Annotated in this window: 55 protein-coding genes and 1 pseudogene (1 of these 56 running past the window's edge); 29 read left to right on the forward strand and 27 right to left on the reverse strand. The window is 63.7% G+C overall.

Annotated elements, in window-relative coordinates:
* Positions 1–53: 53 nt before the first annotated feature.
* Both PWG15_RS10450 and PWG15_RS10455 read left to right on the forward strand, forming a co-directional pair.
* Positions 54–734 carry a glutathione S-transferase family protein gene (locus PWG15_RS10450; protein ID WP_275019696.1) on the forward strand — a complete coding sequence of 227 codons (681 nt, stop codon included), beginning with the start codon at positions 54–56 and terminating at the stop codon, positions 732–734.
* Positions 735–970: 236 nt separating this feature from the next.
* Positions 971–1507 (forward strand): dihydrofolate reductase family protein, encoded by a 537-nt coding sequence (locus PWG15_RS10455; RefSeq protein WP_275019697.1) that lies wholly within the window; start codon positions 971–973, stop codon positions 1505–1507.
* 97 nt (positions 1508–1604) lie between these two features.
* Here the strand turns inward: PWG15_RS10455 and PWG15_RS10460 are convergent, their stop codons facing one another.
* The gene (locus PWG15_RS10460) at positions 1605–2582 is read right to left on the reverse strand and encodes a SphA family protein (protein WP_275019698.1); all 978 of its coding nucleotides are present in this window, start codon (positions 2580–2582) and stop codon (positions 1605–1607) included.
* A gap of 245 nt (positions 2583–2827) precedes the next feature.
* Between PWG15_RS10460 and PWG15_RS10465 the strand changes: the two genes are divergently transcribed.
* The 5 genes from PWG15_RS10465 to PWG15_RS10485 all read left to right on the forward strand — a co-directional run bounded on the left by PWG15_RS10465 (position 2828) and on the right by PWG15_RS10485 (position 8402).
* On the forward strand, positions 2828–3877 hold the full coding sequence (locus PWG15_RS10465; RefSeq protein WP_275024398.1) for an aldo/keto reductase: 1050 nt from the start codon (positions 2828–2830) through the stop codon (positions 3875–3877).
* A 441-nt stretch (positions 3878–4318) separates the two neighbouring features.
* Positions 4319–6076 carry an adenylate/guanylate cyclase domain-containing protein gene (locus PWG15_RS10470; protein ID WP_275019699.1) on the forward strand — a complete coding sequence of 586 codons (1758 nt, stop codon included), beginning with the start codon at positions 4319–4321 and terminating at the stop codon, positions 6074–6076.
* 302 nt (positions 6077–6378) lie between these two features.
* Complete coding sequence (locus PWG15_RS10475; RefSeq protein WP_275019700.1) at positions 6379–6783, forward strand: antitoxin Xre-like helix-turn-helix domain-containing protein; 405 nt, start codon at positions 6379–6381, stop codon at positions 6781–6783.
* Complete coding sequence (locus PWG15_RS10480) at positions 6780–7469, forward strand: RES family NAD+ phosphorylase (protein WP_275019701.1); 690 nt, start codon at positions 6780–6782, stop codon at positions 7467–7469. The genes PWG15_RS10475 and PWG15_RS10480 overlap by 4 nt, the downstream gene beginning before the upstream one ends.
* Before the next feature lie 486 nt (positions 7470–7955).
* Positions 7956–8402 carry a GNAT family N-acetyltransferase gene (locus PWG15_RS10485; RefSeq protein WP_275019702.1) on the forward strand — a complete coding sequence of 149 codons (447 nt, stop codon included), beginning with the start codon at positions 7956–7958 and terminating at the stop codon, positions 8400–8402.
* Positions 8403–8479: 77 nt separating this feature from the next.
* Here PWG15_RS10485 and PWG15_RS10490 read toward each other — a convergent pair whose 3' ends face one another.
* Positions 8480–9676, reverse strand: a complete 1197-nt coding sequence (locus PWG15_RS10490) for a TCR/Tet family MFS transporter (protein ID WP_275019703.1) — start codon at positions 9674–9676, stop codon at positions 8480–8482.
* Between the two features lie 552 nt (positions 9677–10228).
* On the opposite strand from PWG15_RS10490, the gene PWG15_RS10495 reads away from it, so the two are divergent.
* The 3 genes from PWG15_RS10495 to PWG15_RS10505 all read left to right on the forward strand — a co-directional run bounded on the left by PWG15_RS10495 (position 10229) and on the right by PWG15_RS10505 (position 12395).
* Complete coding sequence (locus PWG15_RS10495; protein ID WP_275019704.1) at positions 10229–10747, forward strand: GNAT family N-acetyltransferase; 519 nt, start codon at positions 10229–10231, stop codon at positions 10745–10747.
* 200 nt (positions 10748–10947) lie between these two features.
* Positions 10948–11349 (forward strand): GFA family protein, encoded by a 402-nt coding sequence (locus tag PWG15_RS10500; RefSeq protein WP_275019705.1) that lies wholly within the window; start codon positions 10948–10950, stop codon positions 11347–11349.
* 179 nt (positions 11350–11528) lie between these two features.
* Positions 11529–12395, forward strand: coding sequence for a protein NO VEIN domain-containing protein (locus PWG15_RS10505; RefSeq protein WP_275019706.1), 867 nt, complete (start codon positions 11529–11531; stop codon positions 12393–12395).
* 51 nt (positions 12396–12446) lie between these two features.
* Here the strand turns inward: PWG15_RS10505 and PWG15_RS10510 are convergent, their stop codons facing one another.
* The 10 genes and pseudogenes from PWG15_RS10510 to napE all read right to left on the reverse strand — a co-directional run bounded on the left by PWG15_RS10510 (position 12447) and on the right by napE (position 22204).
* Positions 12447–13214 (reverse strand): adenylate/guanylate cyclase domain-containing protein, encoded by a 768-nt coding sequence (locus PWG15_RS10510; RefSeq protein ID WP_275019707.1) that lies wholly within the window; start codon positions 13212–13214, stop codon positions 12447–12449.
* A gap of 271 nt (positions 13215–13485) precedes the next feature.
* Positions 13486–14925, reverse strand: a complete 1440-nt coding sequence (locus PWG15_RS10515; RefSeq protein WP_275019708.1) for a DUF1254 domain-containing protein — start codon at positions 14923–14925, stop codon at positions 13486–13488.
* Positions 14926–15372: 447 nt separating this feature from the next.
* Positions 15373–16221 (reverse strand): hypothetical protein, encoded by an 849-nt coding sequence (locus PWG15_RS10520; protein WP_275019709.1) that lies wholly within the window; start codon positions 16219–16221, stop codon positions 15373–15375.
* Between the two features lie 239 nt (positions 16222–16460).
* Positions 16461–16883 carry a YciI family protein gene (locus tag PWG15_RS10525; protein ID WP_275019710.1) on the reverse strand — a complete coding sequence of 141 codons (423 nt, stop codon included), beginning with the start codon at positions 16881–16883 and terminating at the stop codon, positions 16461–16463.
* Positions 16884–17450: 567 nt separating this feature from the next.
* Positions 17451–18149: a NapC/NirT family cytochrome c gene (locus tag PWG15_RS10530; RefSeq protein ID WP_425536696.1), complete on the reverse strand. Its 699-nt coding sequence runs from the start codon at positions 18147–18149 to the stop codon at positions 17451–17453.
* A 4-nt stretch (positions 18150–18153) separates the two neighbouring features.
* Positions 18154–18609, reverse strand: coding sequence for a nitrate reductase cytochrome c-type subunit (locus PWG15_RS10535; protein ID WP_275019711.1), 456 nt, complete (start codon positions 18607–18609; stop codon positions 18154–18156).
* A 116-nt stretch (positions 18610–18725) separates the two neighbouring features.
* On the reverse strand, positions 18726–21233 hold the full coding sequence (gene napA, locus PWG15_RS10540) for a periplasmic nitrate reductase subunit alpha (RefSeq protein ID WP_275019712.1): 2508 nt from the start codon (positions 21231–21233) through the stop codon (positions 18726–18728).
* Positions 21208–21514 (reverse strand): annotated as a pseudogene (locus PWG15_RS10545) (chaperone NapD). Before PWG15_RS10545 ends, napA begins: the two are co-directional and overlap by 26 nt.
* On the reverse strand, positions 21507–22007 hold the full coding sequence (gene napF, locus PWG15_RS10550) for a ferredoxin-type protein NapF (RefSeq protein WP_275019713.1): 501 nt from the start codon (positions 22005–22007) through the stop codon (positions 21507–21509). Before napF ends, PWG15_RS10545 begins: the two are co-directional and overlap by 8 nt.
* An 8-nt stretch (positions 22008–22015) precedes the next feature.
* Positions 22016–22204, reverse strand: coding sequence for a periplasmic nitrate reductase, NapE protein (napE, locus tag PWG15_RS10555; RefSeq protein WP_275019714.1), 189 nt, complete (start codon positions 22202–22204; stop codon positions 22016–22018).
* Between the two features lie 388 nt (positions 22205–22592).
* Here napE and PWG15_RS10560 point away from each other — a divergent pair, with 388 nt between their 5' ends.
* Together PWG15_RS10560 and PWG15_RS10565 are read left to right on the forward strand one after the other, a co-directional pair.
* Positions 22593–22967, forward strand: coding sequence for a DUF4180 domain-containing protein (locus tag PWG15_RS10560; RefSeq protein WP_275019715.1), 375 nt, complete (start codon positions 22593–22595; stop codon positions 22965–22967).
* Between the two features lie 75 nt (positions 22968–23042).
* Entirely contained in the window at positions 23043–23624 is a 582-nt protein-coding gene (locus PWG15_RS10565; protein WP_275019716.1) for a GNAT family N-acetyltransferase, read from the forward strand.
* Between the two features lie 62 nt (positions 23625–23686).
* Here PWG15_RS10565 and PWG15_RS10570 read toward each other — a convergent pair whose 3' ends face one another.
* Positions 23687–25129, reverse strand: a complete 1443-nt coding sequence (locus PWG15_RS10570) for an MFS transporter (RefSeq protein WP_275019717.1) — start codon at positions 25127–25129, stop codon at positions 23687–23689.
* A gap of 286 nt (positions 25130–25415) precedes the next feature.
* On the opposite strand from PWG15_RS10570, the gene PWG15_RS10575 reads away from it, so the two are divergent.
* Entirely contained in the window at positions 25416–26306 is an 891-nt protein-coding gene (locus PWG15_RS10575; RefSeq protein ID WP_275019718.1) for a LysR family transcriptional regulator, read from the forward strand.
* 61 nt (positions 26307–26367) lie between these two features.
* On the opposite strand, the gene PWG15_RS10580 is transcribed toward PWG15_RS10575, so the two are convergent.
* The 4 genes from PWG15_RS10580 to PWG15_RS10595 all read right to left on the reverse strand — a co-directional run bounded on the left by PWG15_RS10580 (position 26368) and on the right by PWG15_RS10595 (position 29384).
* Positions 26368–26733, reverse strand: coding sequence for a response regulator transcription factor (locus PWG15_RS10580; RefSeq protein ID WP_275019719.1), 366 nt, complete (start codon positions 26731–26733; stop codon positions 26368–26370).
* 72 nt (positions 26734–26805) lie between these two features.
* On the reverse strand, positions 26806–27429 hold the full coding sequence (locus PWG15_RS10585) for a response regulator transcription factor (protein WP_275019720.1): 624 nt from the start codon (positions 27427–27429) through the stop codon (positions 26806–26808).
* Positions 27430–27465: 36 nt separating this feature from the next.
* Positions 27466–28458 carry a sensor histidine kinase gene (locus PWG15_RS10590; RefSeq protein WP_275019721.1) on the reverse strand — a complete coding sequence of 331 codons (993 nt, stop codon included), beginning with the start codon at positions 28456–28458 and terminating at the stop codon, positions 27466–27468.
* On the reverse strand, positions 28398–29384 hold the full coding sequence (locus PWG15_RS10595) for an ABC transporter substrate-binding protein (RefSeq protein ID WP_275019722.1): 987 nt from the start codon (positions 29382–29384) through the stop codon (positions 28398–28400). Before PWG15_RS10595 ends, PWG15_RS10590 begins: the two co-directional genes overlap by 61 nt.
* A gap of 219 nt (positions 29385–29603) precedes the next feature.
* Here PWG15_RS10595 and PWG15_RS10600 point away from each other — a divergent pair, with 219 nt between their 5' ends.
* On the forward strand, positions 29604–31235 hold the full coding sequence (locus PWG15_RS10600) for an arylsulfatase (protein WP_275024400.1): 1632 nt from the start codon (positions 29604–29606) through the stop codon (positions 31233–31235).
* 149 nt (positions 31236–31384) lie between these two features.
* Here the strand turns inward: PWG15_RS10600 and PWG15_RS10605 are convergent, their stop codons facing one another.
* The gene (locus PWG15_RS10605; RefSeq protein ID WP_275019724.1) at positions 31385–33694 is read right to left on the reverse strand and encodes a rhodanese-like domain-containing protein; all 2310 of its coding nucleotides are present in this window, start codon (positions 33692–33694) and stop codon (positions 31385–31387) included.
* Positions 33695–33913: 219 nt separating this feature from the next.
* Complete coding sequence (locus tag PWG15_RS10610; protein WP_275019726.1) at positions 33914–35650, reverse strand: adenylate/guanylate cyclase domain-containing protein; 1737 nt, start codon at positions 35648–35650, stop codon at positions 33914–33916.
* Between the two features lie 309 nt (positions 35651–35959).
* On the opposite strand from PWG15_RS10610, the gene PWG15_RS10615 reads away from it, so the two are divergent.
* Together PWG15_RS10615 and PWG15_RS10620 are read left to right on the forward strand one after the other, a co-directional pair.
* Positions 35960–36487: an HIT family protein gene (locus PWG15_RS10615; protein WP_275019728.1), complete on the forward strand. Its 528-nt coding sequence runs from the start codon at positions 35960–35962 to the stop codon at positions 36485–36487.
* Between the two features lie 59 nt (positions 36488–36546).
* A complete protein-coding gene (locus PWG15_RS10620) occupies positions 36547–37470 on the forward strand; it encodes a bifunctional helix-turn-helix transcriptional regulator/GNAT family N-acetyltransferase (protein ID WP_275019729.1) in 924 nt (307 codons plus the stop codon).
* A gap of 43 nt (positions 37471–37513) precedes the next feature.
* Here PWG15_RS10620 and PWG15_RS10625 read toward each other — a convergent pair whose 3' ends face one another.
* The 5 genes from PWG15_RS10625 to PWG15_RS10645 all read right to left on the reverse strand — a co-directional run bounded on the left by PWG15_RS10625 (position 37514) and on the right by PWG15_RS10645 (position 42503).
* Entirely contained in the window at positions 37514–39196 is a 1683-nt protein-coding gene (locus PWG15_RS10625; RefSeq protein ID WP_275019731.1) for a Na/Pi cotransporter family protein, read from the reverse strand.
* A gap of 199 nt (positions 39197–39395) precedes the next feature.
* On the reverse strand, positions 39396–40004 hold the full coding sequence (locus PWG15_RS10630) for a histidine phosphatase family protein (protein ID WP_275019733.1): 609 nt from the start codon (positions 40002–40004) through the stop codon (positions 39396–39398).
* 44 nt (positions 40005–40048) lie between these two features.
* A complete protein-coding gene (locus PWG15_RS10635) occupies positions 40049–40339 on the reverse strand; it encodes a hypothetical protein (protein ID WP_275019735.1) in 291 nt (96 codons plus the stop codon).
* Positions 40340–40349: 10 nt separating this feature from the next.
* Positions 40350–41045, reverse strand: coding sequence for an SOS response-associated peptidase (locus tag PWG15_RS10640; RefSeq protein WP_275019736.1), 696 nt, complete (start codon positions 41043–41045; stop codon positions 40350–40352).
* 33 nt (positions 41046–41078) lie between these two features.
* Entirely contained in the window at positions 41079–42503 is a 1425-nt protein-coding gene (locus tag PWG15_RS10645) for a DUF1254 domain-containing protein (protein WP_275019738.1), read from the reverse strand.
* A gap of 220 nt (positions 42504–42723) precedes the next feature.
* On the opposite strand from PWG15_RS10645, the gene PWG15_RS10650 reads away from it, so the two are divergent.
* The 11 genes from PWG15_RS10650 to PWG15_RS10700 all read left to right on the forward strand — a co-directional run bounded on the left by PWG15_RS10650 (position 42724) and on the right by PWG15_RS10700 (position 51384).
* A complete protein-coding gene (locus tag PWG15_RS10650) occupies positions 42724–43299 on the forward strand; it encodes a TetR/AcrR family transcriptional regulator (RefSeq protein ID WP_275019739.1) in 576 nt (191 codons plus the stop codon).
* Complete coding sequence (locus PWG15_RS10655; RefSeq protein ID WP_275019740.1) at positions 43296–44267, forward strand: DMT family transporter; 972 nt, start codon at positions 43296–43298, stop codon at positions 44265–44267. Before PWG15_RS10650 ends, PWG15_RS10655 begins: the two co-directional genes overlap by 4 nt.
* Positions 44268–44282: 15 nt before the next feature.
* A complete protein-coding gene (locus tag PWG15_RS10660) occupies positions 44283–45206 on the forward strand; it encodes a DMT family transporter (protein ID WP_275019741.1) in 924 nt (307 codons plus the stop codon).
* 79 nt (positions 45207–45285) lie between these two features.
* Complete coding sequence (locus PWG15_RS10665) at positions 45286–46017, forward strand: hypothetical protein (protein ID WP_275019742.1); 732 nt, start codon at positions 45286–45288, stop codon at positions 46015–46017.
* A gap of 174 nt (positions 46018–46191) precedes the next feature.
* Positions 46192–46626, forward strand: a complete 435-nt coding sequence (locus PWG15_RS10670) for an RrF2 family transcriptional regulator (protein WP_275019743.1) — start codon at positions 46192–46194, stop codon at positions 46624–46626.
* A 168-nt stretch (positions 46627–46794) separates the two neighbouring features.
* Positions 46795–47676 carry an NAD(P)/FAD-dependent oxidoreductase gene (locus PWG15_RS10675; protein WP_275019744.1) on the forward strand — a complete coding sequence of 294 codons (882 nt, stop codon included), beginning with the start codon at positions 46795–46797 and terminating at the stop codon, positions 47674–47676.
* 150 nt (positions 47677–47826) lie between these two features.
* On the forward strand, positions 47827–48645 hold the full coding sequence (locus tag PWG15_RS10680) for an arginase family protein (RefSeq protein WP_275019745.1): 819 nt from the start codon (positions 47827–47829) through the stop codon (positions 48643–48645).
* Between the two features lie 145 nt (positions 48646–48790).
* Complete coding sequence (locus tag PWG15_RS10685; protein ID WP_275019746.1) at positions 48791–49585, forward strand: DUF1194 domain-containing protein; 795 nt, start codon at positions 48791–48793, stop codon at positions 49583–49585.
* Between the two features lie 86 nt (positions 49586–49671).
* The gene (locus tag PWG15_RS10690) at positions 49672–50196 is read left to right on the forward strand and encodes a MarR family winged helix-turn-helix transcriptional regulator (RefSeq protein WP_275019747.1); all 525 of its coding nucleotides are present in this window, start codon (positions 49672–49674) and stop codon (positions 50194–50196) included.
* Positions 50193–50987 carry a DNA alkylation repair protein gene (locus PWG15_RS10695; RefSeq protein WP_275019748.1) on the forward strand — a complete coding sequence of 265 codons (795 nt, stop codon included), beginning with the start codon at positions 50193–50195 and terminating at the stop codon, positions 50985–50987. Before PWG15_RS10690 ends, PWG15_RS10695 begins: the two co-directional genes overlap by 4 nt.
* 55 nt (positions 50988–51042) lie before the next feature.
* Positions 51043–51384: a DUF6616 family protein gene (locus PWG15_RS10700; RefSeq protein WP_275019749.1), complete on the forward strand. Its 342-nt coding sequence runs from the start codon at positions 51043–51045 to the stop codon at positions 51382–51384.
* A gap of 133 nt (positions 51385–51517) precedes the next feature.
* On the opposite strand, the gene PWG15_RS10705 is transcribed toward PWG15_RS10700, so the two are convergent.
* The 3 genes from PWG15_RS10705 to PWG15_RS10715 all read right to left on the reverse strand — a co-directional run bounded on the left by PWG15_RS10705 (position 51518) and on the right by PWG15_RS10715 (position 54716).
* Entirely contained in the window at positions 51518–51949 is a 432-nt protein-coding gene (locus tag PWG15_RS10705) for a GNAT family N-acetyltransferase (RefSeq protein WP_275019750.1), read from the reverse strand.
* A gap of 159 nt (positions 51950–52108) precedes the next feature.
* Positions 52109–52906 (reverse strand): bestrophin-like domain, encoded by a 798-nt coding sequence (locus tag PWG15_RS10710; RefSeq protein ID WP_275019751.1) that lies wholly within the window; start codon positions 52904–52906, stop codon positions 52109–52111.
* Positions 52907–53045: 139 nt separating this feature from the next.
* A complete protein-coding gene (locus PWG15_RS10715; protein ID WP_275019753.1) occupies positions 53046–54716 on the reverse strand; it encodes an arylsulfatase in 1671 nt (556 codons plus the stop codon).
* Between the two features lie 268 nt (positions 54717–54984).
* Here PWG15_RS10715 and PWG15_RS10720 point away from each other — a divergent pair, with 268 nt between their 5' ends.
* Together PWG15_RS10720 and PWG15_RS10725 are read left to right on the forward strand one after the other, a co-directional pair.
* Entirely contained in the window at positions 54985–55494 is a 510-nt protein-coding gene (locus tag PWG15_RS10720) for an NUDIX hydrolase (RefSeq protein ID WP_275019754.1), read from the forward strand.
* A 193-nt stretch (positions 55495–55687) separates the two neighbouring features.
* A protein-coding gene (locus PWG15_RS10725) for a group III truncated hemoglobin (protein WP_275019755.1) crosses the window boundary here: on the forward strand, positions 55688–56052 show its 5' portion. The gene runs 103 nt beyond the window's last position; the window shows 365 of its 468 coding nt (coding positions 1–365); it begins with the start codon at positions 55688–55690; the stop codon falls past the right edge of the window.

Genomic DNA, 56052 nt, shown 5'->3' on the forward strand with positions numbered 1-56052 from the left:
CGCTAGTTCCATTGCATCAGTCCACGCACCCGTCCGAGCCGGAGATCATCCGCATGTCCCTCACACTTTACCAGCATCCGCTCGCCTCCTTCTGCCATAAGGTGCTGATCGCGCTCTACGAGAGCGAGACCCCCTTCAAGAGCAGCCTGGTCGATCTTCTGGACCCGGAGGAAGCGGCTCGCTTCGCAGCCCTCTGGCCGGTCGGCAAGATGCCGGTTCTGACCGACAGCGCGCGCGACGTCGTCATCCCCGAGACCTCGATCATCATCGAGTATCTCGACCGCCATTATCCCGGCCGCCAGCGGCTGATCCCCGACGATCAGGACACGGCGCTGAAGGCCCGGCTGTGGGATCGCTTTTTCGATCTCTACATCCACGTACCGATGCAAAAGATCGTCACCGACACGCTGCGTGCGTCCGGCGAAAACGACCATCGCGGCGTGACCGACGCCCGCGCCGCCCTTACCGTTGCCTATGGCATGGCCGACAAGCATTTCGCAGAAAACACATACGCGGCCGGCGACGCCTTCAGCCTTGCCGATTGTGCCGCCACGCCTGCGCTCTTCTATGGCGGCATCGTCGAGCCCTTCGATGAGAAGCACCCGCATCTTGCCGCCTATTTCGAGCGCCTGCTCAAGCGTCCTTCGGTGCGCCGCGTGCTCGCCGAAGCGCGCCCCTATTTTCACATGTTCCCCTACAGGAACCTGATGCCGGCGCGGTTCTTCGATATGTAGTCCGCGACGGATTTCCTCAACGATAACAAAAAGAACAGATGCTTTCATGAATCGGAATGGCAGGCATCCCGGCACACCGGAAGGCCGCCATCACTTTTCGGCTCAGACCTACTGCATGTCTCTTTGAATCGACCTCGATTTAAGGACACAGACATGCAGAAAATCAAAGTGCTACAGCGAACTTTGCGCGTCTCACAAGACGCGCGGCACTGAAGGGCGGCAAGGAGAAGATCACGATGGCGAAACTCGTCTTTGCATTGAACCAGTCGCTGGACGGCTACGTCGACCACATGGCCATGGCGCCCGATCCCGTGCTTTTCCGTCATTTCATCGATGACGTGCGCAGCGTGGCCGGCAGTCTCTACGGTCGCCACATGTACGAGGTGATGCGCTACTGGGACGACGAACATCCAGAGTGGGACGAAGCGGAACGGGAGTACGCCGAGGCGTGGCGCGGCCAGCCCAAATGGGTCGTGTCGCGCTCGCTGACATCGGTCGGTCCGAACGCCACACTTGTCGCCGAAGACATCGAGGCGACGGTACGCGGCCTGAAAGCTCGGTTCGATGGGGAGATTGAAGTTGCCGGACCCGAACTGGCGGCAAGCCTGGGCAAGCTCGGCCTTGTCGACGAGTATCGCCTGTACTTCCATCCGGTCGTGCTCGGTGGCGGCAAGCCGTACTTCGCCGGCCCGCTGCCGCCGTTGCGCCTGGTGGCGAGCGATCGTATCGGCGAAAACGTGATCCGGCTGACCTACGTTCCCGCCTCGCCATAGGCAGCACGCCGCACCGTGCAGACGAGGGGCACACGGCTGGCCACTTCGGCAAGACTGTGGCGCGGCCGTCCCTGCGCGATGGCGTAGCCTGGCTGCCCTATTTCACTTGCGCCGGCGGCGTGCCGATCGGGAAGGCGATGGTGACGAAGCCCGCCGTACCCTCCGGCCGGTTCTTGGCGCCGAATTCCTGGAAGACCTTCAAGGTCAGCGAAACCGGCGTTTCGGCCGCCTTGAAATTGTAACCGACGGTGCCGCCTATCGCGGCAATGCGGCCCTTGAAGTCGCCGAGCGCTGCGCCCGGACCGCTGTCTCCCGTCACCTGCTGGTAGAAATAGCCCGCAAGACCGGCAGAAAATTCCTGGCCGAAGTGCCTGGTAACCGCCCATTCCGCGTGGAATTCCGTACCCGTGCGATAATCGGTCGCCGGGTTCTCCCCGTTGAAGGTGAAGCCCGCGGCACCCGACAGGTCGAAACCGGTTTCCGGATTGAACCAGGTGCCGGCAAGGGTGAAGTCGCCTGCCCAGCGGTTGAAGGAAATGTTGGCAAGCTCGCCCTTTCGGTAGTCGCCGATCGGCACGTTGACGGTGGCGTTCGCCGTCCAGTGGAAATCACCCTCATGCCAGCCGAGCGTGGCACCAAGTACAGGGTCGCCGATGGTGAAGACCTCATCGCTGGCCGAGGCCGAACGGCCGGCACGCGGGGCCGAAAGCGTCGCATCGACACTGGGCCCGCCGAAGGGCACAATCGCGGTAAAGCCGAGATTGCCGCCAAGCACCTCCTCGGGCATGACCCAGAGACCGGTGCCGAAGACGCCGACGAGCCTCGCGTCGACTTCGCCGACGATTTGGCCGCCGAGAGGAAGCTGCTTGTTGCCCTTGAGTTCACCCACGTAGAAGTAGTTGTCGTTCTGAAAATAGGTTCCGGGCGGCGCCAGCAGGCCGGCCAAGGGGCCGCGGGCACCGAGCAGATAGAAGCCGGCACCGTTTTCAGCCGCGTTCGCCGTCGAAGGCACGATCACGGTCGACAGGCCGGCGGCAAGTGCCGACGCGCAAAGCAGCCTTTTCGCGTAGCTCATGAAAGTGATTCCCCTCTCTCTCGGCCCGAACGATACCATCCTGCCGTGCGCAAGCCAGCCCTGACAAACCGCAGGCGCGCAAACACAAACTGCCCGATTCATCGGGTAGCCTAGCCGCCGAACCTTGCGCGACCCACGCTTGCCGCTAATTTAGTTCTCCGGGCGCCTCGTTGCGGACAGACCCGCGCCGCCACGCTTGATCCACGCGCGAGCGCTCCGCGCGTATGAGCAAAGGACCCGAGACCATGGAATACCGGCTGCTCGGCCGTTCCGGCCTGAAAATCTCCACGATTACCATGGGCACCATGACGATCGGCGGGCGCGGCAAGTTCGCCGAGGTCGGCAATGTCGGCCTCAAGGAGGCGAGCCGCTATGTCGATCTCTGCCTCGATGCCGGCGTCAACCTGATCGACACCGCCGATATCTATTCGACCGGCGCCTGCGAGGAGATCATCGGCGAGGTGCTCGGCGGCAAGCGCAAGAACGGCGTGCTGGTCGCCACCAAGGCACGCTTCTCCATGGGGCCGGGACCGAACGACGGCGGCCTTTCGCGCCACCACCTGATTGCCGCCTGCGAGGCGAGCCTGAAACGACTGAAGACCGACGTCATCGATCTCTACCAGGTGCATGAATGGGACGGCCAGACACCGCTCGAAGAGACGATGGAGGCGCTCGACAGCCTCGTTCGAAGCGGTAAGGTCCGCTATATCGGCTGCTCCAACTATTCCGGCTGGCACGTCATGAAGGCGCTCGGTATCAGCGCGCTCGAGGGCCGGCAGCGCTTCGTCAGCCAGCAGATCCACTACACACTGGAAGCCCGCGAGGCCGAGTATGAGCTGATGCCGATCTCGATCGACCAGGGGCTTGGCGTGCTCGTCTGGAGCCCGCTTGCCGGTGGCCTGCTCTCCGGCAAGCACCGACGGGGCGAGACGCCCGAGGGTACCCGCCAGCTCGCCGGCTGGAACGAGCCGCCGATCCGCGACGAGGAACGGCTGTGGAAGATCGTCGACATGCTGGTCGCCATATCCGGCGAGCGCGGCGTCTCCCCGGCTCAGGTTGCGCTCGCCTGGCTGATCGGCCGCAAGGGCGTCACCTCCGTCATCATCGGCGGCCGTACGGAAGCGCAGTTCTCGGACAACCTCGCCGCCGCCAGCCTGAAGCTTTCCGACGAGGAAAAGGAACTGCTCGACGCCGTCAGCCTGCCGCCGGTGATCTATCCCTACTGGCACCAGCTCTGGACCGCCAAGGACCGGCTCGGCGAAGCGGATCTGTCGCTGCTGGGGCCGCATGTGTAGAGGACGGTGCCCCATCCGGCTCGCCAACGCTTCTTCGGCATTATGGAGCAAGGGCGACAAGATGCCGATGAAGGCCGATGTGATCTCCTGAGGGTGCCTTGGGAGTGTTGCCTATGGTCGAAGTCGTAGACGAATTGAAAGCGAAACTGGGTGAGATCGACGCCTCGGATCGAGGAGCGACCCAGCGCGCAGTGGGGTCGAAGTCCCGAAAACCACCTTCCTTCGAATGACGCCGTTCGCCCATTGGACCGCAACCGACCTTTGCAGGGATGGCTTCGCGGATCCCGTTCCTGCTGAAGGCGGTACGCTCGCGAAGCGTCGCTATAAGACCGTCTCAATGGTATCATGAACCCGCACGGTCGCGGTGTCGGGCAGCCGGATGGTGCATGTCGCGTCAATTGCCTGGCTTCATCCGGCGGATCTCCTGAGGGGGAGACAGCCATGGCAACTGCAAGAGCAGAGCGGCGGCTGGCCGCGATCCTGGCCGCTGACGTCGTTTGCTATTCCCGACTCGTCGAACATGACGAGGCTGGGACGTTGTCGGCCCTCAAGGTTCTGCGCCGGGAGGTGATCGATCCGCTGCTGGCCGACCATCAGGGCCGTATTGTCAAGTTGATGGGCGACGGTGAGCTCGTGGAGTTCGGCTCGGTCGTCGATGCCGTCGCGTGCGCGGTCGCCATCCAGAAGGGGGTTGCCCAGAACCAGGCCGATATTCCGGCGGAGCGACGCATCATCTTCCGGATCGGCGTCAATCTCGGGGATGTGATCCATGAGGTCGATGGGGATCTCTACGGCGATGGCGTCAACATCGCCGCCCGCCTCCAGACCTTGGCGGATCCAGGTGGCATTTGCATTTCCGGCACGGCGTACGATCACCTCCCGGGCAAGCTTGACTGCGATTACGAGTATCTCGGCGAACGGGCGCTCAAGAACATGGAGCGGCCGGTGCGACTGTACCGCCCCCTTCTGGAAAAGGCGACCGCGGGAACGGCATCGCCGAGGCCCTCCCTTCCGGACCGACCATCCATTGCCGTGCTGCCGTTCAACGCCATGAGCGCCGACCCGGAGCAGGACTTTTTCAGCGATGGGCTCACCGAGGACATCACCACCGCCCTATCCAAGCTCAAGGGGTTCTTCGTGATCGCCCGCAACACGATGTTCACCTACAAGGGAAAGCCCGTGGATGTGCGCGCCATCGGGCGCGAACTCGGGATCCGCTATATTCTCGAAGGCAGTGTCCGCAAGTCCGGCAAGCGGGTGAGAGTGACTGCGCAGCTCATCGATGCGGCCTCCGAAGTCCATCTCTGGGCCGAGAGGTACGATGGCGACCTTGGCGACATCTTCGTCATTCAGGACGAAATCACCGCAAGCGTCGTCGGCCGCATCGGGCCGGAACTCCTGGCGGCCGAGCATGCCCGCGAAAGCCCCAAGCCGCATCATGGCCTTGATGCGTGGGAATGTGTCGTGCGGGCGGTGTTCCTGTGTTCGCAACTGTCTGAGGAGAGCAGCGGGAAGATGCTCCCCCTGCTCGATCGGGCAATCGGACTGGCTCCCGGTTATGCCCAGGCGCTCGCCATGAAAGGCTGGATTACCATGTGGCGCGCGTTCCAGGGCTGGGAGGACATGGGATACGCCCTGGCCCTTGCCAGGGATTTCGTCCAGCAAGCCATTGCCGCGGACGACAACGAACCGTGGGCGTACCTTGCGCAGGCGATGATAGCCTTTGCGGCGCGTGACAATGTCCTGGCGATGGCAGCGATCAGCCAGGCTGTCGCGATCAACCCCAACTCCGCGTTTGCACACGGCCAGTTGGGACTTGCGCATGCCAACGGGGGCCGCGCGGCGGACGCCATCCCCTGCATCGACTACGCCCTCAGACTGAGCCCGCGCGAGGCTTTTCTCGGCGACTTTCAGTTTTACTATGCCATGGCCTATTTCCAGGGCGCGGATTACGAACTTGGATTGAGCTACGCGCGGGAGGCGCATCGCCTGCGGTCCGGCCACGCGGTTCCGCTGGTCATCGGCACGGCCTGTGCCGGACTTCTGGACAACCAGGAGGCTGCCACGGACCTGCTCGGACGGCTCAAATCGCTGGTCCCTGACATCTCACGGGACGCCGTCGCAGCAACATCTTCTTTCGTCCGCGCCGAGGATCGGGCGCGTCTGATCGAGGGACTTGCCCGTGCCGGCCTGAACTGACGGGTTGGATGGGCTGCAAGAACCTATGGTGGCGTTTGCTGCCGAAGGCCGCGCTTCGTCCACGGTTGCCCCGCATCCGCCCGGTGAGGGATTGCCCCGCATCCGCCCGGTGAGGGATTGCCCTCATCCGGCCCACCGGCAGCACGCACGCAGGACAGTATCCGATGCAAAGCCGAGCCTCGGCGGCGATGTCTCTCCGGCAGCATCCCGCACAGCAAACGTCGCCATCGCCCCTTGACTTCTCGCCCAGCATTGCCATTTTATATCATATGATACACGAAATCTTGGCATAGGAGACAAGGATGGCCAGCGCTCAACCGGCATTCGCCCCTGATCGGCAAGCCGCCCGGCAGGAAGAGGCGGTTATCGTCAAGGCCGTGGTCAGGGCCTGCGACCTCTGGAACCTCACCAACAAGGAGGCGGCCCAGCTCTTCGACGTGCCGATCGCCACCTGGAACCGCATGAAGGCGGGTGACTTCAAGGGCAAGCTCGACCAGGACAAGCGCATGCGCGCGAGCCTGATCGTCGGCATCTTCAAGGGTCTCAGGCTGTTCTTCAACGGTCCGCTCACCTATCAATGGCCAAAGGCGGTCAACACCGGTGCACTGTTTGCCGGCCACTCGCCGGTGGACTTGATGATCGAGGGCGGCATTCCCATGATGCTGAAGGTGCGGCGTTATCTCGATGGCCTGCGCGGCGGCCTATGATATCCGAGATCGACTTCAACGAGCCGGCGACCGTCCGGCTGATCTCGACCGCCTATATCGCCGAGCCCGCCGTCAAGCCGCTCGCAGACGATGACGACGAGATCGAGATCCTCAACCGGCTGGAGGCGATGACGTCCGCGCGGCTCAGCCCCCTCGCCCTGCCCGTCGGCGTCGATCCCGCCGAGCTTTTGAACGAGACCTTCGGCTACGGCTGGTCGCTGATCAACGCCGCCTTCTGCCATGCCCGTCCGCCGGGCAACCGCTTCAACGGCGAGGAGCGCGGCGCCTGGTATTGCGCCTTCGGCCCGCGCGCGCTTCAGACCTGCCAGGCGGAAATCGTCTACCACCGCACCCGGGCGCTCAGCGAAGCCGGAAGCTTTCACGACATCGGCCGCTACCGCGAGCTGATCGCCGGCTTCACCTGCCGCTTTCACGATGTGCGCGGCGAAAAGGGCGCCGCCTATCTCGATGCCGATACGGCGGTTGCCTACCCCGCCGGCCAGGCGCTCGCTGCCACTATTCTGGCGCAAGACGGCAACGGCCTGATCTACCCTTCCGCCCGCGACCCCGAGGGCGAATGCCTCGCCGTCTTCCGCCCTGCCGTCATCCAGAACATCCGCCAGGGCCGCACCATCACCTTTCAATGGTCGGGTGCGCCCGAGCCGCGCATTCTGGAAGAAGATTGACCCGGCGAGACAGATCGAAAAGCAGCGCCAAGAACGGCCCGCAATGTTGCCGCAATGCGCCCGCTCGACAAGGGCTCGCCTTTCCGGATTCCCGCGCCAAACTGCCGAGGCCGGATTCGGCTTGAATGGAAACCACTTATAAATCAAATTGTTATTGACGCCTTTGCCCGGCTGGACATGCGCCGGCACTTGGAAGCGAAGCCTCACTCTCTCCTGCGCTGCGAGGAGAGGAAAACGGCCGCACCACGTTCCACTTGACGACCGCCCGTTTCGCGTAGGCTGCGACGCGACCGACGCGTTCTCCAGGCTTGGGATGTGACTATAGCGAGCGCTGCACCGTCCCTTCTCCCCGCCCGCGGGCAGAAGGTGCGGCAGGCGGGTGCGGAGAAAGCTCCTCACCGCGCGGATGAGGGCAAATCCCTCACCGCGCGGATAAGGGGCGCCCGACGGCAAACCGCCGAGCAAAGCGTCGACCATGAGGAACGAATGACGATTACACTTTTGCCAGTCGATGCCGTCGATGCCGATGTCATCCGAAAGCTCGACGTGCATGAAAACCAGATGGACTTCATCGCCAGCAACAAGGAGTCGCTGGAAGAACTCGCCGAGCGCCCCGAATGCGTCGGCTTTGCCGTGATGGCCGAAGGCGCGCCCGTCGGCTTTGCCATGTATGCGCTCGACCCGGATGACGGCAACCATTGGATCTACCGCCTGATGATCGACGCCCGCCACCAGGGCAAGGGCTATGGCGCCAAGGCGCTTACCGCCCTGCTCGAGCATATGGCCACGATCCCCGAATGCGGCGACATCTATCTCGGCGTCTACCCGGAAAACACGCGCGCCCACGCCCTTTATCACCGCTTCGGCTTCCGCAAGACCGGCATGATGCTCGGCGGGGAGAAGGTGATGCGGCTGGACCGCACGTCGAAATAACGCTCGGGACATCGTCGCGTTCGGGAGCGGATGGGAGCGTTGCGGTCCCATCCACATTCGGCTGATGCCGCGCCGCGCTACGACGCGGCCGCAGCCGCCACCGGTTTCGTCAGGCGCAGGCCGAGAACCAATAGCCCGCCCAGTGCATAAACGACGACGACCGAAAGCCAGATGGCGCCCGGCCATTGCTCGTGGACGACGAAATAGAGGCTAGAAAAGGCCAGCGGACTGATGATCGACGCCAGGCTCACGGCTGAGGCCAGCACGCCCTGGAACTGGCCCTGCTGGCTCTCGTCCACCTGCCGGGTCGCGAGCGATTGCAGCGCCGGCACGCCGATGCCGCCGAGCGCAAAGACCGGCATGACCGCAAAGATCATCCAGCCCTCGGTCGCAAACGCCATGACGGTCAAGGCAAGGCACACGCCGGCAACACCCACCAGAATGGCGCCACGCTCGCCGAAGAGCTTTACGGCCGGTCCCGGAAGGAACGCCTGGGCAAGCGTCTGGCAGACACCGAAAGCGCCAAGCGAAAGGCCGATCCAGAACCCGTTCCACTGGAACGTCTCGCTGCCCCAGAGCGCCCAGCAGGTGCCGTAGGCTTCGCCTGTGGCGCTGAAGATCAGGAACAGAAAGACGATCGGCAGCACGCTCTTCACCGAGAACACCCAGCGCAGCGGCCGAAGCGGATTGAGCGCGGCAAGATCGATCCTCTCGCGGCTCGGTATGCGCGATTCCGGCAGCACGAAATATGCCAGCGCCAGATTGCAGCCGTTCAGCACCGCCGCGGCAATGAAGGGCAGCCGCAACCAGTGATCGCCGAGAACGCCGCCGAGAACGGGGCCGATGATGAAGCCGATGCCGAACATGGCGTTGAACAGGCCGAAGCGCTGGGCACGCTTATCCTCGGGCGTGATGTCGGTGATATAGGCGGTTGCGACCGACATGTTGGCGCTGGTCAGCCCGGCGATCGCGCGGCCGGCAAGGAGCATCCAGAGATTGGGCGCAAAGGCGAGGAACAGGTAGTTGATGGCAGCACCGGCAAGCGAGATCAACAGCACCGGCCGGCGGCCCAGCCGGTCGCTGAGCGCACCCAGCACCGGCGCGAAGATGAACTGCATGACCGCGTAGAGAGCGGTCATCGTGCCGATATAGGGCGCCACGCTTTGGGCTTGGGTCACGTCCTTGAGCAGCGAAGGCAGGATGGGAAAGATGAGGCCGATGCCCACGGCATCGAGCACAATGGCGGTAAAAATGACGATTAGGGGCTTCTTCATGATGCGTTCCGATCGACGCAAGCACGCGCACGCCAACAGGCGCCGATGCCTTGCGATTGGGTGACCTGACGATGCAGGCGATGAGTTTTGGGAAACGCTGGCCGATCCGTGCTCAAACGGCAGGGATGGCGTGTGCTTGACCGCCTGGACGGGAATTCGTCCACCTGTTTACTCCGCCACTGAGCGGATCAAGGGAAGCGGTCGCTTTTCGCGATGGCGGGCACTTAACTCCGGATGGCGGGACGCGACAAGCCCCGGATTCTTGCAGCACGAGCGAGCAGAAGCCAAACGATCCGGCGTGTCATCCCCGCTATCTTGGCGTGCTGGAAACGATGCCACGTACTGAGCACACGTCGAAGCAGCGTAGCCGCGCTCACAACCGGCAAATGGTCAACAGGACCTTTTTCGATTACAGTTGGGGCAGAAACCACGACAGTCGTCAGAGCGGAAAACTCCTTGAGCCTGGCCCGACCGTGGTCCCCTTTCGGTGGCCACGCAACTCGGGACGGAGCACCCGCTTGCCGATGCGGAATTCGTGGGTGGAGCGCAGCGATGGAACAGAACTCCGAGATCGGCCCGGCCGAAGCTGACGACTTTCCTGCCATTCGATCCTTGTGCAACGGCTTCCTCGACTGGTGCCGATCGCGCTACGGCGAAAACGCGTGGTTCGTCGACCACTACTACACGCCGGAACAATGGGCCGCGCTCCTCGACAGCCTGCCGAAAATCCACTCGGCTCCAGATGGGGAGATTCTTGTTGCCCGTCTGAACGGAAAGGTGGTCGGCTGTGTGATGATGCAGCGGATCGGCGAACACACATGCGAGATGAAGCGCATGTTCATCAGCCCCGAGGGCCGAGGCCTGGGGCTGGGCCGCCGCCTCGCCGAAACTCTCGTGCGGGTGGCCGCCGAGCGGGGCTATACCGCCATGCGGCTGGATACTGGCCGCAACCACGACGAGGCGCTGAGCCTGTACCGTTCTCTTGGATTCCAGGAGATCGCGCCCTACTACAACGCACCTCCCGAACTGGGCAACCATCTCATCTTCATGGAAGCTCCTCTGGCGGGATAGTCCCGTCCGCCAGTTCGCCCCGCCACAATGCGCCGTCCGGTCCGCATGCGCCCTGGCGAAGACCGGATGAACCGGGGATATGGGGTGAGCCCACGGTCGAACGAGAGCGGCGACACGCTCCGCTTGGGTTTCGGCCGCCATTGCCGGCACCGCCCGATCGGCGCAATATCCCCACACATCAACAGCGGAATCGATGCACCATGCTCAAGGGCTCTTGCCATTGCGGCAAAGCGAAATGGACACTGGAAGGCGACCCCGGGTCGATTACGGCCTGCAACTGCTCGCTCTGTCACCGCTACGGTACACTCTGGGCCTATGACTACGAAGGCGAACGGATCACCGTCAGCGGCGCGCTCACCTCCTACACCCGCGCCGACGAGAAGAACCCGACACTCGAAATCCTGTTCTGCCCGACCTGCGCCGGCGTCGTCGCCTGGCGGAGCTTGCAGCCCGACGAGCACGGCCGCCGGCGCATGGCCGTCAATCTCAGGCTCGCGGAACTGGAACACGTCGCCGACCTGCCGATCGACCATTTCGACGGCTTGACCACCTTCGAGGATCTGCCATCGGACGGCCGCTGCGTGCGCGATCTGTGGGCGTAAGGAGGGTGTGGGGCCTTGCCTTGCGTCGCCAGCGGAGGCATCCACGCGAGGTCAAGGCCGCACCCGAGGGTTCTGGAACTGCTCCGGGCCATCCCGCGCCTCTTCCCTGGGTTGGGGCAAGCAAGCACTCAATTTCGGGGATTAAGGCATAGGAGCATGGCGCAGCGTAATTTCTTCGGATGACAGATACTGGTGCGCTGCGTAGCCTGGCGAGCATGGGCGTAGGGGATTGGACAGATACGGAAAATGACGCGATCGTCGCGGCCTATTTTTCAATGCTCAGCGACGAACTTTCTGGTCGCCCCCATAACAAGGCCGTGCAAAACCGGGTTCTGCAAGAAACGCTCGGAAGAAGTCGCGGTTCGATAGAGTTCAAACATTGCAACATTTCGGCGGCTGCAAAAGGCTTTGGCCTTCCCATTCTCAGCGGCTACCAGCCACGGTTCAATTTTCAGATGTCGCTGGCCGAGGCAATATCCCGATGGCTAGCGCGACATTCGCAATGGGACAGTGCCCTCGGCACTCATCCAGCGTCCGGGGTGGCTGAACCACCGGCGCTTTTCGTTGGTGTCGCGCCCACTCTCCACAATGCCCCGCCACCCGTTGAATTGACGCAGATGCAGGCGGTTGCACGGCGTTTCGATGTGGCCGGGCGAGACGAACGCAATCGCGCCCTTGGTCGCGCTGGGGAAGAGCGCGTGCTCCATCATGAACGCATGCAGCTCCAACAAAGCGGTCGCCAAGATTTAGCCCGCCAGGTTCGGTGGGTGGCTGAGGAGGATGGCGATGGTGCGGGCTATGACATCGCAAGCTTCACGCCAGACGGTCGCGTGCGTTTGATCGAGGTAAAGACCACCAACGGTTGGGAACGTACGCCTTTCCATATTTCGCGTAACGAACTTGAGGTGGCCGAGTCGCGACGTGAGGCGTGGTGTCTCCTCCGTCTTTATGATTTCTCGCGCCATCCACGGGCCTTCGAACTGCGCCCGCCCCTTGACACTCATGTCTCTCTCATCGCCACCAGCTATCAGGCGAACTTCCACTGAACAAACGGCTCGTCCCGTTGCTGAGGAGATGGGGTATCCATTCAAGGCCGGTCAGTGCGTCGCCAGCACCCGCGCCTCCACCGGCTGATCGATGCCCTTCAGCACCAGTAGCCGGGTTGCGGCGCCCGCGGCGAACGCCTGCGCTTGCGCCGCTGTCTCCTGCGAGACGAGGATCTCGCCGGCCTCGGCCTGAGATTCCAGCCTCGAGGCCAAGTTGACGGTGCCGCCGATCGCGGTGAAGTCGCTGCGGAAGCTCGAGAACTCGCCGATCTCGACATCGCCTGTGTGAATGCCGACCCCGACACCGAGCGGCTGGCCCTTGAGATCGTCGAGTTGCAGGCTGCCAAGCGCTTGAGCGCAGAGCCGCTGGATGTCGAGCGCCGCCAGGATCGCGGCCTGCGCGTGATCCTTCCTGATGATCGGGAAGTTGAAGATTGCCATCAACCCGTCGCCCATCTGCTTGTTGACGATGCCGTCATGCGCCCAGATCGCCTGCGCACAGCGATCCTGAAACAGGCTGACGATTTCACTCAACCTGACCCGCTCTATCCGCTCGGAAAGATGCGTGAAACCGCGGATATCGGCAAACAGGATCGTTGCGCTTGCCGCCACGTGACTCTGCTTCTTGACGTAACGGAAGGAGCGCTCGCAGATCGTGCAGATGTTCGGGTTCATCTTGCTGCGGGTAATGCCGAAGGCACGAAACGGCAGCGCCAGGGCCCCGCGAATGGGGATCGGCACATGCATCTGATCCCAGCATCCCCGGCAGATGCGGGCGTCGCCGCGTTGGCTCGGCTGGATGGTAGAAGCTTCTGTCATGGTCGGCATCTGCTCCGGCTGACATGGCCCGACGGGTGTGACCGAAGCTTCTGACATTTGATTAGCTTTAGCAACGGCTGGAACAGGTCACGGCGGCGAAAACCAGTGCCTGCGACCATCGATGCGCCCGACCGGCCGCCTCGATGGTCGCTTTAAACTGGCCTCGCGATTGCGGCTTCTGCCTTGATCCAATTGCTGACGGCGAAGCTTCGCCCATATCTGGCGTTGCCAGATTGGCTTCCAGCGTCGCTGATCGCCTGCCCCGCTTGCCCTACCCCGCCTTCTTTGCCGGCGGGATGACCCAGGAGCCGTCGAGAATGGATGGCGGGCTGTCGTCGGGCCAATAGAGCCGCATCATCAGGATGAACTTGCCCTTCGGCGCCGGCAGCCAGTTGGCCTCCTTGTCCTTCCCGGGTGATTCATTCTGGATATAGATCTCGGTCGACCCGTCGGCATTGGCCTTGGGGCTGACGCGGGCACTGATCGAATAGCGGTTGAGCGGATTGTCGACGAAGAAATAGTCTTGGTCATACATGGTGATCGACCAGAAACCGCGCACCGGCGGCAATTGCCCCTTCGGAAAGGTGATGACGTATTTGTTGGCGCCATTGTAGGCCCGGGAGAAAAGCCCGTCCTTGGATTTCAGCGACGTCGGATAGATCGCATCCTGCGGGCGATTGGCGCCAAGCCCGATTGCCGTGATCAGCGCGCGCTGCAGATAGCCGTTCCCGTAGATGCCGGTCTTGGTGGTAAAGCCCCAGCCGTTGACCTCCTGAATATCGCCATCGCTGAACTTGAAATGCAGCATGATGCGATGGAACGCCGTGACCGGAATGCGCGAGACGAAGGCGGCGTCCAGCTTGCTCTTGTCGAAATCCTTGCCGGGCACGATGCCGATCTCGGCAAACTTGGCGATCGCTTCTCCGTCCGCAGCCGTCGGCGGGTTGGTCTTCATCAACTCGCAGAGCAGCGTGAAGTACTCGACCGCATCCATCCGGTTGACCTGCTCGCGCACCGCTGCCTTCATGTCGATGTGCGGATCGACCTTACCCGGTGGCGGCGTCCAATCCTTGCCATAGGCGCTGAGCGGCACCAGCTTGCACTCGTCCTGCAGCGCGTGAACCGCCTTGTAGTCTTCGGGCGAGCCGTCGCAATAGATGCGGCCCAGGATCCAGACGATGCTCGTCGGCGACTTGTATTCGGTGACGCCATCAGGGACGGTTCCCTGCCAGCCGGGCCCGGTGATCGCGTAGGACTGTGCGCCATCGCCGGTCGTCCGCTTTCCTGGCACCTGGAACACCGTCGTCCAGCCGTCGAGCATCGGAAACAGGAAGTAGCGATCCTTCATGTCGGGGATCGACAGCACCCAGGGCTCCTTGCCCACATCGACGAAGGCGGTCGTATAGAGCGTATCGGCGTTTGGTGCGGTGACGTCCTTGAAGGATGCGTTCGGATATTCGCGCAGCTTGATGATGTGGCCCATCGGGCCCTTCGTGCCTTCGGGCTGTTCGACATTGGTGACGACCCGGCGGGTCATTTCCGTCGTCACTAGCGGATAACCGTAGATATAGGCTTCGACGGCCAACCAGAAATCGTCAGCCGCCTCGATCGGATCGATCAGCGGAGATTCCAGAGCATTCGCGGATATAAATGAAACCGTTGCGAGCAGGCCAGCGCCGCCCAAAGCGACGGCACGACGTGTCATATCCATGTTCGCCTCCCTTTGCCCTCATGGCAGAAGAAGGTTAGCACACGCTAATTAACACTACTAGACATTGTACCTTGGCTCGCAGCAGCACAGGACCTCCCCATGCCTGGCCGAGGGATCGTCGGGCCGCTGATCGCGAGGCGCGCCGTAGCCAGGCGACGCCCTGTCATTCGGGAGCGGAAAGCCTTCAAAATGCAGGCGTTCGTGCGTTCGCCAGACATGTATGAGGGCGCCCGACCGAGCAATGCTCTCGCCCGCAATGCGCTGGCGTAAGACACATTCATAGCATCGAAATATTTAAGGCGGAGCTGAGGCTCCGCCTTAAACGAACTTCGGTCCTTTGCAGTCCGGCGTCGCCTTTGCGATCTGTCGCGCAAGAACGCGTCATGTACGGCGGCTGCCGCGGATGGTAGGGCAGCACGAGATGCCTTACGACCGCCAAGCAGTCGATCAGAACGACAACCGGTTGTTGGACCAGACCGGACCGAGGCGCTCTTCTTGCCTGAGCGTCGTGGAACCGTAGGAGAAGCGCAGGCCACCGAAGATGGTGCTGGTGTCGCCCGAGACCGATGCGCTGAGACCCGAAAGCTCCTCGTTGGTGTATTTGTACCCGGCAAAGAGCGTGACGGGGAAGGTCTCCAGCCGGTAGTTCGCCGTGAGCTTCAGGGTGCGCAGATCGTAGTCAAGGTTGTCCTCGGTGAGGCGATCGAGTTTGCCATCGATGTCGAAGCGCAGGTTGTCGGTCGCGTAGATGCGGACGCCGAGCGCGCCCATATAGTGGTTGGCGTCGATGTCGTCGAAGTCCGACACGCTCGCCTGGCCGAAGCCGACCGCGCCGTGTACCGTCCAGGTATCGAGGAAATAGGCCGCTTCGATGCCGCCCATGTAATCGTTGAGGTCGACGCCGATGCCCGGGTCGAGCCGCGCCGCCTGCGCAAAGACGCCCGCCGCGTAAAGATCGTTGCGGTAGTAGCCGTGCAGCGCGCCGTCATAGCTGTTCGTATCGGCATCCTCGTAGGAGGCGCGCGTATAGCCGAGATCGACCTGCAGGTTCATACCGGCGCCGGCGTCGAAGTTCACCGCGCCGCGCAGGTCCCAGGCGTCCGTATCGATATCGCCTGGTGTATCGATGCCGGCTCCATAGGAGCCCTCGATGTAGCCGGCGATGCCGCCTGATGCCTGCTCCACCGGCACTTCATAGGCGTCCTGCGGCCCGACCAGCGGGCCGTCGATATCGGCAGCCACTGCGAGCTGAACGCTTGATAAAAGAAAAATGACGAAACCGCTCGCCCTGACCATTGCCCCACTCCGGTTGAAAGCCCCTGAAGATAGGTAAGCGAACATGGTTAATACAATCTGTACGGGAAGTGGATCAGGTTAACAACGCGTTGGCGTCCGTGCTGATCCTCGCCCTATGCGGCGGCGATCAAAGCCGAAATCCGCCCGTCGTGTCCCGTCGCAGGCTTCCCTCTCCCTGCCGTCAGGGAGAGGGTCAGGGTGAGAGGCAAGCCCACCCTTGAGGTCAGTGCGGAGCGCACTCACCCCTTGGCGATCTTCTCGCGCAGGCGCTCGTCCTGCGCGACAATCTCGGGCGTGATCACTTCGCCGAAATCTTCGAGTTCGAACACCGGGCGAATTTCGATTTCGCTCGGTCCCGGCATCGGGTTCGGGCAGCGCTTCACCCACGCGATCGCCTCGTCCATGTCCTTGACGGTCCAGATCCAGAAGCCGGCGACCAGTTCCTTGGTCTCGGCAAACGGGCCGTCGATGACCATACGGTTCGGTCCGTCGAAGGCAACGCGGGCACCGCGCGAGGAAGGATGCAGCCCCTCACCCGCCTGCATGATGCCGGCGTTGACCAGCTCCTCGTTGAACTTGCCCATGGCTTCGAGCAGCTCGGTCGAAGGCATCTTGCCCGCTTCGCTGTCCTCGGTCGCCTTTACAAAAACCACTACGCGCATTGTCCATTCTCCTCTGTCACGCCAGTCCCGGTCCTCGTGACCTCTGGGGGTGCCGGCGTGGTGAAACCCAAATAGTAAGAGCAGGTTGCGGGCGCCAGACCCACACGGATTTTTTTCCTATCCCGCTCCGGTGAAGGAAGCCGAATGGGCCTCCTTGCCTAAATGACGAACGGGAAACGGCGGCGCCGACAGGGTGTGTCAGATTTTTTCAGAAGAAAGACGATGTTGCAGAGCCGAACGCCAAAACCGCAGCTCGGCAAGGCCATCGCGGCCAATCCAAGTGTGCCCGGTCGACACGGCGATCGCAGCACTCTCCCCCTCGCCTCTGTGCTTGTCACGGAGATCCAGCCACCGTGCGCCTGCACGGCGGGAGGTGCAGGCCGGCACGCCGATGATCGATATTTGGAAACTCTCTCGCGCCGCCGACGCGGCTGGATTCCTGTGACAAGCACAGGAATGACGAGACCCAGCGTTACACCGCCCAATGAACGCAAGAAGGCCACACCGCGCCGGCATGGCCCTCTGTCATCATCCGTTCTTGCAGCCGAAAACCTCGGCCACAGCGCCCTATTGCGCCTGCATATGCAGCTCCGCCAGCGCCTGCCTCAGATCGTCGATCGGCGTCTGGTTGGCCATCTTCTTGCCTTCGAGTTCCGGCGGCATCTTCCAGCCGGGATCGATGCCTTCCATGTTGGGCAGCTCATGCGCGATGCCCTTGTGGCAGTCGATGCAGGTCGCCTTGCCGGAAAGCAGGTAGCGGGTGTGGATCTCGGCGGCCCGCTGCGTCTGCTTCTGCAGGTCCATGGCAACGGAGGAATGGCAGTTGCGGCATTCCAGGCTGTCGTTAGCCTTCATGCGAGCCCATTCGTGCTGGGCCAGTTCCAGGCGTTTTTCGAGGAACTTCGAGCGTGTGTTGATCGTGCCGAAGATCTTGCCCCAGACCTCCTTCGACGCCTGCATCTTGCGGGCGATCTTGTCGGTCCACTGGTGGGGCACGTGGCAGTCCGGACAGGTGGCGCGCACGCCGGAGCGGTTGGAGAAGTGGATGGTGCGCGTCAGCTCCTGGTAGACGTTGTCATGCATCTCGTGACAGGAGGTGCAGAACTTCTCGGTGTTGGTGAGTTCCAGCGCCGTGTTGAATGCGCCCCAGAACATGACGCCGCCGATGAAGCCGCCGAGCGTGAGGAAGCCAAGGCCGAGCGTGCCGGCCGGCGTCGCCATGATGCCCCAGGCCCAAAGGATGATTTTCCTGATCCAGGCGATCATGTCGTCACTCGCTTCCGGCCGGCTTGAAGCCCAGTTCGCTCATATCCTTGAAATTGCTCGGCACCAGCGGGCTGGTGTCCGCCTGCGGCACATGGCAGGCCGTGCAGAAATAGCGCCGCGGCGAAACGTCGGCGATCATCTGCCCGTCGCGCGTCATGTAATGGGTGACGCTGATCATCGGCGCGCCGGAATCCTGGGTGAATTCGCGCTTGTGGCAGGACAGGCAACGGTTGGCATTGACCGAAAGCTCATAACCCTCGATCGAATGCGGGATCACCGGCGGCTGGTCGGGATAGGCACGCATCTTGCGCTTGTCGTCGACCACCCATTTCGGCAAGGGCGCTGCCGCCTCCGTCGCCATCTGCTGCGTCGGGCCTTCGAGCTGCGGCACCAGCTTTTCAGCAACTTGGGCCACCGCGGCGGTGGTGACGAACACCATCAGCCCGGCGGCCATCGCCATCCAGACGGGGCGCGCTGCGCCGCTTCCAGCGGAAGTGCGAAGCGCCTTTGTGTTAGGAACGGTCCCGAAACAAAGAGACAGGACGTTTCCGCAAATCCGCTTCAGCCGTGAAAACCCTAGAGGGTAACGGGAACGATCTTGACCGCGCATTTTTTGAAATCCGTCTGTTTGGAGATGGGATCGGTGGCGTCGAGCGTAACCTTGTTGATGAGCTGGCTCGCGTCGAACCAGGGAACGAAGATGACGCCGGGCGGCATGCGGTTGCGGCCGCGGATATCGACGCGCGAGCGGATTTCGCCGCGCCGCGAGACGATGCGCACTTCCATGCCCTGGTTGATGCCGCGCTTGCGCGCGTCCTCGGCATTCATGAAGACGCGCGCACCCGGAAACGCCTTGTAGAGTTCCGGCACCCGCATGGTCATCGAGCCCGAATGCCAGTGTTCGAGCACGCGGCCGGTCACCAGCCAGGTGTCGTATTCCGCGTCGGGGGATTCGGCCGGCGGCTCGTAGGGCACGGCGAGAATGATCGCCTTGCCGTCCTTGTTGCCATAAAACTTCACGCCCTCGCCCGCCTTCACGTAGGGGTCGAAGCCCTCGCGGTAGCGCCACTTCGTCTCCTGGCCGTTGACGACAGGCCAGCGCAGCCCCCTGACCTCGTGATAGGTGTCATAGGGCGCCAGATCGTGGCCGTGGCCACGGCCGAAGGTGGCATATTCCTCGAACAGGCCCTTCTGGATGTAGAAGCCGAAGTCCTTGGCCTCGTTGTTGTCGTACTCGGCGCTGACGTCGGTGATCGGAAAGCGATCGACCTCTCCGTTCTTGAACAGGACTTCGAACAGCGTCTTGCCGCGATATTCGGGGCTGGCGTCGAGGATTTCCTTCGGCCACACCTCGTCGGTGATAAAGCGCTTGGAAAATTCCACCATCTGCCAGAGATCCGAGCGTGCCTCGCCGGGAGCCTGGACAAGCTGATGCCAGACATGGGTGCGCCGCTCGGCATTGCCGTAAGCGCCTTCCTTCTCCACCCACATGGCGGCGGGCAGGATCAGGTCGGCGCTCATCGCGGTGATCGTCGGATAGGCATCGGAAACGACGATGAAGTTGTCCGGGTTGCGATAGCCCTGCCAGGTCTCGTTGGCAGTGTTGGGACCCGCCTGGACGTTGTTGTTGACCTGCACCCAGTAGAAATTGAGCTTGCCGTCCTTCAGCATCCGGTCCTGCTGCACGGCGTGATAGCCGGGCTTTTCCGGGATGATGCCGTGCGGGATGCGCCAGATTTCCTCCGCGTGCTTGCGATGCTCGGGGTTGGTCACCACCATGTCGGCCGGCAGCCGGTGCGCAAAGGTGCCGACCTCGCGCGCCGTGCCGCAGGCCGAAGGCTGGCCGGTCAGCGAGAACGGGCTGTTGCCGGGCTCGGAGATCTTGCCGGTCAGAAGGTGCAGGTTATAGACCATCTGGTTGGCCCAGACGCCGCGCACATGCTGGTTGAAGCCCATGGTCCAGAGCGACATGACCTTGCGGCCGGGGTCGGCATAGAGCTCGGCAAGCTGCTTCAGGAATTCCGGCTCGACGCCGGTCAGCTCGACGGTCTTTTCCAGCGTGTATTCCGAAACCAGCGCCTTGAACGCCTCGAAGTCGATCGGCTCGGTCTTGCCCGGATCCTTGGAGTTGGCGGCATTGACCTCGACCGGATTGTCGGGCCTGAGGCCGTAGCCGATATCGGTCACGCCGCGGGCAAACTTGGTGTGCTTGTTGACGAAGTCCTCGTTGACGCGGCCAGTCTCGATGATGTGGTTGGCGATATAGTTGAGGATCGCCAGATCCGTGCCCGGCTTGAAGACAATGGGGATATCGGCGAGATCCATGCTGCGATGGGTGAAGGTCGAAAGCACCGCGACCCGCACATGCGGCTGGCCGAGACGCCGGTCGGCGACCCGCGTCCAAAGGATCGGGTGCATCTCCGCCATGTTCGAGCCCCAGAGCACGAAGGCATCGGCGTTCTCGAAATCGTCGTAGCAGCCCATCGGCTCGTCCATGCCGAAGGTGCGCATGAAGGCGACGGCGGCCGACGCCATGCAGTGGCGGGCATTGGGGTCGAGGTTGTTGGAGCGGAAGCCCGCCCGCATCAGCTTGGTCGCGGCATAGCCCTCGAAGATCGTCCACTGGCCGGAGCCGAACATGCCAACCGCCGTCGGCCCCTTCTCCTTCAGGACCCTCTTTGCCTGCTCGGCCATCACGTTGAAGGCCTCGTCCCAGCTCACCGGCTCGAACTCGCCGTCCTTGGCGTAGGCGCCGCCTCGCTTGCGCAAAAGCGGCGTCGTCAGCCGGTCGTTGCCATACATGATCTTGGAGAGGAAGTAGCCCTTGATGCAGTTGAGGCCGCGGTTGACCTCCGCCTGCATGTCGCCGTGGGTGGCGACCACCTGGCCTTCCTTCACGCCCACCATCACGCCGCAGCCCGTGCCGCAGAAGCGGCACGGCGCCTTGGACCATTTGATCTCCAGCGCGTTGACACCGCCCGGCACCGGCTGTGCGGCCGCAGGCAGCGCAATGCCGGCCGTGGCGGCGGCGATGCCGGCTGCGTGGGCCTTCAGAATGTCACGCCGCGTCAGTTCTCCGCTCATGGCTCCTGCCTTTCCTCTTCCATTTCGACATGCTCGAAAACCATGTTGGCCGAGATCACGCCATCAAGCAGCGAGATCCTCGACAGGCATTCGCCGAGCGCGCCCGTGCTTTTGCCTTCGATGACGATGACGATCTTGCCGCCGCCTTGGCCGTGGATTTCGACGTTTTCCATTCCTTGGAGCGTTGCGATCACCGCTTCGGTGCTCAGAGGCATCGTGGCGACCACGGCGCTCGAAATGTGATAGGGCGTGCCCGCTTTTGCTGTTGCCGCCTCAGACATGAGCCACCTCCACTTCCAATGCCTTGACCGCGATCGCGCTGACCGGGCAGCCGGCAAGGCAGGCGCCGCAGCCGGTGCATCTGGCCGCGTTGATCTCCGGCAGGAACGGCCCGCCGATGCGTGGGCGAAAGCGGATCGCCTGCTCGGGACAGCTTTCGCCGCAGGACTGGCAGGCGACGTTGCGGCGCGCCAGGCATGTGTCGGTGATCGCGGCGACATGGGGGAAGCGTCGCACGTTCTTCTCTGCGAATACCGGCTCCGGACAGGCTTCCGCGCAGGCGCCACAAAAGGTGCATTCGCCGCGCGCGAAGTCGATGAAAGGAAGACCGTCGGCGAGACGGATTATGTCGGTGGGACATCGCTCGGCGCAGAGGCCGCAGCCGGTGCAGGCCGCAAGGCTTGGATCCGACACCCCGGGCGGGCGGATGCGCACCGGCCTTGCGGCAGCGCGGCCGGTAAAGAGTTCACGGCGGGAAAGAGGTTCTGCAGCCATGGCTCACCTCAATGCCCGGGCGGGCCCGGCGGGCCGAAGATGATCTGCAGCATCCAGACGAGGAAACCGTAGCCGCCGACGATGCCAACAGCAACGATCGGCCAGATGCCGAAGGCAAGCACCAGGAAGGTGATGAACTCCGCGCGCCGCGACCGCGGGCGGTTTTCAATTGGCTGCGGCTGAACGAGTTCCGGCATTCCCGCGTCCCCCAACACAATCTAAAGTAAGATGCGCCACCGGAAATAAAAATCAATCCCGTGACCTGCGAATGACAAGAATCCAACTCGTCGCAGAGTAGATAGCGAACAGGCGGAGACATTGATCTGTGTCAAACAGCAGGAATCCAAAGCGAAAATCGGCTGAAATTCTCCGATCGCGCGGCCAAATAACTTCCAGGAGAAGCTCAGTTTTACAATATCGATATATTTCTAGGAATATATCGAATCTCCAACTTCAGTCGCCGGAGCAAGTCAAGCAACGCAAACGTCTGGCGAACCTTGGCGAAACGCCAGGCGGCGTTTCCGAGCAGCAGCGCCCGATCCGATCGCCCTTGCAACCCTGGGCTTTATCCACTATCCCCGACGAATGACACAGCTTCTCGAAATCGGAACCGTGCGCGTCTTGAAATGCGCTGACGATGGGCCACTCCTTGCCCGACCGGGCGACGCCAATGATTTTCTCGGCGACGCCTGGGCGCATGAGGCCACCGTCGTGGCGATCCCGGTGCAACGGCTCGGCCCGGATTTCCTCGATCTTTCGACCCGTATTGCCGGCGAAGTGTTCCAGAAATTCGTCAATTACCGCATGCAGCTCGCCATCGTCGGCGATATCGGCGCAAGGCTCGAAGCGAGCAAGGCGCTGGCCGATTTCGTGCGCGAGACCAACAAGGGCAATTCGATCTGGTTCGTGCCGGATTTCGAGGCGCTCAGCGCCAGGCTTGTCAACACGCCGGTCGCCTGATCGCCGCTTGCATGGCAAGCTCGAAGCACCGGCGCGCTTTTGATCCCGATCTCCCGGCCACATGGGGTTAGGCTCATGACGACCAAGGCGACGAAATCCGGACCGCTCCGCTGCATCAGTCTATGCACGCATCGTCTCGTCCTGCGCCCGACGACCCCTGCGGATGCAACCCGCGCCTTCGAAATCCAGTCGGATTGGGACGTCACGCGCATGCTGCGCATGGCCCAGTTCCCGCCGAGCCTCGATGACATGACCGGATGGTTCGCCGAGCACCAAGGGGAATGGACTTCGGGCACCGCCTTTCGATTTGCCATCGAGCGCGCCGGCCGCATGATCGGCGTGGTCGATCTCGATGAAATCGACGGCGACCAGGGAGAGCTCGGCTATTGGCTCGAGAAGCCAAGTTGGGGACAGGGATATGCCCTCGAGGCCGCGCAGGCCGTGGTGGACTTCGCCTTTCGGGTGCTGGGGCTTACGACACTGCGCTCAGGCCACGCCGCCGACAATCCGGCATCCGGCAAGGTACTGGTCAAGCTTGGCTTTCGCCCGCATCGGACGGTGCAAAAGGCCTCCCGTTCGAGAGGCGAAGAGATCCTGCATCAGAGCTACAGCCTCACGCCCGCGACAAACAGCAACCGGCAGGATGCCGGTCGCTGAGAAGCGGCCACGGGTGATCGCGCGCAGCTCTGCCGGATCACCGTGTCGCCGAGGTTGGCTCGTCAGGATGCGTTGCGAGCGCGCGCAGCCGTTCCGCCGCGCGCCCTGCTCGCGACCGTGATCGTAAGCGCAATCGCCGTCAGAAGCCCCGCGACCGCAAAGGTCACCTGCATGCCCCCCGCGACCGCCTCCGGCGCGGCCTTGGCGATATCGCTCGCAGCCACGGCTGCGGCGAAGATCGCCCCCATGACCGATGCGCCGGTGACGAGCCCGAGATTGCGCGAGAGGTTGAGCAGACCGGAAACGACGCCGCGCCGGTCCAGGCCGACGTCGGCCATGACGGCGGTGTTGTTGGCCGCCTGGAAGAGCTGGTAGCCGGGCGTCAGCATCGCGATCGCCGCAATGTAGCCTGCGACACCCGCCAGGCCAGGCAGAGCGGCGAGCGCGATGCAGCCCGCAGCCATGGCCGCGAGACCGGCAACGACGATCGCGCCCGCGCCCAGGCGATCGACGATCCGCCCGGCGACCACGCCACCGAAGGCCGAGATCACAGGGCCGATCGACATGACGAGCCCGACCAGTGCCGCATCGAGCCCGAGCCCGCGCGAAAGATAGAAGGGCCCGACCACCAGCGTCGCCATCATCACCGTCGAGACCAGCGCGTTGGTCGAAAGCCCGACGCTTAAGGTCCGCTCGCGAAACAGCGCCAGCCGGATCAACGGCGAGGCAACCCTGGCCTCGACCAGCAGGAACAGCCCAAGGCCGAGCCCAGCCCCCGCCAAAAGAGCGACATTCAACAGGCCGAAACTGCCGCGCCCCACCGTCATCGCCAGCGCATAGGCGCCGAGCGAAAGTGCAAGCAACAGCGTGCCCGGCACGTCGAAGCGCGGGCGCTCCCTGCCCTCAGGCATGCGGTCTTCGGCCAGATGCCGATGGGCAAGAAAGAGCGCCACGAGACCGAGGGGTACGTTGACGAGGAAGATCGCCCGCCAGCCGAGGCCGGTCACCAGCGCGCCGCCGAGCGAGGGGCCGAGCGCGGTGCCGACCGCCGACATGGTGCCGAGCAGGCCCATGGCGCTCCCGGTCTTTTCCTTCGGCACCGCCTCGCCGACAAAGGCCATGGTCAGCGCCATCATGATCGCAGCGCCGATACCCTGCACCGCCCGCGCCGCGACCAGCACCGCAAAGCTCGGCGTCAGGCCGCAAAGGACGGAAGCCGCGGTAAAAAGCGCAATACCGGCAACGAGCAGCCGCCGCCGGCCGACGATATCGCCAAGCCGCCCGACGCTGACGATCAGGGTGGTGATCGCCAGCAGATAGGCAAGCACCACCCACTGCACCGCCTGAAAGGACGCAGCGAATGCGTCCGCCAGCGCCGGCAGCGCGACATTGGCGCTGCTGGTGCCGAGCGAGGAGAGCAGCATGGAAAGCGAGAGGCTGGCGAGCACCCAGCGAACGGAAGGCGCCGGGGCAGCGGGGGCCAGAAGCGTGTCTGCCGCGGTCATCGCCCACCTCCCGTGCGCAAGCTCGAAACGACGGAAAAACAAAGCTTTACAGTGAGTTCGTGACTCTGTTTGTGCGGCAATCGCCTGGGATCGGATCGGGGCGTCGGGGACGTCGGAACACGGCCAAAAGCCATGGGTGCCAGCCGGCGTATAGGCATCGGGAAACCCTCCATAATCGGTTCCTCGAAAACCTAGTCTCCTGACACATGCGGCGGAAGGCGCAGCATTTGCACTTCATTCGTGCGTTTGACGCCACATCACGAACTAACTCGTGATATGAAGGGCGATGACCAGACCGGATCTCAACCTGCTCGTCACCCTCGATGTACTGCTTTCGGAAGGCAGCGTCGCCCGTGCCGCCACGCGCCTGCAGCTTAGCCCCTCGGCCATGAGCCGGGCGCTCGCCCGGCTGCGCGAGGCGACCGGCGATCCTCTGCTGGTGCGCGCCGGCCGCGGCCTCGTCCCGACACCCAGGGCCCTCGAACTGGCTAGCCGTGTCGGTGCGCTGGTGGAAGCGGCGGAAGCCTGTCTCCGCCCCGCCGAGAGCCTGGACCTGAAAAAGCTCACCCGCACCTTTACGCTCCGCAACCGCGAGGGTTTCGTCGAGAATTTCGGCCCGGCACTGATTGCCCGCGTCAGTGCGGAAGCGCCCGGCGTGCGTCTGCGCTTCGTGCAGAAGCTCGATCGGGAAAGCAGCCCTCTGCGCGAAGGCAGCGTCGATCTCGAAACCGGCGTGATCGGCGATACGACCGGCCCGGAGCTTCGCGCCCAGGCGCTTTTCCACGACCGCTTCGTCGGCGTCGTCAGATCCGGTCATCCGCTTTCTGGCGGCGAGATCACGCCCGCCCGCTATGCTGGAGCCCGCCACATCCACGTGTCCCGCCGCGGCAACGACGCCGGCCCGATCGACACGGCCCTTCAACCGCTCGGTCTCAAACGCGAGATCGCCGCATCCGTCGGCAGCTTCTCCGAAGCCCTGGCGCTCGCCCGTGCCACAGACCTCGTCGCCAGCGTGCCCGAGCGCTACACCGGAACGCTGCGCGAAAACCTCTTCACCTTCCCCCTGCCCGTGGTTTTCCCTGAGATCACCATCTCCCTGCTCTGGCACCCGCGCCTCGACGCCGACCCGGCGCACCGGTGGCTAAGGGGATGTGTCAGGGAGGTGTGCACGGCATGAAGCCACGGCCGAAGCGGGATCCCGGGCGGGCATCCGCCGGGCCGTACGCTGAAACCACTTCCTAGCGCAGCGTCCCCAGTGCATCGGCCAGAGTGTCCCTGGAAACCGGCTTGTTGAGGAATGCGGCGGCACCGGCCTGAAGACAGCGCTCGCGCGTGCCTTCCTGTTCCGATCCGGTGATGACGATGGTCTTCATCACGATGCCGCGGCGGTCGAGTTCCTCCAGGAGTTCCAGGCCGGTCATGCCCGGCAGGTGCAGGTCGATCAAAGCGCCCTGGGGCACCGCGTCATCCACCGAAAGGAGAAAGGCTTCGGCCGACGAAAAGGCGATCGGCTGGCAGGACAGCGATGCGACGAGGCGTGAAAGCGCGCGGCGAACCAGTTCGTCGTCGTCCACGATGGCAATGGCTGGCGTTCGCTCGCTCATGCCATAAACGTGGGCCGAAGCCGGCCGCCGGTCCAGTTGGACCTAGGGCCAATGCAGGAAACGACGGACACCTCAGCGCCCATATTCGACCAGCCGCACGAGATCGGCGACGGTCCTGACCCCCATCTTCGCCATCATCCGGGCGCGGTGAACCTTGATGGTCTTTTCCACCGTTCCGAGATCGCCCGCGATCTGCTTGTTCAGCCGGCCGGCAACCACATGCTGCAGCACTTCCGCCTCACGCGCCGTGAGGCTCTCCAGCCTGGCCTGGACCCGAGCCTTCTGCTGATCGGCCTCCCTCTCGCCCCGCGTCCGCTGCACGCCGGCCTCGATCGCCACCAGAAGGGCCGCTTCCTCGACCGGCTTCATCAGGAAATCCACGGCCCCGGCCTTCATCGCCCTGACGCTGGAGGGAACATCGGCACGGCCGGTGAGGAAGACCACGGAGGGGTGCCCATCGATGGTTGAAAGCGCCTCCTGCACGCCAAGCCCGTCCGTATCGGGAAGACCGAGGTCGAGCACGATGCATTCGGCAGTCGCCAGTTCGGCGCATCCGAGCAACGAGCGCGCATCGGCAAAGGGCGTCACCGCATAGCCGGAGAGTTTCAGCAACCGCTGCAGGGAGCGCAGGACACGCTCGTCATCGTCGACGATGAAAACCGTTCCGGCCCTTTCCTGCCCTGCTCCCTCCTGCATCGCAGATCCCTCCAGAAGCCTGTCGCACGGCGCGCTTCAACCAGCCGGCAATGTGACGACGGCGCGCGCACCGCGTGTCGCCTTACCGTCGAAGACAAGCTTGCCGCCCCGCGCCTCGACGAGCGAGCGGCATATGGCAAGACCCAGCCCGAGCCCGTTCTCCTTGGTACTGACGAACGGCTTGAACACCTCAGCCATCTGCTCGGGCGCAATGCCCGGCCCGGCGTCGCTGACGGTCAATTGGCGCGTGCCATTTTCGCCGAGACGCGTGGCGATTTCAATCTTGCGCCGCTTCGGCGGCAGTTCCGTCATCGCGTCGGCGGCATTCAGGATCAAATTGAGGATCACCTGCTGCAACTGCACCATGTTGGCCTTGACGGGCAGCGGCTCGGCGCTCGAATTGAGCGAAACCTGGGTGCGGCGCGCCACCATCTCGGCGTTGACGAGCCCGACGGTCGAGCGCACCGCGTCGTTGAGGTCGATCCGCTCGACCGAAACGTCGCCCTTGCGCATCATGCTGCGAAGCTGCGCGATCACCTCGGCCGCACGTTTGTTGTCAGCGACGATATCGTCGAAGATCTCGCCGATTTCCTGAAGATCGGCATCGTCTGCCCGTGCGATCTTCCGGCCCGCTTCCGCATTGGCAAGGATGGAGGTGAGCGGCTGGGTCAACTCATGTGCCAGCGTACCGGAAAGCTGGCTCACCTGCGAGCGCCGCGACATGTGTGCGAGTTCCAGCCGCTGCGTCGAAACCGTGTCCTCGAGCCGTCGATTGCGCCGGTTCTGGAAGATGATCGCCGCGATCGAAACCGTCTGGGCGGCTATGACCGAGAGCCCGAGAATGATCGGCAGCCGGAACTGCTCCCAGGCGGTCGGCTGGTAGTTGAGGATCTCGGCATCCGCAGGGATCTTGTCGCGCGCAATGCCGCGGCTGGCGACCTGTCGCCAGTCGATCAGCGCCACCTCCTTCAGCGTGGCCGGCGGGCCAATGCTGTTGCCGTCGAACAGTCGCAGCGCAAGCGACGCCATCTCCTCCCCGATCGCCGCGAAGGTGCGCCGACATGTCCTGCAAGCACCGTGCCGTCGAAGTAGCTGCTGTAGACGCTGTAGACAGGCGCGCCCGACGTTACGGCGATCCGGCTCGCCGCATCGCGCGGAATGTAGGAAACGCCGTTGGCATCGGCGAAGACTGAAAGGATCAGGAGCACGCTATCGGCCGGCAGGCCCGCAGCCATGGCCTTGAAGTCCTCGAGCGAAAGACCGCTGACATAATCGATGTCGAAGCCGGCATAATGTTCGCCGACCAGCGCCCGCGCCGTCTCCTCCCAACTCCGGTCGAAGGGAGCGGACCCCGTCAGGATCGTCGTCCGCTTTGCCTCCGGCTGCAGCTTGCGGGCAAGCTCGAGCGTTCCCTTGACGTCGAACCGGCTGAGAACACCTGTTGCATCGGCCGGCACCGGAACATCCCTCGGCACCTCGCGCACCGCGCCAAAGACGATCGGAACGCCGGGCGCGAACCGGCCACGCTCGGCCAGCGCAAAGCGCAGCGCGCTCGGCCCCACCGTCAGAAGGGCGTCGAGCGGCTTGCCGGCATATTTTTCCTGAACGTAGCGGATCAGTCTTTGCCGGTCGCCTTCGGCGCCGAAGCGCACGAGGTCGAGATGTTCGGAATAGAGTTCGATATGGCGCGCGTCCTTGGCGAGCCGCCCGGCAATGCCCTGAGATATCTCGATCGTCGCGGGCTGCGTGCTTTCGTTTTCGTAGAGGATCAGGATGCGTTCGGCAGACGCGGTTTCGCCGAAGGCGGCGACGCCCATGAGAACGAGCACCGGAAGCGCTGCCCTTCGAAGCCGGAAACCCCACCCCATGCGGTCCACACGCCCTCCCTCTTCCGCGTTCCAAAGCACGCATTCGTTACAGTAGCTTCGGAGTTTCCCCAGGAGAAGACCAGTCACGCGCGCCTGTTCCGGGCGACCGCTGAGGGCGATCAAGTTGGCCCTAGGTCCAACTGTTCAGGCGATGAGAATGGTCCAGAATACCGCCTGTCTTAGCGCAACGAGAAGCCGCGACCCGCCATGCTGCCCGCCTCGGGCAACGGAGGAAAAAATGCGGCCCGGCATGAGAGATGTTTCACCGACCGTCCCTCAAGGAGAAGTTCAGTGACCGACGAAACCATGACCACCGACACTGAGATCGCATCCCCCGACACCCCGCCGGCAACGGGTGTCAGCCGACGCAGCGTGCTTCTGGGCGGCACCGCCCTGGCCGCAACCTCCGCCATTATCGCCTCAGGCGGCACGAGGCCAGCGAGAGCGCAACAGTCAGCCGCCCCCGCCGGCGGCCAGCCCAATATCCTCGTCATCTGGGGCGATGACATCGGCACCTGGAACATCAGCCACAACAACCGCGGCATGATGGGCTACATGACGCCGAACATCGACCGCATCGCCGAGGAGGGCCTCGCCTTTACCGACTACTATGCTCAGCAGAGCTGCACGGCAGGTCGGGCTGCCTTCATTGGCGGCAACGTGCCTGTTCGCACCGGCATGACCAAGGTTGGCCTGCCCGGCGCCAAGGAAGGCTGGCAGAAGACCGACGTGACCATGGCAACCGTGCTGAAAAGCCAGGGTTATGCCACCGGCCAGTTCGGCAAGAACCACCAGGGAGACCGCGACGAGCACCTGCCGACCCAGCACGGCTTCGACGAGTTCCTCGGCAACCTCTATCACCTCAACGCCGAGGAAGAGCCGGAGAACCGCGACTATCCGAAGGATGCCGATTTCCGCAAGAAATTCGGCCCCCGCGGCGTCATCAAGGCGAGCGCCGATGGCAAGATCGAGGACACCGGGCCGCTCACCCGCAAGCGCATGGAAACCGTCGACCAGGAAACGCTGGATGCGGCCAAGGACTTCATCAACCGCCAGCACCAGGCCAAGAAGCCCTTCTTCGTCTGGTGGAATGCCACCCGCATGCATTTCCGCACCCATGTGAAGGAGAGCAATACGGGGATTTCCGGCCCGAGCGGCGACGAGTACCATGACGGCATGGTCGAGCACGACATGATGGTGGGCGACCTCCTGAAGCTGCTCGACGATCTCGGCATCACCGAAAACACCGTCGTCATGTATTCGACCGACAACGGCCCGCACTACAACACCTGGCCGGATGCCGGCACGACACCGTTCAGGAGCGAGAAGAACTCCAACTGGGAAGGCGCCTACCGCGTGCCGGCCTTCGTGCGCTGGCCCGGCCACTTCCCGGCCGGCAAGACGCTGAACGGCATCGTTGCGCATGAGGACTGGCTGCCGACCTTTGCCGCAATCGCCGGTGCACCCGACATCAAGGACAAGCTTCTGCAAGGCGTCGAGCTCAACGGCCGCAGCTACAAGAACTACATCGACGGCTACAATCTGCTCGACTATCTCGAAGGCAAGGCGAAGGACTCGCCGCGTCACGAGTTCTGGTACGTCAATGACGACGGCCAGATCGTCGCCGCCCGCTACGATGACTGGAAGGTGGTGTTCCTCGAAAACCGCGGCGAGGCCTTCGGCGTCTGGCGCGAGCCTTTCACCGAGCTGCGTGTGCCGCTGCTCTTCCACCTGCGCCGCGACCCCTTCGAAAAGGCGCAGCACAATGCCAACACCTATAACGACTGGTTCCTGGACCGCGCCTACGTCCTCGTGCCGATCCAGGGCCTGGCCGCCAAATTCCTGCTGACGATGAAGGACTACCCGCCGAGCCAGTCGCCGGGCTCGTTCAACCTGACGAAGATCGAAGCCCAGCTTCGTGGTGCGGGCGGCGAATAAGGTTTGCACGGACAGCGCCCGGCTCAGATGGGCCGGGCGACTGCGACGGCACCGCGCTTGCCGCGAACGCAAGCCCACCTCGCAACCACGGCTCACGCGCGATCCTCGACATGGTCAACCTTCCACCTGGACTCGCGACGGTCGCTCCCCTACTTCCGCACCTCGATCACGAGCGGGTAGCCCTCGTCGTTCCACTCCAGAAATCCGCCGGCGAAATAGTAGACGCGCTTGTAGCCCCAGGCGATCGCCTTGGCCGACGCATAGGCGGCGTAGGTGCAGCTCCTGCCCTGGCAATAGAAGGCGACCTCGTCCTCCTTTCCCACCACCTGGGCGAGGCTTTCCCTCGAAAGGTCCGTGACGAGCGACAGGTTGACCGCCCTTGGGATATGGCCGTTGTCGTAGTTGGGCGGGGCCCGCACGTCGACGAAGACGACGCCGCGCGCCAGCAGCGCCCTTGCCTCCGTCACATCGACCTTGATCGTTCCGTCGACACTCAGTTCGCCGTTGGTCACCGTCATGAACTTCGCATAGTCGTCGAGCGCGAGGTCGGTGCCAGCGCCCTCCGGCAATCCGGCCTTGCGAAGCCCCTCCTGCAGGCGCGCAATGTAGGGCCGGTGATAGCTGAAGGCGCTGCCATACCACTCATAGGCGCTTTCCTGGACGGTAAGCGGATCGCCCAGAAACGACAGCGACAAGCTGTTGTAGCGGTCGACCAGCGCGGCAATGCCGCCCGTGCGTCCGAGGTGTCCGTAGCTCGCGATCAGAGTGGCATAATCCGCAAGAAGCGCGGCCTTGCCTTCGATCACGCGTTGATAGGTGTCGACGGCTTTCTCGTATTTGCCCTGGGAGAAAAACGAGACTGCCAGCATGCGCAGCGTTGCCCGCGAGGGATGGGGATCGAACCGCATCGCCAGGCCGGCCTCAGCTTCCGCCTCCGCCGCACGTCCGGTCGCGTTTAGGATACGCGCCATCCCCACATGGTTGTCAGGGTCGTTCGGCGCCAGCTTCACCGCCTGGCCGATGGCGGCAAACGCATCGTCGTAGCGCCCCTGTTGCGCCAGCACCTGCGCCGAGACGGCATAGGCAAGCGGCGTCGGCCGCTCCAGCGCCTTGGCAAGATTTCTGGTCAGGTTCGTGGACGCGGCTTCCCTGCGGGAAAAGTCCCAGGAGAGCACACTCGCCCGCCAGTTTGCCGCCGCCAGAGACGCGTAGGCACGGCTATAGTCCGGATCGAGCACGATCGCCTTCTGGAAGAATGCCGAAGCCGCCACCGTTTCGGCCTCGCTGTCGCGACGCAGATGTTCCCATCCCTTGAGCAAAGTGTCGTAGGCTTGCGGATTGGTCGTTTCCGGCACCGCTGCGACGCTTTTTTCGGCGCTTGTCAGCTTTACCGAGAGCGTCGACACGATCTGCGCGATCACCCGGTCCTGCAGGCCGAATACGCCGCTCATTTCACCGTCGTAACGCTCGGCCCAGAGATGGTGCCCGTCGACCGCGTCGATCAGCTGGGCATTGACCCGGACATGGCTTCCCTCCCGACGGACGCTGCCCTCGAGGATGTAGTGGACGCCCAGTTCCTCGGCCACCTGTTGCACCTTGGTCGGCTTGCCCTTGTAGGTGAAGGTCGAGTTGCGCGCGATCACGAAGATGCCGGAGAGCTTCGAGAGTTCGGTGATCAGGTCGTCGGTCATTCCGTCGGCAAAGTAGCTCTGCGCCGCATCCGAACTCAGATTTTCGAAGGGCAGGACCGCGATCGAGGGCGTTTTGGGCATCGGCAAGGCCAGCCGCGCCATGGATGCGGCCTCCGTATTCTCGCGTCTAAGCACGCCCCATGTTGCGGCCATCCCGATCAGCAGGAGCGCGACCAAGGCGGCTGCAGTCCGCCAGCCTCGAACCCGCCTGAAGGTGAAGCGCCGGGGCCGGACCTTTCCCTCAAACCGCATCCGGTAGACGCGGACGGGCCGCTGGATGTTCTTCACATGGTGCTCGCCGATAAACTCCAGCGGCAGTTCGAACTTGCCCTGCAAATGGTCGAAAGCGGTGCCGGATACGAACAGTCCTCCCGGCTCGCATATCTGCTCGAGTCGGGCCGCGACATTGACGCCGTCGCCGAGCAGATCGTCCCCTTCGACGACGACATCGCCAAGATTGATGCCCATGCGCAGCAGCAGCCGGTGTTCGGATGGAACATCGTTTTGGCGTGCAGCGACCTCTTTCTGTGACGCAACGGCGCAAGCGACGGCATCGACGACGGAGCCAAATTCCACGATCGCGCCGTCGCCCATGAGCTTGACGATGCGCCCGTGATAATCCTCCCGGAGTGGATCGAAGACTTCGGATCGCCAGGCCTTGATGGCAGCGAGCGTGCACGCCTCGTCGGCCTCCATCAATCGCGAATAACCAACGATGTCGACGGCAAGAATTGCCACCAGGCGACGTTCTGCGCGAACTGCTTCCATAACCACCTCTCCGAAGGTGTAGAAGGCCTCGCTCCTGCATGTTGCCTTTGATCATAGCCGATTGAACGACAAAACCATGCAGCAATTCAAAGTGCTACAGCGACCTTTGCGCATCAGATATGACGCGCGGCGCTGAAGTGCGTTGTCAGGGGTTGAAACTCAGGCGTTCTTGCCCGAAGCCGCGCTGCTCCCTGCTCCGGCCAGAACGTCGTCCGGCCGTCAGCCTGCCCCCGCCTTCACCAGCCCCTCGCGCAAATGCTGCGTGTCCGTGTCCTGCGCATAGTGCATCGTCGCCAGGAACGCCTCGATCTCGAACGCCGGCGCAAGCGCCCGCACCTTGTCCATATGTGCCGCAGCCGCAATTCCGTCGCCGAGCCAACCGTAGCAGGCGGAGACGAAGGCGTGCTGGGTTTCGTCCATCGAGGTCAGATGCATGAAGGCCTCGATCGCCTCGCCATATTGGCGGGCGGCAAAATGGGCCTTGCCGAGGTGGCTCCAGAAGCGTTCCGGGTGATGCGGATTGAGGCGCATGGCCTTGCGGATCCACTCCACCCCCTCCTCCGGCCGGCCGAGCCATGTCAGGAGTTCGCCCTGCTGCACCACGACGAGGTCGTAGTTGGGGTTGAGGAAGAGCGCCCGCTCCTGGTGATAGCGCGCCGTCGTCAGTGCGTTGTTGTTGACGTTGACGGCCGCAAGGATCCGGTGCACGTCGGCGTCGTTGTCGTCGAGCGAAAGCGCCCGTTCGAGCTCGGCATTGACCTCGAGCCACGTCGCCTCCTTGTCTTTGCACCAGCCATAGACCCAGGCCTGGCCGAGGATGCAGGCCCGCCAGGCGTGCGCATGGGCATAGCCGGGGTCGAGCGAGACGGCCCGGTCGATCAGCGACTGCGCCTGGGCGTTGTCGGCGACGGTGCTGCGATGGTGCAGCACCTTGGCGGCCAGCGCGCATTCGTAAGCCGCCATGTTGGCCGGCTTGGTGCGCGAGAGCTGGTCGCGCTGCGCGGCCTCCAGGCGCCCGGGTACGGTGGCGGCGATCGCCGCCGTCACCTCGTCCTGAATGGCGAAGATATCGTCGAGCTGCCGGTCGTATTTGTCGGCCCAGATATGGGCATCGTTGACCGCATCGATCAGCTGCACGGTGACCCGCACCCGCTCGCCGATCTTGCGCACGCTGCCTTCGACCAGATATTGCGCGCCGAGGCTGGCCGCCACCTCACGCGCGTTCACCGACTGGTTCTTGTAGACGAAGGAGGAGTTGCGCGAGATGACGAAGAGCTCGTGCCGGCGCGAAAGCTCGGTGATGATGTCCTCGGTCAGGCCGTCGGCGAAAAATTCCTGGTCCGGATCGCCGCTCATATTGTCGAAGGGCAAGACGACGATCGTCGGTTTGCAGACGCCCTTTTTCGCTTCGCTCGCCCCCGTCGAGGTCGGAAGGTCCAGGCCCTCGAGACCGATGCGGTAGAGGCGCATCGGCCGGCTGATGTTCTTCAGCGTCTTTTCTCCGAGATCTTCGATCGGCAGTTCCAGCCGGTCGGCCACCTGTGTCGCCACCGCTGCGGTGACGCAGATGCCACCGACCTCGGCCAGCTGCTCGGCCCGCGCCGCGATGTTGACGCCGTCGCCGAAGATGTCGTCATCCTCGAAGATGATGTCGCCGAGATTGATGCCGATGCGGAATTCGATCCGCCGGTCCTCCGGCACGTCGGAGTTCCGCCGCTTCATGCGCTGCTGGATCTCGACGGCGCATTTGACCGCATCGGTCACGCTCTGGAACTCGACCAGCAAGCCGTCGCCGGTGGTCTTGATCAGCCGGCCCTTGTTCTTGGCAATCGCGGGATCGATGAGCTCGATGCGGTGGGTTCTCAGCCGCGCAAGCGTGCCCGCCTCGTCGGCTTCCATCAGCCTGGAGTAGCCGGCCATATCGGCCGCCAGCACTGCGGCGAGTCTCTGCTCCATGGCTTGCCAACACTTTGAAAAGCGGCCCGTTCCGGACTTCCGGACCAAGGAGGTTCTGGTCCGATACTATCGCACGGCCGGGCATTATCCTATCTAAATTAGCGAACTCCGCCCCTCTATCGACACGGCTCCGCTCGGCATCGATTGCCCGATCGCAAGCTCACCTTTGGCCATGACACGCCGGCGCGAAGCCGGCCCTGCAATCTTTCGTTGTAGCCAATGTGAAAGTGCCTATTCTCCAATCATGCGGGACGCCTCGGAGAGCCTCGCCTGATCTGGGGACGGCAAACACGACATGGGAGTGCGGCATTGGAGATACCACAACACCTGCACATTACGGAAACAGACGGATGGCTCGTGAACCACCGTATCGACTCGGCCCTGCCCGGCTACCTCATGATCAGTTCAAAGACAGACACCAATGATCTGTCTGACTTGCCGGCGAGCGCGCTAGGCGAACTCGGTCCGCTGCTGGCAACCGCCCAAGGAGCATTGAAGAAGACGCTTCATGCTCACCGCGTCTACATAGGCCGATATGGCCACATGCCCGGCTATCCTATCCATTTTCACGTGATGCCCATCTATCATTGGGTCGAGGCGCTGTTCTGGGAGGATTCCCGATATCGTTTGCTTCAGAATTTCGCAGACACCACCCGGGAAGCATCAACGGATGGCGCCGAACTGACGCTGTTTGTCTGGCGCGAATTCTGCGAGCGGCCGGATCCGCCTCTCGCCGAAGGGCCAACGGTGCCTGAAACCGTGGAATTGTTGCGGCTCGTCATGCGTCCGCCGACGCAAACTCGAACAACGACCTTGAATTCGTCGGCCCGCGCTTGACATTATTTGCCTTAGGCAACTAATTATCTGCTCAAGGCAATCTTATAAGGGTATCCCCCATGTCTCTGCAGCAAATCGACGACCGCGCCCTGACGGTGCGGCGTTTCAACCGCTTCTACACCCGCCTGATCGGGCTGCTGCACGAGCACCTTCTCGCCAGCGCCTTCTCGCTGACGGAGGTTCGTATCCTCTATGAACTGGCGCACCGGCCGGCGCTGACGGCGACGGATCTCTGCCGCGAGCTCGGCCTCGACGCCGGCTATCTGAGCCGGGTCATCGCCGGCTTCGAGAAGAAGGGACTGGTCGAAAAGACCCGCTCGCCGGCGGACGGCCGGGTCGCGCAGCTCCAACTGACGGAAGCGGGACGCACGACGTTCCAGCCGCTGGAGGATGCCTCCCAGCACGAAGTTGTCGCCATGCTGGAAAAGCTCTCGGTGCCGGAACAGCGGCAACTGGTTTCAGCGATGGGCGAGATCGAGAGCCTTTTGCGGGACGAGCGGACGCCGGGCTACATCCTGCGCGATCCGCAGCCGGGCGACATGGGCTGGGTGATCCACCGTCAGGCGGCGCTCTACACGCAGGAGCATGGCTGGAACGGCGAATTCGAAACCCTGCTTGCCGAGATCGTCGTCAAGTACATGCGCGACTACGATGCCAATTCCGACCGGTGCTGGATCGCCGAAAAGGACGGCAAGGTCGTCGGCTCGGTGTTTCTCGTGCGGCACGACGAAGCCACCGCGAAGCTCAGGATGCTCTACGTGGAGCCGAGCGCGCGCGGCCTCGGCATCGGCCGCCGCCTGGTCGAGGAGTGCATGCGCCACGCCCGGCTCCTCGGCTACACGCGCATGGTGCTGTGGACCAATGCCGGCCTCGACGCCGCCCGCCACATCTACGAGAAGGCTGGCTTCGCGCTGATCGAGGAAGAGCAGCACCACAGCTTCGGCAAGGACCTGACCGGCCAGACCTTCGCGCGGGACCTGTAATGGCCCTGTCCCCTTGCCGCGGCCGTGGGATGACCGGTTGACGCTACGGAAGCAGGCTTGCCGCTGCCGGATCGCGTCCCTCGCCACGCCCCAGCAAATGCGCGGCCGAGCGCCAGGCGTGGTGTGCCATCCGATCGAGCCGGCGTGCGGCTTCGATCCGGGCAAAGGCGTCGGCGGCGGTCAGGCTTCCCGGGGCGACGGAGGCAAGCGTTGCGGCACGATGCTCGCGCTGCACGGCCTCGAGCTCGGTCGCGGCTCCCTTCGCCTCGGCCAGCGCCGTGATGACCTCGGGCGAAACGCTCCAGGCAATCGGCGCCGCCTGGGCGCTGAGGGCCGATTCCGCCGCGATCTCGCCGCCGACGGCCGCGGCCGCACGCATGGCGCCTGCGCAGAGATCGGCCACGCGCCCGTCCGCTGCGGCGCCGTTTGCCTCGGCCGAGAACCCGTCATCCGCCAATGTCTCCACCAGGCGCGAGGCGTGGTCGAGCGCGTGCAGCGTGCTTGTCAGGCGGTGGCGCTCGGCCTCCGTTTCCGGCGGCTCCTTCAGTTCGGAGAGAAAGTCCCTGACCTTTTCGAGGGCGGATGCGGCCGCCTGCGTGTCCGCAGCGCGCGGCCCTGCCCCGCCCGAAACCGCCTCGGCAACGGCACCTGCCGTCGATGCCAGAATGCCGGCCACGACCCTTCGGGCCGTCTCCACCGCGATCACCGGGTTCACGAGGGCGCTCGGATCGAGGGCGCGCTCCAGCGCCGTCTGCCGCGAAGGCAGGATCCTCTCGACGACGCGCGTGAACCATTGCGTCGCCGGCAGCAGCACGGCGACGCCGACGACGTTGTAGGCCGTATGGTAGGCGGCCAGCAGTGTCATGCCATCGATGGAAGCCGAAAAGGTCTTCAGGAGCGGCGCCGTGAGCGGAAAGGCTGCGATCGCGATCAGCGCCGCGATGACTTTGAAAAGCACATAGGCGAGCGCCAGGCGCTTGGCCGTCGGGCTCGCGCCAATCGCCGCCAGCGCCGAACTCGTCGCCGTGCCGATGTTCTGTCCGATGATGAGCGCCGCCCCCTGCTCCAGCCCCACGGCACCGGCATAGAAAGCAGAAATGGTGACTGCGATGGCCGCAGTCGAGGATTGCATCACCGCCGTCATCGCCAGCCCGACGACAATCAGCGTCAGAAGGCCGAGCAGTCCGGAAGACCAGCCGACGCCGGGCATGCCGAGGACGGCCGGCAGGTCGGAGGGATTGAGGCTCTCGGCAAGGCCACCCATGCCCTGCTGCAGGGTCGTCAGCCCGTAGAGCACCAGCGCGAAGCCGGCAAGCGCGCCACCGGCGGCGGCAATTCGCCCGCCGCCCAGAAGCTTCATCAGCGCGCCCAGGAAGATCAACGGCAGTGCATAACTTGACAGCGATACCCGCACACCGATCAACGCCACCAGCCAGCCCGTTCCGGTCGTGCCGACATTGGCGCCGAAGACGAGGCCGAGCCCCTGCGGAAAGGTCAGCAACCCGGCGCTGACGAGACCGATGGTCGTCATCGTCACCGCGCTCGACGATTGCACCAGCAGCGTGACGATCGCGCCCCAGAATGCGCCGGAAAGCGGCGTCGCCGCCGCCTTGCCGAGCACGGTGCGCAAGGCGGATCCCGCCAGCGCCTTCAACCCGTCCGTCATGATCGTCATGCCGAGCAGGAACAGCCCGACGCCGCCGAGAATGGCAATTGCTGTCGACATTCACGCACCCCGCCTGCAAAGCGAACACGGCTTTCGCCAGGAAGCCTACAATGCAGCCGGAAATCACGCGGCGGAAGTACGTAACGGTAACGCGGCGTCGTCCCGGGCATGGCCGAATTCATGCGGCCTGCCGCCCGAGGCGCGGCGCTGAGGCCAAAGGAAGCGCGATGGAGCCGACAAGGAATGCCGTGCGGCCGTTTCACTCGGAAGCGGGCGCCAACTGGCGGTCGGTGGACGCGGCGGTGACGAGGCTGAATTCCCCTTCGCACAGCCGATAGAACCCATCCTGCGGAACCGGCAGTTCCAGCATGTCCCGCCTGGAGAGGCCCGCATAGACGCCGCGCAGCAGCCGACCGAACAGCCCGTGGGAGATCGCGATGGTCGGCCCCTTGATATCGGCGAGCCAGCTTTTCGCCCTGGCGCAGGCGGCATCGAAGCTCTCTCCGTCCGGCGAGCGGAAATACCAGTCGAAGACATCGGAGCCATCGAGTTTGCCCGGATACTCCATGTCGATCTCGAACATCGTCATGCCGTCCCAGGCGCCGACGGAGACCTCCATCAACCGGGCATCTTCGCGGGTCTTGAGCGGCAGCACCCGCCGCACCCTTTCGGCGGTTTCGCGGGTCCGGCCAAGCGGGCTGACATGCATGTCGAAGGATTGCGCATTACCTTCGATTTCGGCGCGCAGCAGATTTGCGACAAGATCCGCCTGCTCGACGCCGCGTCTCGTGAGCGGCGAGTCCTTTTGACCCTGGAAACGGCCGAGCGTGTTCCAGACGGTTTCGCCGTGGCGGAGTAGATAGATCAAGGGCGGCGCAGCAGAAATCGAAAGCGATGCAGTCGTTCGAGACACTAGAATTTGCCTTCGTACAAAGCGACGGAGAAACAGGCGAGCGCGACCGATAAAAAGAGTATGAAGATCGGATACCCGGAGACTGGTTTTTCTTTCGGCGACATCTCGAACTCAGGAGAAGCCCAGTCGCCCTTATACATCTTCGGCCCGAAATCGACTGTGAAATCCCATCCATTGCCCTTGTAGAAGAGCAATGCCCTGATGAACCAGTGAATTTCCCAGATCAGCAATACGGCGAGCCCGACCGCGATCAGATGCGGCACGTACCCGGGGCCTTCGTTCTTCAGCAAGATTCTCCCCTCAATCCACCGGATCGAGAATATCCGGCGTGTCGTTCTTCGGCGAGCCGACCTTCGACCCGATCTTCCACATCGTCATCATTTCAGGCGGAAACGGCTTCATCAAATCAGGCGCTTCCGGCTCAGGCGAAAGCCAGCGCTCATAGTCTTCGGGGTGCAGGATCACCGGCATGCGGTCGTGGATATCGGCCATCATGGCGTTGGCGTCGGTGGTGACGATGGCGAAGGTGCGGATATCCTCGTCGGCTGCAGGATTGCGCCAGCTCTCCCAGATGCCGGCAAGGCAGAAGGGCTCGCCCGTCTTCATGGCAATCGCATAGGGCTGCTTGTCCTTGCCGGTGCCGTGAATGTCCTTCCACTCGAAGAAACCGTCGATCGGCACCAGGCAGCGGCGGCGCTGGTAGGACGAGCGGAACTTGCTCGCGATCGTGTCCGAGCGCACGTTGACGAGCGGCCTTCCCGCCTTCGGGTCCTTCGTCCAGCTCGGGATCAGCCCCCATCGCGCCGAAACGAAGACCGGGCCGAAGAGGTCGGGATCGCGGATCACGTCGCGGATGATGATCGGGTAGATCAGCGTCGGCGCACCGTTATAGCGCGGAAACTGGTTGGCGATCGCCTCGACGCCGCCGCGTGTCGCAAAGCCGAAGGCACGCAGCAGGCCCTCGAGATTGGTCTTCAGGTAGACGCGTCCGCACATGTCGCTCCCTCCCCGCCACCGCTCGCGGCAGCGTCACGGCATCTTCTCGGCGTCGGGCAGCTTCCAGCTTTTTTCAAACAGCGGTTTTTCGGGTCCATAGAGCCGGAAGAGCAGTTCGAACTTGCGGGCGGGATCGACCGGCACCCAGTTCGCCTCCTTGCCCGCGGGCGCCTTCGCGCCGAAGTACACATCGACCGAGCCGTCGGCGTTCTTTTGAACACCTTCGCCGATCGAGGCAACGCTCGCCTTGTCCATGTTGCGGATCAGCGCATGCGTCTCGCGGTCATAGGCGGTCACCGACCAGTATTGCTTGACCGGCGCATCCTTCGGCACGACGAGGCGATAATTGGCGCTGCCGTCGAAGGCGTTGCCGTCCTTGTCCTTGTTGGCCATCAGGTAGAATTGCGCCGTGCCGATATGCTTGATGCCGGTGAAGCCGAGCGTATAGGTCACGCCGCGCGCATCGACCGGATAGCTGTTCGGGTCGGCATAGGCGTCCTTGGCGGCGGCCACCATGTCCGGCAGGCCGGCCGGAAACCAGCGAATACCCTCGTTGATCACGGGGAAGCCGGCATCATAGCGGGCGGAAAGCTCAGCCTTGGCTTCGGCGGCTGCCGCATCGAGAAGCTTCCTGGTCTCGGGGTTTGGCTGGTAGGGCTTGCCCTTTTCGATGCCGAGCGACTTCAGATGATCGATCATGATCCGGTCGCGCTCGAGCCACGGCTCGGTTTGCACGATCCGGTTCAGGTTGTCGAAGAAGCTCGCATCGTAGCGGATGGTGCTGTCGAACAGCACGTCATAGGCATCGGTAAAGGCCGTCGCCGGCGGCTTGGAAGCCTCGGACATCTTGTAGATCTTGACCGTCTTGCCATAGGCGACCGATTTTTCGATATCGGCGTCGCTGTGGCTCTTCAGGTTGGAGCGCAAAAGCGCAAAGCCCGTGAAGGTGTCCGAGCGCAGCGCGATCACCCCCTCCGGCACTTCGCCCATATAGTCCGGCGGCAGGATCAGGTACTTGCCGCCCTTGCCCTTGTCCGCCCCTTCCGGCCCGGCATCCTCCAGCGGCATCTGCCAGGCGTTGACGATGTTACCGGCGATCGACCCGCCTTCTGCCGGCGGGATCTCGATGACGATCGGCCCGTCCTTCACGTTCCAGAAGGACATGAGATAGATCGAATCCGGATTGGGCGTCAGCGTCTGGTTCTTCCAGTTGACCGGCCGCGACCAGTAGACGATCTCGTTGACCTTGGCCTTCGTCTTTGAAAGCGCCTCCTGCAGCATCAGGTCGGCGTTAACCGCCGGCATGCCCCAGATGACCGCGTCCGTCGCCCGGCGCTCGATGGCCCGTTGCTGAAGGCTTTCCGGCGAAAGATCTCCTGCGGCGACACTCGCCGTCCCGGCAAGGAGCGCAAGTGCTGTAAAGGCAACCCGAAGCATATGGATCCTCACTTTCGGCATTTGAAAACCTGGGCACCAAGCCGCGATCAGGCGCGTGGCCCCGCTCCGACAAAGTCTGCTCTCACCAAGTAGAGCCCTCCTGCGCCAGGGGAAGTACGTAACGGTTACCGCCGCTGCAAAACCGTCAAGGCAACGCCATCAAGTCCGCCGCCGCGAGCTTCGGGGCTTGACTCCGGAACAAAATAGGTAGATCGGTCTACCTAGAAAATTGGAGACAGCGATGAGCGAGAAAGCGCCGGCGCGCGAGCGCCTGCTGAAGGCCGCAGCGGAACTCTTCTATCGGGATGGGGTTGGCGCCACCGGCATCGATGCGATCACGGCCCATGCGGGCGTCGCCAAGATGAGCCTTTACAACAACTTCTCGTCCAAGACCGATCTGGTGAACGCCTATATCGAGGCGCGCCACAAGGAATGGCAGGACCTCTACCGCGGGCGCCTGGCAGGCGCGGCGACGCCGCGAGACCGCGTGCTGGCGATCTTCGACAGCTATGTCGACCACGCCGAGATGGCCTATTCCTGGGGTTTCCGCGGCTGCGGGCTGTTGAACGCCGCCGCCGAACTTTCCGTCGGCGATCCCGCCCGCGCGATCGTCGCATTGCAGAAGGACGAGGTGGAGACGCTCTTCAAGCAATATCTCGGCGAAATGCGACCGGACGCCGGTGCCGCAGTCGACGAGACCGCAGAGCACCTCTCCTTCCTGCTCGAAGGCGCCATGTCGCGCGCCGGGCTCGATGGCCACGACGCCCGCTTAAAGTCCGCGCGCAGGATCGCCATCTCGATCATGGACCAGCTATGACCTCGAAGAATTCCGTTTCCTTCGTCGGCTTCGCCTGCGTGCTGCTTGCCTCCGCACTTTGGGGCACGACCGGCACCACCGCCACCTTTGCATCCGGTGTCAGCCCGCTCGGCATCGGCGCCGTCGCCATGGGCTTCGGCGGCCTGCTCCTGGCGCTGACCGCGCTGCACTCGATCGTCAAGAGCCGCACACGGATCGCCGCGCAATGGCCGATGCTGGTTCTGGGCTCTGCCTCGGTCGCGATCTATCCGCTCGCCTTCTACAGCTCCATGCATCTGGCCGGCGTCGCGATCGGCACCGTCATTTCCATCGGCTCGGCGCCGCTCGCCGCCTCGCTGATCGAGCGCTTTTTCGACGGCCAGAAGTTGACGACCCGCTGGCTGCTGGGTGCGGCCGCCGGCCTTGCCGGCGCCGTGCTTCTGACTTTTTCCGAAAGCGCCGGCCACGACGGTGCCAATGCCCAGGATGCGACGGCGGTCCTCTACGGCATCCTGCTCGGCCTCGTCTCCGGCCTGCTCTATGCGCTCTATTCCTGGGTGGCGCGGCGGCTGATGCAGGCGGGCATCCCGCCGCGTGCCGCCATGGGCTCGATCTTCGGCGTCGGCGGCCTGGCTCTCCTGCCGGTGCTCGCCTTTACCGGCGCACCGCTGCTCGCGTCGTGGACGAACATCGCCGTCGGCGTCTACATGGCGCTCGTGCCGGTGCTCGTGGCTTACGTGCTCTTTGCCTATGGTCTCGCCCGCGTGTCGGCCACCATGGCGACGACGCTATCGCTGCTGGAGCCGGTGATTGCCGCCGTGCTTGCCGTCGTCATCGTCGGCGAGCGCCTGCCCGCCGAGGGCTGGATCGGTATCGGCCTGATCGTCGGTTCGCTCTTCATCCTCACCCTGCCGATACCGGGCCGGCGCCGTCGCGCCAGGCCAGAGCGATCCGATGCCGCAATCGACGCGGCCCTTATCACCCGCTAGAGCCGGACCCCTGAAATGAGCGACGTTGCCGCGCTGCCCTCCCGCCGGGCAAACCGCATTTCAGCGGTCCTCATCCTGGTCCTGCTCGAGGCGGCGCTGGTCATCTCCTGGAGCGCCGGCTTCGTCGGCATCCGCTTCGCGATCGATCATGCGCCGATCTTCCTGATCCTCTTCTGGCGCAGCCTCGTCTCCGGCCTGCTGCTGCTCCCCTTCGCGCTGACGATCGGGCCGAAGATCCGCCTCAGGGACGCCGTGCCGCAGATGCTCTTCGGCGCGCTCGCCATGTCCGGCTATCTCGCCGGCTTTGCGCTGGCCATCTCCTACGGCGTGCCGACCGGCCTCGTGGCGCTGATCACCGACATGCTGCCGCTCGCGGTCGCGATCCTCTCCTGGCCCGTTCTCGGCCAGGCGCTTAACGCCCGGCAATGGCTCGGCTCCTTCATCGGGCTGACCGGCGTGCTGATTGCCTCCGGCTGGTCGCTCGACATGGGCGATGTCCCCCTCTGGGCCTATGGCCTGCCTGTTCTCGGCACCCTCTCGCTGGCGCTGGCGACACTCCTGCAGAAACGCAGCCCGGCAGGCGCGATGCCAGTGCATCAGAGCCTCTGCATTCAGTGCCTTTCCGCTGCCGCGATCTTCGCACTCTTTGCCTGGCACGAAGGCAGCGTGCTGCCGGTCCTCGATCCCGGCTTCATCGGTGGCATCCTCTGGCTGGTGTTTATCGCCACCTTCGGCGCCTGGAGCCTCTATTACCTGGCGCTCAAAAGATCCTCGCCCGCCCGCGTTACCGCGATCCTTTATCTCAGCCCGCCGGTGACGATGATCTGGGCCTTCGTCATGTTCGCCGAACCCCTCTCCTGGGCCATGGCCGCCGGCCTCACCGTTTCGCTGATCGGTATCGTCATCGTCGCCAGGGCGCAGAAACCGGCGCACGTTTAGGAAGTTCATTGACGGGCAACTTGCATCTTGTGGTGGTGTCTGCGACAGCTTCGCTCAAACACTGGGGATTGCAGCAGCCATGAGCTTATCCGAAGTCAAACCACGTCACGTGCTCTGCCTGCTCGGCGGAGAACGGCCCTTTTCCGCTCTGTGCGAGATGATCCAGTCGGCGATCGACAGTTTCGCCACCGGCTTCGAGATCGATTACACGTTTTCCGAGGACGCGCCGGATGATCGCATGCCGATGTCCTTCGAGGTCTGCTGGGATCGCGTCCAGAAGGGTGCCTGGACTAAAGACGACGAAGAGGCAGTCAGCGACCATCGCTCGGTGATCTATGTGCTCGGCCCTCCCATGACCGCGGAGGATGCGGTGCGGACCTCCGGCACCGCGCTTCGGCTGGTAGCCCATGTTCTGGAAAACGGCGTGACCGCAGCCAAGGGCGAGAGCGCTGGCGTGGCGCATGGCGTTGCCAGATGGAAGCAGCTTGCCCGCGACGCGGAAGGCCAGACAGGCGCCGCCCTCGCCCGCCCCTGCCGCCTCGCCTTCGGCAAGCGGCCGATCGGCACCGCCGAATATCTCTACAGCATCGGCTTCCATCTCGTCGGCCTTCCCGAGGTCTACGCGCCCAGAAGCCTCTCCGACGACGAGCTGGCGCTGAGCGCGATCATCGACGCAGTTGCCGAGGAGGTCGTCAGCGAAGGCGTCGAAAAGACCCTGGCCCGCCGCGGCGCCAAATTGCTGCCCGTCGACGCCTATGACGAGGACGAATTCAAGTACAACCCCTACGGCGCTATCCATCTGGCGCCGTAATTGGGTTTAGCGGATGATACTTCTTTGCCCTCGTTCCTGTGCTTGTCACAGGAACGAGGGCCGACGAAATACCCTGTCATACGGCGCTGCTTCACAAGCCGGATTCAAGAACCCGGTAGGCCGCTTCCCGCATCTCTCTTGCATTGCACTTCGATTCGTAATAATCGAAGTTACATGAAAAAAGACAGTCGCCTTTCCTCCGTTCTGCACGCGCTCCTGCACATGGCCGAGCGCGGCGAGCCCCTGACCTCGGACGAGCTTGCGCTCTGCATGCGCACCAATCCGGTCGTCGTCCGCCGCACCATGGGCTTCCTCAGGGATGCCGGCATCGTTTCTTCCGCCCGCGGGCACGCGGGCGGCTGGGCGATCACTGCCGACCTCAAGACCGTGACGCTCCGGCACTTGCACGAGACGCTCGGCGAGCCCGCGATCTTTGCCATCGGCAACCGGCAGGAAATGCCGGAATGCCTGGTCGAGCAGGCGGTCAACGCCGCGCTCGACACCGCCTTTGCCGAGGCCGAGGCGCTGCTGCTCGACCGCTTCGCCCACGTGACACTTGCCGACCTCGCCGAGGACTTCGCCCGGCGGCACCGGCTCCGATCGCAATGACTGCAGCCGATCGATCCGTCCTGACGTGATCGATCCCGACACATCCGATTACACCGGGACCGCATAAGCGGTTTCCGGCCGGAACCCTATTGCCCAAAGCTCGGGTCGAGACACTGGTTCAAGAAGCCGGTGGGCTGGCCTGCGCCCAACCGAAAGGACGACAACCCCATGCAACAGGACGTCATCATCATCGGCGGCAGCTATGCCGGCATGGCCGCCGCCCTCCAGCTCCTGCGCGCCCGCCGGCGTGTGCTGATCATCGACGAGGGTATTCGCCGCAACCGTTTTGCCAGCCACTCCCACGGCTTCCTCGGCCAGGACGGCATCGATCCCGCCGAGATCGCCGCAACCGCGCGGGCGCAGCTCTCCAAATACCCGACGCTCACCTGGATCGACGGTCGCGCCGTGACCGCCAGCGGCAGGCAGGGTGCTTTCGTCGTCACCACCACCGACGGCGCCTCGTTTGAAGGCCGGCGCCTTCTCTTTGCGACCGGCGTCAAGGATGGTCTGCCCGAGATCGAGGGGCTGGCCGAGCGCTGGGGCAAGAGCGCCTTCCATTGCCCCTATTGCCACGGCTACGAGCTGAACGAGGGCGAGATTGCCGTGATTGCCGCAAGCCCGATGTCGATCCACCAGGCGCAGCTCATTCCCGAATGGGGCAAGGTGACCTTCTTCACCAACGGCGCGATCATCCTCGACCGTGAGGGGCGCGCCGACCTTGTCAGGCGCGGCGTCACCATCGATGAAAGCCCGATCGTTCGGCTCGAAGGCCATGCCGACGTGGTGCTGGCGGATGGCCGCCGCCTGCCATTTGCAGGCCTCTTCGTCGCCACCCGCACCACGCCTGCAAGCGACATCGCCGAACGCTTCGGCTGCGAGATCGAGGAGACGCCGATGGGGCTGCAGATCCGGGCCACGGCCGCCAAGGAAACGACCATCCCCGGCGCCTATGCCTGCGGCGATGTCGGCCGCGTTCCCCATTCCGTGTCGCTTGCCGTCGGCGACGGCGCTTGGGCGGGCGCGCAACTGCACCGCTCGCTGGTCTTCTGAGCGGAGAGCGGCCGCCATTCGGGGCGCCCCTGCGCCCGCATCAAGGGAACGACCGAACGGCGAATGCGCCGTTCGGGTTCCAGCCTTGTCAAATCAACGGCCCCTGTGCTCTGCATCTTTCCGTCCGAATATCTGATGGAGTAGCCACCGATGCCCATTGCCCTCACCTGCTTTCAGGGTCGCGCCGGCGACCACAATGACCTGGCAATTCCCGGCGCCAGGTCCATTGCGTCTCATCTCGCACACAAGCTTGATCTGGAAGCCGTGGTGATTGGTACGCCGGAGCCGGCGATGAACGTCGACTGGTCGCTAGAGCTCGACGCCGCCATGCCCGCCTTGCGGCTGATGCGAGATCGCCTTGATGCGGTCTATGCCGGAGGATCGGTATCGCTCGCCGCAACGAGCCGTTGCGCGGTCTCGCTCGCAACGCTGCCGGCCGTCGCCAGATATCACAGGCAAGCGGTCGTGGTGTGGTTCGATTCACACGGCGACCTGAACACGCCCGAAGCCAGCAGCACCGGCTATCTCGGCGGGCTGGCGCTGTCGGGGCCCTGTGGCCTCTGGCAGTCCGGCCTTGGCGACGGGCTCTCCATCGAAAATGTGATCCTGGTCGGCCAGCGCGACCTCGATCCCTTCGAGGCCGACCTCATCGCAGCGAAACGGATCCCGCATATCCGCGCAGGCGCCGATCTTGCGCTACAGCTGGCCGAGGCCGTTGCCGGCCGGCCCGTCTACATCCACCTCGACTGCGACGTGCTGAACCCCGGCATCGTCCCGACCGACTATCGGCATGACGACGGGCTCACCCTCGATGATCTGCGGGCAGCCTGCGAGGTCCTGGCCAAGGGCGAGGTCGTCGGGCTGGAGATCGCGGAGTTTCAGAACGCCTGGTCCGAGGGCGGTGAGCCGGTGACGCCTGAACCGCTGATCGGGGCCCTGGAACCGCTCCTGCAAAAGCTGCGCCGCTGACGCCGGCCACCATTGGCGGCGGTCGTGCCTGCGGACCCGCAAGGCACGCAGCCGGAGCCGATCCACCGGCGACCGACACACCGCATTGCGCACAGCTGGTTTGGGCGTAGCATGATCGCCCTGCTCGCGTTCGGTGACGGCTGCGATGACGCTTCGGTCGGTCCTTCTTGCCTGCGCCTGCCTGCTTGGCGGAAGCACTTCCGCCGGGCCTCTCAGGGTCGATCTCGAACTGGTGCTCGCCGTTGACGTCTCCTACTCGATGGAGCTCGACGAACAGCGGCTGCAGCGACAAGGCTATGTCGCCGCCTTTCTTGAACCCGAACTGATCCACGCGATCGAGAGCGGCCCCAGCGGCCGGATTGCCGTTACCTATGTCGAATGGGGTGGCTCTGCGGTGCAGGTCACCCCCTGGACGCTGATCGACGGCCGCGGCTCGGCGGCGCAATATTCCGAGCTGCTCCGCCGGCAACCGATCCGGCGGATCGCCTTCACCTCGATTTCCAACACGCTTGCCTTCACCCGACGGCTGTTCGACTTCAGCCCCTTTGAGGGCAGCCGCCGCGTCATCGATATCTCCGGCGACGGCCCCAACAATTCCGGCGTCCCCGCCCCTGTCGCCCGCAATTCCACCGTTGCCCGCGGCATCGTCATCGATGGCCTGCCGATCATGCTGGAGAGCCACGCAGCCTCGGACTCCGCCTCCATCCCGGACCTCGACGCCTATTACCGCGAATGCGTGATCGGCGGCGACGGCGCGTTTCTGGTCAAGGTCACCGATAGCGGCGAGTTCGCCCGCGCGATCCTCCGCAAACTCATCATCGAGATCTCCGGCCAGGAGGTGAGCCGCCTGTCGCCGCAAGACATACGGTCGGTCCAATACGGCAAGGACTACAATTGCTTCATCGGCGAGGAGATGCAGGAGCGCATGATCGGCAAGTAGCCACGAAGGGGGCGAAGCCTGGCTGTCCACAGCGGACGGCAGCACAAGTGTTGACTTTGATTAGGCGCCTTATTATCTGTCGCCTTATGACAATGCTGGAACAAAAGCACCGGGCCCTGTTGCAGGAAGCCGAGCGTCGGGCCGTTACCGAGACCGGCAACATGCGCGCCTGCTTCGAATTGCTGGCGCTCTCAGGCGCGATCGATCGGGACTGCGCCGCAAGACTCGCGCCGCACCGGCTTTCGGAAGGCAAGTTCGTTATCCTCTTCCTGCTCGTCGATCAACCCGAGGGCCTGTCGCCGCACGAGCTCGCCGATCGCGCCGGCGTGACGCGCGCCACCATCACCGGGCTCATCGACGGGCTGGAGCGCGACGGCTTTGTCGAACGCCGCTCCGGCCTGGATGACCGGCGCAAAATCGCGGTCGTGCTCACCGAAACCGGTCGCAAGACCGCGCGCAGCCTGCTCGGTGAACACAGCACCTGGATCGCCTCGCTGTTTGCCGGCTTCACCGCCGATGAACACCAGACGTTCCACGGGCTGCTGCAGCGCATCTGGCAAAATCTTAGGACCGGCAGCGCGCCGCGGGACACGCCGGAAGCACAGCCGTGAACGAGAGCAAGACCAAAGGACGCGGCGCCGGTGGCATCGGCGCCGAGTGCCTTGCGCAATTGAACACCGGCGCTGAAGCCGCGACCTTGACCGAATGCCTCGCGGTCGATTTTGCGGCGCTCATGGGCAACATCCTGCCCGGTATCGGCGACGATGCCCTTGCCGAAATGAGAGAAGCCGCTTCGGCCGGCATCTCCCGGCGCATGCCGCTCGCCGCAAGGCTGATCGCTGAACGCCTCGGTCCCTCCGCCTTCGGGAATCTCGCGCATCATTCCTCGGATACGGCGCGGGGCTGGGCATGCTTCATGGTCGCGGGCGCAGAAGGCGTGCCCCTCGCCGAACGGCTCGCCGCGATCCGGCCCCTTGCCAACGACGGACATTTCGGTGTTCGCGAATGGGCGTGGATCGCCGTTCGCCCGCATCTTACCGCCGACCTCGATCAGGCGATCGCCTTGCTTGCGGCCGACTGGACAACCGATCCATCCGAGCGCATCCGCCGTTTCGCCTCGGAAGCGATCCGCCCGCGCGGCGTCTGGTGCGCCCATATCGCAGCCCTCAAGAAGGAGCCCGAACGCGCGCTGCCGGTTCTCGAGCCGTTGCGTGCCGATCCCTCCAATTACGTGCAGGATTCGGTCGGCAACTGGCTGAACGATGCCGGCAAGGGTCGGCCGGATTGGGTTCAGGCCCTCTCAGCACGCTGGTCCGCCGAAAGCCCGCTACCCGCGACGGCGCGCATCTGCCGCCGCGCGCTTCGCTCCATTCCCACGACATCGAGTTCCGGAAACGCGTGAAACCGCCTCCCACCCGGAATTGCATAACCTCAGACTGACAAGAAGAAAGCAGACCATGCCTCACTACCTGACCGAACTTTACAGCGCCAAGCCGGCCTGGCTCGCCCTTTCAAGGCAGGGACGCCAGCAGTTCTTCACCGCGATCGGCTCCGCCATGCCGGCGCTGTCGGCGCTCGGTGTCGAGCTGATTACCTTCGGCAAGGTCGACCAGTCGAAGCTGCATGCGGCGTCGCAGACCTTCTTTGCGGTGTGGCGCTGCCCGGATGCGACGGCGCTGGAAGCGCTTGTGTCGGGCATAGCGCAATCCGGTTGGCATGAATATTTCGACACGATCAACGCCGGCGGCAAAGGCACCGATCTTGCCGGCCACCTGACGCAGCTCGGCGAAGCCGCATAGGCTTCTTCTGCATGTTTCCTTTGATCGTAGCCGATTGAAGGACAAACCATGCAGCAATTCAAAGTGGTAAAGCGACCTTTGCGCGTCTGATAAGACGCGCGGCGCTGTAGAGCTCACCCCGCGGCCGCTCTCCTCAAGCCGGGATCGGCTTGGGGAGGCTGCAGAAGACGATCTCCGGATCGTTCTCGTCGAGATTGTCGATATAGCCGCTCGGCCGGAAACCCGCCTTGACCAGCAGGTCCTGCATCGGGCGGTTCGACATGTTGGTGGAACTGAACAGTTTCGACCCGGCGCACGTCGCCTGGAAATGCGCGATCAACGCCGCGCCGAGCCCCTGGCGACGATGGGCGTTGCCCACCATCAGCATGTCGATGAAAGCCTGACCGAAGAAATGCCGGGTCAGCACGCCATAGGCGGCGACCGCGCCATCGATTTCGACCAGGTGGCAACAGCCCTGCTCGATCCACCCGGCAATGTCGTCGCTTCGCGCCGGATCAACCGCGGCAACGTTGTCGATGGCGCAGAGCGCCGGATGATCGTTCCTGACCGCAGGTCGAATTCGCATGGTCCCGTTCCGCAAGTTTCGCGGGAAACTAGGATTTGGCGTCGCTCGGCGCAATGCCGAAAAGGCTATCGCTGCAAGCACGCGCAGCTTCCCCCGTCGACGGGTCCTCTCTCCGTCGAACAACCCCCAGCACTGCTTGAACGAAACCGTCGCCAGATCTCACTGCGGCGTGCCGCTCCCGGCAAATCCCTGGCGTGTCCATTGATAGACCGACGTATCCGTTCGGAAGTTGCCGACCCTGGCTGAGGCGAGATCGAGGATGTTGACGATGATCGAGGTCCAGACCAGCGTCAGGAGCACGATCAGGAAGCGCACCGGCCGGCCCTTCAGACCAAACTGATAGCCGAGCGCGCCCATGCTCAGGACCATCACGCCGATCAGCAGCCAGAAGATCTGCCATGGCAGGCGAATGCCGAGCGCGTAGCGTTCGGCCGTGCTCGCGTCGAAGGTCTCGTTGACGGCCGACATCAGCGAAGCGGAGATCGGATCCGGGTCCTGCTGCACGATCGTCGTCACCTTCTGCCAGATCTGCTGCTGCAGCATGGACGTGTCGTTGTTGGCCTTGGCGAGCGCATCGCTGCTGCGCCCTGCCCGCACGAAGTCCTCGCGCGCCTTGGTATAGTCTTCCAGCAGCTTGGCGACATCGAGCGCTTCCGGCGTGCCGATCGCCCTGGCGCGCAGCCAGGCGGTGCCGATGGCGTTGGCCTCGGCAAGCGTGCCCTGCCGGCGCTCGGTAAAGCGCGTGGTCGAGAAGGAGAGTGTCAGCGCCAGCACGAAGGCGAGCAGCCCGAGCATGCCGGCAACGACGACCCCGACGTTTTCGATCTGGCCGCCTGCCCGTTCCTTGCTGCGCACACCGAAACGATAGCCGATTTCGTGGGCGGCAAGCTGGACGATGAGAAGAACGCCTGCAAAGGCAAGCATGCTGACTTCAGCAAGCGAGATGAGAAAATCCATGGAGATCCCGGACCAGACGAGGTGAATGCAGGACGCGGCGAGGCGGCGATGAGGTTCAGGATCGGTGCGCTGCCAACCGCGTGGCCGTCGAAAGGCGCTCCCACCGCCGACGCGCGTCGGCGGTGGGGCCAAGCTCCGCTTAGCGCGGCGACAATTGCTCCAGATCGTTGAGCTTCTTCATCGCTGCCTGCTGCGCAAGCATGCCGTAGTTGATGCCGGCGGCGTTCAGCGAGTTACCGGCCTGATACGGGTAATCGTTGAAGTCGGAGAAGAATTCCTTGATCTTGCCCTGGATCGGCACCAGCAGCCAGATATTGCGGGCAAGGAAGTCCGTGGCGCCGCCGCCCTCTTCCATCCCGCGCTCATAGGGATCCATGCGCAGATTGGAGATCATCGCCCAGCTCGGCACCTCGCGGGTGGCCGTCGCGATGTTGCCATGGCTGGCAATCGCGAAGCTCAGCTTCCAGTCGTTCCAGCGGATGGCGTTGAGGTTGCCGCCCTGGTCGAAGTAGTAGACGGAGTCGCGCGGCGGCTCCTTCGCTTCGCCCTTCAGCAGTTGGGTCAGGTCATAGCCGTCGAGATGCACCTTGAAAGTCTTCGACGTACCCTTGAAGCCCTTCTTCATCTCCTCCTTGACGTCGGCGATACCGGCAGCAGCGGCAAAGGTCGGCAGCCAGTCCATCAACGTCACCGGCTCGTTGATCTGCGTGCCGGGCTTTACCACACCCGGCCAGCGCACCATCATCGGCACGCGGAAACCGCCTTCCCAGGTGGTGCCCTTTTCGCCATGGAACATGGTCATGGCGCCATCCGGCCACAGCGCCAGTTCGGCGCCGTTGTCGGTGGTGTAGAGCACGATGGTGTTGTCGGCGATACCGAGATCGTCGAGCTGCTGCAGGAGCTGGCCGACGTGACCGTCATGTTCCACCATGCCGTCGGCATGGATGCCCTTGCCGGTCTTGCCGAGCGACTCCTTCTTCAGATGCGTGAAGACGTGCATGCGCGTCGAGTTGAACCAGCAGAAGAACGGCTTGTCGGCCTTTGCCTGCCGGTCGATGTAATCCTTGGCGGCGGCCAGGAATTCCTCGTCGATCGTCTCCATGCGCTTGGTGTTGAGCGCGCCGGTATCCTCGATCTTGCCGTCGGCGCTCGACTTGATGACGCCGCGCGGACCGTATTTCTTCTTGAACTCCGGATCCTTCGGATAGAAGTAGCCTTCCGGCTCTTCTTCGGCGTTCAGGTGATAGAGGTTGCCGAAAAACTCGTCGAAGCCGTGATTGGTCGGCAGATGCTCGTCATGGTCGCCGAGGTGGTTCTTGCCGAACTGACCGGTCGAATAGCCCTTGGTCTTCAGCACGTCGGCGATCGTCGGCATCCAGTCCTGGATGCCATGCGGATCGCCCGGCATGCCGATGGTCAAGAGACCGGTGCGGAACGGTTCCTGCCCGAGAATGAAGGAGGCACGGCCGGCCGTGCAGCTGTTCTGGCCGTAGCTGTCGGTGAAGATCGCGCCTTCCGAAGCAATGCGGTCGATGTTGGGCGTGCGGTAGCCCATCAGGCCCATCGTATAGGCGCTGATCTGCGGAATGCCGATGTCGTCGCCGAAGATGACGAGGATGTTCGGCGGCTTGCCGCTGGAAGACGTGGATTGCTGGGCCTTGGCCGGGCTCACCGACGCGCCGGACGCCACCAGCGAGGCTGCGGCAAAGATCGTGCCGCTTAGGAGCAGATCACGACGACTGACATCTGTTGCCCCGCAACCGTTCTCGGCCGTCGCGGTGTTGGCCTTGCTACCGTCATGCGCGCTCATCGCTATCTCCTTGGTAAGACGATGGTGAAATGCATTGCGATTTCGGGTTGAGCGGATGATGCGCTTCACGAGCAGCGGGACAAGTACGTAACAGTTACGACGCGCCACGGCCGGCACGCAGGCGCGGCACTTGCGCAAATTGATCATCGGCAAGTAATTGGTGGATGAAGCAGGCGCAGCCCGCCCTTTCCTGCCGCTGGCGCTTCCGCCCCAAGGGAAGTTGCGACTAGTGTGGCTGCGAACCGCTGCCGCCTTTGACAAGGAAAACATGAGCGCGACGAAGAAGGGCAAAGAACAGAAGCCCGGCAAGGCCGGAACGCTCCTGCAGCAACTCGCGCGCTCGCCCGAGAAGCTGTTTTCGGGCGCGTTCCGTCAGCAAATCGCCGCACTTTGCTTCCGCCCGGCGAAAGATGGCAACGGCATCGAAATCCTGGTGGTCACGTCGCGTGAGAGCGCCCGATGGGTCATTCCCAAGGGATGGCCGATGAAGCGCAAGAAGCCATACGAGGCGGCAGCGATCGAGGCCTGGCAGGAAGCCGGCGTGCGTGGCAAGGTCAGGAAAAAGCCGGTCGGCAGCTACACCTATCTGAAATCGCTCGACGACGGCGACGTCGTGCCCTGCGTGGTCGATATCTTCCAGATCGAAGTCGATGAATTGGCAGATGATTTCAAGGAACGCGGCGAGCGCATTCTTGCCTGGGTCAGTCCCGACGAAGCCGCGCGCCGTGTCCGCGAAATCGAGCTGAAGTCGCTGCTGGTCGAATTCACACCGCGCTGAATTTCGGCGAGAGGGAACCGGTTCACCTTCGGACGGATGGGCGATGGATCAAGTCTGCTGCACCGCTCACACCGAAAACGCTCTCCACGCATTGACGACAGATTGCCGCAATCGGCAGTTCGGCCTTTGGCGCCGACGCCGCCAGCGCCTATATGAGGCCGGCAAAGCCGAGAGCCCAAGGCAAGGAACTGAGATGAACGACGAATTGCAGGCCCGCGCCGCCCATGTCGCGGCAATCCGCGAACGGGCGGAAGCCGAGATGAAGGCGATCGGTGTCAACGACGCCTTCATCGGCCATCTGGTCGATACGTTCTACGCGCGCGTGCTCGCCCATCCGGAGCTTGGGCCTGTCTTCGACGCCAGGCTTTCGGGCCGCTGGCCGGAGCACATGGAAAAGATGAAAAGCTTCTGGTCGGCCGTCGCCTTCCGCAACGGCGCGTATGGTGGCAAGCCGGTGCAGGCCCATACGGGCGTCGCCAACATGACGCCCGATCTCTTCCCGAAATGGCTGGAGCTTTTCTCCACCACCCTCGATGACATCGCGCCGAACCAGGAAGC

The organism is Ensifer adhaerens (genome assembly GCF_028993555.1).
In the GTDB taxonomy this organism is placed as follows: Bacteria; Pseudomonadota; Alphaproteobacteria; order Rhizobiales; family Rhizobiaceae; genus Ensifer; species Ensifer adhaerens_I.

Bases quoted from the DNA above. Each gene is read 5' to 3' on its own strand.
- PWG15_RS10590 (WP_275019721.1), bottom strand. From the start codon at position 28,458: ATGGCGTCGCTTGCGCTGCGACTGTTCGACGGCAACAGCATTGGCCCG.
- PWG15_RS10705 (WP_275019750.1), bottom strand. From the start codon at position 51,949: ATGCGAATTCGACCTGCGGTCAGGAACGATCATCCGGCGCTCTGCGCC.
- PWG15_RS10490 (WP_275019703.1), bottom strand. From the start codon at position 9,676: ATGAAGAAGCCCCTAATCGTCATTTTTACCGCCATTGTGCTCGATGCC.
- PWG15_RS10450 (WP_275019696.1), top strand. From the start codon at position 54: ATGTCCCTCACACTTTACCAGCATCCGCTCGCCTCCTTCTGCCATAAG.
- PWG15_RS10530 (WP_425536696.1), bottom strand. From the start codon at position 18,149: ATGATCGCCTGGATCAGGAAAATCATCCTTTGGGCCTGGGGCATCATG.
- PWG15_RS10685 (WP_275019746.1), top strand. From the start codon at position 48,791: ATGACGCTTCGGTCGGTCCTTCTTGCCTGCGCCTGCCTGCTTGGCGGA.
- PWG15_RS10680 (WP_275019745.1), top strand. From the start codon at position 47,827: ATGCCCATTGCCCTCACCTGCTTTCAGGGTCGCGCCGGCGACCACAAT.
- PWG15_RS10500 (WP_275019705.1), top strand. From the start codon at position 10,948: ATGCTCAAGGGCTCTTGCCATTGCGGCAAAGCGAAATGGACACTGGAA.
- PWG15_RS10610 (WP_275019726.1), bottom strand. From the start codon at position 35,650: ATGGAGCAGAGACTCGCCGCAGTGCTGGCGGCCGATATGGCCGGCTAC.
- PWG15_RS10600 (WP_275024400.1), top strand. From the start codon at position 29,604: ATGACCACCGACACTGAGATCGCATCCCCCGACACCCCGCCGGCAACG.
- PWG15_RS10640 (WP_275019736.1), bottom strand. From the start codon at position 41,045: ATGTGCGGACGCGTCTACCTGAAGACCAATCTCGAGGGCCTGCTGCGT.
- PWG15_RS10645 (WP_275019738.1), bottom strand. From the start codon at position 42,503: ATGCCGAAAGTGAGGATCCATATGCTTCGGGTTGCCTTTACAGCACTT.
- PWG15_RS10520 (WP_275019709.1), bottom strand. From the start codon at position 16,221: ATGGTCAGGGCGAGCGGTTTCGTCATTTTTCTTTTATCAAGCGTTCAG.
- PWG15_RS10475 (WP_275019700.1), top strand. From the start codon at position 6,379: ATGGCCAGCGCTCAACCGGCATTCGCCCCTGATCGGCAAGCCGCCCGG.
- PWG15_RS10495 (WP_275019704.1), top strand. From the start codon at position 10,229: ATGGAACAGAACTCCGAGATCGGCCCGGCCGAAGCTGACGACTTTCCT.
- PWG15_RS10565 (WP_275019716.1), top strand. From the start codon at position 23,043: ATGACGACCAAGGCGACGAAATCCGGACCGCTCCGCTGCATCAGTCTA.
- PWG15_RS10715 (WP_275019753.1), bottom strand. From the start codon at position 54,716: ATGAGCGCGCATGACGGTAGCAAGGCCAACACCGCGACGGCCGAGAAC.
- PWG15_RS10690 (WP_275019747.1), top strand. From the start codon at position 49,672: ATGACAATGCTGGAACAAAAGCACCGGGCCCTGTTGCAGGAAGCCGAG.
- PWG15_RS10535 (WP_275019711.1), bottom strand. From the start codon at position 18,609: ATGGCGATGGCCGCCGGGCTGATGGTGTTCGTCACCACCGCCGCGGTG.
- PWG15_RS10505 (WP_275019706.1), top strand. From the start codon at position 11,529: ATGACAGATACTGGTGCGCTGCGTAGCCTGGCGAGCATGGGCGTAGGG.
- PWG15_RS10655 (WP_275019740.1), top strand. From the start codon at position 43,296: ATGACCTCGAAGAATTCCGTTTCCTTCGTCGGCTTCGCCTGCGTGCTG.
- PWG15_RS10585 (WP_275019720.1), bottom strand. From the start codon at position 27,429: ATGCAGGAGGGAGCAGGGCAGGAAAGGGCCGGAACGGTTTTCATCGTC.
- PWG15_RS10510 (WP_275019707.1), bottom strand. From the start codon at position 13,214: ATGACAGAAGCTTCTACCATCCAGCCGAGCCAACGCGGCGACGCCCGC.
- PWG15_RS10580 (WP_275019719.1), bottom strand. From the start codon at position 26,733: ATGAGCGAGCGAACGCCAGCCATTGCCATCGTGGACGACGACGAACTG.
- PWG15_RS10720 (WP_275019754.1), top strand. From the start codon at position 54,985: ATGAGCGCGACGAAGAAGGGCAAAGAACAGAAGCCCGGCAAGGCCGGA.
- napE (WP_275019714.1), bottom strand. From the start codon at position 22,204: ATGCCGGAACTCGTTCAGCCGCAGCCAATTGAAAACCGCCCGCGGTCG.
- napF (WP_275019713.1), bottom strand. From the start codon at position 22,007: ATGGCTGCAGAACCTCTTTCCCGCCGTGAACTCTTTACCGGCCGCGCT.
- PWG15_RS10670 (WP_275019743.1), top strand. From the start codon at position 46,192: ATGAAAAAAGACAGTCGCCTTTCCTCCGTTCTGCACGCGCTCCTGCAC.
- napA (WP_275019712.1), bottom strand. From the start codon at position 21,233: ATGAGCGGAGAACTGACGCGGCGTGACATTCTGAAGGCCCACGCAGCC.
- PWG15_RS10675 (WP_275019744.1), top strand. From the start codon at position 46,795: ATGCAACAGGACGTCATCATCATCGGCGGCAGCTATGCCGGCATGGCC.
- PWG15_RS10525 (WP_275019710.1), bottom strand. From the start codon at position 16,883: ATGCGCGTAGTGGTTTTTGTAAAGGCGACCGAGGACAGCGAAGCGGGC.
- PWG15_RS10460 (WP_275019698.1), bottom strand. From the start codon at position 2,582: ATGAGCTACGCGAAAAGGCTGCTTTGCGCGTCGGCACTTGCCGCCGGC.
- PWG15_RS10480 (WP_275019701.1), top strand. From the start codon at position 6,780: ATGATATCCGAGATCGACTTCAACGAGCCGGCGACCGTCCGGCTGATC.
- PWG15_RS10700 (WP_275019749.1), top strand. From the start codon at position 51,043: ATGCCTCACTACCTGACCGAACTTTACAGCGCCAAGCCGGCCTGGCTC.
- PWG15_RS10575 (WP_275019718.1), top strand. From the start codon at position 25,416: ATGACCAGACCGGATCTCAACCTGCTCGTCACCCTCGATGTACTGCTT.
- PWG15_RS10605 (WP_275019724.1), bottom strand. From the start codon at position 33,694: ATGGAAGCAGTTCGCGCAGAACGTCGCCTGGTGGCAATTCTTGCCGTC.
- PWG15_RS10485 (WP_275019702.1), top strand. From the start codon at position 7,956: ATGACGATTACACTTTTGCCAGTCGATGCCGTCGATGCCGATGTCATC.
- PWG15_RS10560 (WP_275019715.1), top strand. From the start codon at position 22,593: ATGACACAGCTTCTCGAAATCGGAACCGTGCGCGTCTTGAAATGCGCT.
- PWG15_RS10455 (WP_275019697.1), top strand. From the start codon at position 971: ATGGCGAAACTCGTCTTTGCATTGAACCAGTCGCTGGACGGCTACGTC.
- PWG15_RS10620 (WP_275019729.1), top strand. From the start codon at position 36,547: ATGTCTCTGCAGCAAATCGACGACCGCGCCCTGACGGTGCGGCGTTTC.
- PWG15_RS10665 (WP_275019742.1), top strand. From the start codon at position 45,286: ATGAGCTTATCCGAAGTCAAACCACGTCACGTGCTCTGCCTGCTCGGC.
- PWG15_RS10710 (WP_275019751.1), bottom strand. From the start codon at position 52,906: ATGGATTTTCTCATCTCGCTTGCTGAAGTCAGCATGCTTGCCTTTGCA.
- PWG15_RS10470 (WP_275019699.1), top strand. From the start codon at position 4,319: ATGGCAACTGCAAGAGCAGAGCGGCGGCTGGCCGCGATCCTGGCCGCT.
- PWG15_RS10660 (WP_275019741.1), top strand. From the start codon at position 44,283: ATGAGCGACGTTGCCGCGCTGCCCTCCCGCCGGGCAAACCGCATTTCA.
- PWG15_RS10465 (WP_275024398.1), top strand. From the start codon at position 2,828: ATGGAATACCGGCTGCTCGGCCGTTCCGGCCTGAAAATCTCCACGATT.
- PWG15_RS10650 (WP_275019739.1), top strand. From the start codon at position 42,724: ATGAGCGAGAAAGCGCCGGCGCGCGAGCGCCTGCTGAAGGCCGCAGCG.
- PWG15_RS10570 (WP_275019717.1), bottom strand. From the start codon at position 25,129: ATGACCGCGGCAGACACGCTTCTGGCCCCCGCTGCCCCGGCGCCTTCC.
- PWG15_RS10515 (WP_275019708.1), bottom strand. From the start codon at position 14,925: ATGGATATGACACGTCGTGCCGTCGCTTTGGGCGGCGCTGGCCTGCTC.
- PWG15_RS10625 (WP_275019731.1), bottom strand. From the start codon at position 39,196: ATGTCGACAGCAATTGCCATTCTCGGCGGCGTCGGGCTGTTCCTGCTC.